This is a genomic window from Sphingomonas yabuuchiae, from assembly GCF_014199595.1.
Classification (GTDB): Bacteria; Pseudomonadota; Alphaproteobacteria; order Sphingomonadales; family Sphingomonadaceae; genus Sphingomonas; species Sphingomonas yabuuchiae.
The window spans coordinates 1-54771 of sequence record NZ_JACHNX010000009.1 but is presented as its reverse complement, the minus strand read 5'-3'; the positions used below and the strand labels follow the sequence as shown (position 1 = coordinate 54771).

Sequence of the window (54771 nt, the reverse complement as noted above, 5' to 3'; positions counted from 1 at the left end):
ACAGCCCCCGCCGCCCGATCCGCTGGATCACCCGGACGCGGCTGTCGACGCGGCCCAGTTCCCGGGCGGCCTCGGCGGTCCCGTCGGGGCTGTTGTCGTCGACGAAGATCGCCTCCCACCGCCGCCCGGCCAGCGCCTGGTCGAGCTTGGCGATGAGCACGGGCACATTGGCGCGCTCGTTGAAGGTCGGGATGACGACCGCGAGTTCGAGGAGCGCGCTCATGGGCGTCAGAGGCGTTCGAGGATCGCGTCGGCCATGGCGCGGGTCGACAGGCTGCCGCCCAGATCGCCGGTCCGCGCGCCCTCGCGGATCGCGCCCGCCACCGCCGCGTCGATCCGGTCGGCCGCCTCGGTGAGCCCCAGCGAGTGGCGCAGCATCATCGCCGACGACAGGATCGCCGCGCATGGATTGGCCTTGCCCTGCCCCGCGATATCGGGGGCCGAGCCATGGATCGGCTCGTACAGCCCCTTGCCCGTCGCCCCCAGCGCGGCGGAGGGCAGCATCCCGATCGAGCCTGCGCACATCGACGCCTGATCCGACAGGATGTCGCCGAACAGATTGCCGGTCAGGATGACGTCGAACTGGCCCGGATCGCGAACCAGCTGCATCGCGCAATTATCGACATACATATGGTCGAGCGCGACGTCCGGGTAATCCTTCGCCACCTCGATCACCACGTCGCGCCACAACTGCGAGGTTTCCAGCACATTCGCCTTGTCCACCGACAGCAGGCGACGGCGGCGGCGCATCGCGGTCTCGAAACCGACGCGGGCGATGCGCGCCACTTCCTCTTCGTCATAGCGCATCAGGTCATGGCCTTCGCGCAGGCCCGCCTCGGTGGTGCCGCGGCCCTTCGCACCGAAATAGACGTCGCCGGTCAGCTCGCGCACGATCACCATATCGATGCGCCGCGCAATGTCGGGGCGCAGCGAGCTGGCATCCTCCAGCCCCTCGAACAGCCGTGCGGGCCGCAGGTTCGCGAACAGGCCGAATGCCTTGCGCAGACCCAGGATCGCCTGCTCCGGCCGATGCGCGCGCTCCAGATTGTCGAAGCGCGGATCGCCGACCGCGCCGAACAGCAGCGCATCGGCGCGGCCTGCCACCTCCAGCGTCTCGGGCGGCAGCGGATGGCCCGCCGCCTCATAGGCCGCTCCGCCGACCTTGGCCTCCTCGAAGGTCAGGCCCAGGTCCAGCGCCTCCAGCACGCGCCGCGCTTCCGCCGTCACTTCCGGGCCGATGCCGTCACCGGCGAGGATCGCGATCAATGCCATGGCTGGCCCCTTGTCCTATCTGTGTTCGGAGCGCCCTTTGCCTTAGCGGACGGTCCTCACGCAACCGCCCTTTTGAACCGATCGAACAACCGCGTGCGGGCGGGCATCGGATCGTTGCGCAAGCCCACCAGGATATCGCGCGCCAGGAAATGCGCGGTGATCCGCCCGGCGGCGAAAATGTCGGGCCAGTCCGCCGCCCCGCCCTCCCCCAGGAAAGTCGGCAAGGGAAACAGCCGCGCCTCATAGCCGAACGCCGCCCCCACCGACACCGCCGCCCCGCTCTTGGGACTGACATAGGCCAGATCGTCGGTTCCTCCGGTGACGGTGCACCGCTCCAGATCGAGCCCGAAACCCAGTTGCCCCAGTAGCAGCAGTTCGTAGCGCACCAGCGCCCCCGCCCAGCCCCGCGCCGAGGGCGCCGACTCGATCGCCGTCAGCACCGCGTCGAATGCGTCGTAGAGGATGGGATAAGGTTGCTCCTCGGGCAACGTGGCAGCGGTCAGCGCGCACAGCCACTCGATCCCGGCGGCGGCCAGCGGCTCGCTATGCAGCCCCGCACGGCTATGCCCCGGCTCGATGGTCAGCGCGGCAAGCTGCTCGGCGGTCCGCGCCCGCCACTCGCCGATAATAGCATTCCCCGGTTGCAGGACAGGCCTGAGCGCCCGCGAACGCCCGCCCCGCACATAGCCCGGCTGCACCCCATCCGCGCGGGTCAACGCCCGCACGATCGCGCCATGCTCGCCATGCGGCCGAACCGACAGGATGATGGCAGGGGCGACCAGGTGCATAGGATGGGATGTAGGGGGGAATGGCGTGGGATGCTATGTCCGGGGAAGCGGACAACAGTTTCGCCAAGAGCCAGCATACGCCACTAAACATCGCCGCTGCCGCAGATGAAAAACTGAAGGCCACGGCATTTTCAGCTTGCTTCAATAAGCCGCGTTACGTCACCATCCCGCAAATTTATCTCAACACAAGATAGCAAAAATGGGCAGATCATTAATATGATTTCGGGTTTTGTGAAAATATCGCTGACTTTGGCGGCATTGCTCACATGTTCCGAAGCGGCGCTTCTACCGGCCTCAACACTTCTGGCGCAAGAAACCCCCTCCACCCTGCCCGCGACGTTCACCGAGCGCCCGATTTTTTGGATACCCGATGCCGGATCGGGATGGATCGGCTTCGACCCCAAAAGCGACATCATTGTCATCCCGGTCGTTTTGAATGGTCACCCTGCGAAGGCGATGATCGATACGGGCGTCGATCATCTCATTGTGAGCAAGGCCTATGCCGACGCCCATCATCTTCCCCTGACGCCTTGGGCCAAACCGGAAAGTGTCGGTGGGCCGACGCAGCTTTATACCACGCCGTCGGTCACCCTGGATGTGGGCGCGATCCGCACCACGAAGCCCGGCGCGGTCACCGTCATGGACCTCCGCCGCTTGAACGCCATGGGCCTTGCCGATGTCGAGGTGGTCATCGGCCTGCCCATACTCGGCATCTTCGAATGGCAGGTCGATCAGGATCATCATCGTTTCCGATTGCTGAGCAGCGGGTCGATTCCGATGGCCGACGGCATTCCGATCCGGGTGGGGCCGAACAACTCCCGGCTGGTCACCGACGTCTCGATCAACGGCCAGCCCGTATCCCCCACGATGATCGACACCGGCTCCGACAGTGAGGTGTCCATCTCGCCCGCTGTTGCCGAGCGGACGAAGTTCAACACTCAGACGGACATCGCATCGGTCGGTGCCGGAGGCATGGCCGTCCAACCCCTTGGCCGACTGACCGATTTTACGCTCGGGGCGCACAAGGTTTCGGGTGCCTATGCGACGGTCGAGCACGCAAACTGGTGGGGATCGAAAGAGATACAGGCTTTGATCGGCATGGGCGTGTTGCGGAACTACAATATGACGGTCGACCTGACAGCGGGACGGATGCTGCTGGAGCCACGGGTGCCGCCGTCAAAGCCAGCCTATCGAAGCACATCCGGCATACAGGGATATACCCGGAACGGACGACTATCGGTTGCCCATGTCATGAGCCGATCACCAGCAGCCGCCGCCAAGCTGAAACCGGGCGACGCGATATGCGCTATCGATCACAAGACCGTCTCAAAAGACTTGGTCGAAGATTATTTCGCCCACGCCGCCCCGGGAACCAAACATCTGCTGACACTCTGCGATGGCACCTTGCGGACGATCACATTGCACAGCTTCTACTGACGGCGGCGGCACGCCCTCACCGGCTATGATAAAAGTCGTACACCTGCTGCGCCACGGCCTGACTGACCCCCGGCGCTTTACGCAAATCCTCCAAACTCGCATTGCGCACCGCGCGCCCCGTGCCGAAGTGCATCAGCAGGGCCTTCTTCCGCGCCGGGCCGATGCCGGGCACTTCGTCGAGCGGGCTCGCGCCCATCGCCTTGGCGCGCTTGTCGCGGTGGGCGCCGATCACGAAGCGGTGGACCTCGTCGCGTAGGCGCTGGAGATAGAACAGCAGCGGCGCATTGACCGGCAGCATCCGTTCGCTGCCGTCCATCATGTGGAAGACCTCGCGCCCCTCGCGGCCGTGATGCGGGCCCTTGGCGACGCCGACCAGGCAGACATCCTCGATGCCCAGATCCTCCAGCACCGCCTTGGCCGCGTTGAGCTGGCCGCGCCCGCCGTCGATCAGCACCAGGTCGGGCCAGGTCGCGTCGTCGCGATCCGGATTCTCCTCCAGCTGGCGGGCGAAGCGGCGGCGGAAGACTTCGCGCATCATGCCGAAATCGTCGTTGGTCGCCGCCTCGTTCCCCTTAATGTTGAACTTGCGATACTGGCCCTTCTGGAAACCCTCCGGCCCCGCCACGACCATCGCGCCCAGCGCGTTGGTACCCTGGATATGACTGTTGTCGTACACCTCGATCCGCTGAGGCGGTTCGGACAGGTCGAAGAAGTCGGCCACTTCGCGCAGCAGCTTGGCCTGGGTGGTCGACTCAGCCAGCCGCCGCTCAAGCGCCTCGACCGCGTTACGCTTGGCCTGGTCGAGCAGGCGGCGGCGGTCGCCGCGCTGCGGCACGGTGAGCTGTACCTTATACCCGGCCCGCTCGCCCAGCGCCTCGGTCAGCAACTCGCCCTCGGGCAGGTCACGATCGAGCAGGATGGTCTTCGCGGGCGGCACTTCCTCATAGAATTGCGTGAGGAAGCTGGTCAGCACCTCCTCCTCGGGCACGTCATTGGTGTGTGCGGGGAAGAAGCTGCGATGCCCCCAATTCTGGCCGCCACGGATGAAGAAGGCCTGGATGCCCATCACCCCTTCGCGATTGGCGAGCGCGAAGATGTCGGCGTCGCCCACGCCCTCGGCGTTGATCGCCTGCGTGCCTTGAATGAAGGTCAGCGCCTTCAGCCGGTCGCGCAGGATCGCGGCCAGCTCGAAATCCATCGCCTCGGCCGCCGCCTGCATCTGCGTGCCCAGCTTGGCCTGGACCTGGGTCGACTTGCCGCCGAGGAAGTTCTTCGCGTCGGCGACCAGCTCGGCATAGGCCGCCTCGTCTATCCGGCCGACGCAGGGCGCCGAGCAGCGCTTGATCTGGTAGAGCAGGCACGGCCGGTCGCGCCCCTTGAAGAAGCTGTCGGTACACGACCGGAGCAGGAACAGCTTTTGCAGCGCGTTCAGTGTGTTGTTGACGCTGCCCGCGCTGGCAAAGGGGCCGTAATAATTGCCGACCGCACGCCTGGCCCCGCGATGCTTCTGGATGCGCGGGAACTCATGGTCGTTGCGCAACAGGATGAAGGGAAAGCTCTTGTCGTCGCGCAGCAGGACGTTGAAGGCCGGGCGGTAACGCTTGATGAGCTGCGCCTCAAGCAGCAGCGCCTCGGCTTCGTTGTTGGTCGTGACGATGGTCATCGACCGCGTCTGCGCGACCATGCGTTGCAAGCGCTTCGGCAGCCGGTCGACCTGGGTATAGTTGGCGACGCGATTCTTCAGCGCGCGCGCCTTGCCGATATACAGCACATCGCCACGCGCATCCTGCATCCGGTAGACGCCCGGCCGCAGCGGCAGCGTCGCCAGCACGTTGCGGATCGCCGCCACCCCCGCCTTCAAATCGGGCGCATCGGCACCGCGCAGGGTGAAGGTGGATTTCTCTTCGTTGAAGCGGTCGACGGGAGGTTCGGACATTGGGTGCGATTTAGGTGTGCGATCGGCAGATCGCTACCCTGTGAGGTTGCTTTGGTTCACGCGAAGCCGCGAGGACGCGAAGGTTTTTGTTCGCGCAGAGGCGCGTAGGCCGCGGAGGCGTTCCGAACGCGGCGGTCGGGAGACCTTTTTCTTCCTTTGCGCTCTCTGCGCCTTTGCGCGAACCCTCTTCTTCGTGTCTTCGCGGCTTCGCGTGAACGCCCAATTACCCTTGTGCGAACAGCTTGGTGCCCATCACGCCGATGACGGTCAGCACCATGAAGCCCGCCTGGATCGGCGCGATCTTGTCGCCGAACACGATGGCCCCGCCGATCACGACACCCACCGCGCCCAGCCCGGTCCACACCGCATAGGCGGTTCCGGCCGGAAGCCCGCGCATCGCCAGCGCCAACAGGCCCATATTCACGAAGCTGAGGACGATCGGCACGCTCGACGCCTGCCAGGTGGCGACGGTCGCCGCCCATTTCAGGCTGAGCGCCCAGCAAATCTCGGTAATCACGGCAATGCCCAGAATGACCCATGCCATCGGAGCGTCTCCTTTGTCACGGGCTCGGGGATATAGGCATCGTCGCCGGAAACCCGAAAGAGACGGCGATGCGGCCCCGTGGGGACGGGGGTATGTGGTGTGGGGGAGCTGCCCCTCCACCACCGGACTGACGCCCGGCGGCCCCCCTCCCCAAGCCGAGCTTGGGGAGGAATGCGTTTTCCCACCCTCCGTTCAGGCTGATCGAGGTCGAAGCCCAAGGGAATCCCTCTCTTCCGCGCGGGGATAGGGCAGGACGTGGGCTTCGACTTCGCTCAGCCTGAACGGAGGTGGTGGTCTTTTGGCTTTCCGAAACGACCGAACCGCGCCTCGGGCCAACCCGAAGCGCGGTCCTGTCTCCGGCCGTGAAGCCGATCAGTTCGGGCGACCGAGCCCCGAAATGGTGCGGTCGATCATCGCCCGGTCCGCATCGGCCGAGTGATGCTCGGCGATCAGCAGACCGGCAGCCTTGGCGGCAGCCTCGGCGGCGCGGGCGCGGACTTCGGCGATCGCGGTGCGCTCGGCAGCGGCGATCTTGTCCTCGGCCATCTTGGCGCGACGCTCCATCAGCGCCTCGGCATCGGCCTTGGCCTTGCTGAGCAGCTGACCCGCTTCATGCTGAGCCTGAGCGCGCATCGCCTCGGCATCGGCATGGGCGGCCTTCGCCTTGGCCTCATATTCGGCCTTCAGCGTTTCGGCTTCCTGACGCAGCTTATTGGCTTCGTCGAGCTGGGCGCGGATCCCGGCAATCTTCTGGTCGAGCGAACGACCGATCATCGACGGGACCTTCTTCACCAGCATCCCGATCAGCACGACCAGAGCAGCAAGCGCCACCCAACCGGTCGAATCGAAACCCAGCGCGGTCGGGCTGGCGGCGTGATGCTCGGCTTCGGCGGGCGCGACCGTATTGCCGGTCAGACCGTCGCCTTCGCGGATCGGCTTCTGCGTCATGCCTTCGGCGGACGCCGCATCGGCCAGGTTCTGCGCGACCAGCGCATCGCCATTGGCCAGAACGCCGTTTGCGGAATGATTAGCCATGCGCGCTCACCTTTCGCACCGCGTCGGCCGCCGCATCCTCGCCCACCTGGACGCCGGACAGCTTGGCGACGAGATCGCGCGCGGCCTCGGCCGCCACGGTCTGAAGATTGGCCATCGCCTCGACCTTGGCATTGGCGATCGCCAGGTCATGATGACCCAGACGCTCGGCCAGCTCGGCATCGGCGGCCTTCACCTGCGCCTCGAAAGCGTGGGTGGCCCGCGCCTTGGCAGCGTTGGTTTCGGCCATCGCGGCGACACGGGCGGCGTCCATTTCGGCACGCCATGCCGCCTCGACCCGGTCGGCCTCGGCACGCGCGGCCTCCGCCGCCGCCAGATCGCCGGCGATACGGCCTTCGCGAGCGTCGACGGTCGCCTGAATCTTGGGCACCATCCCACGACCGACCACAAAATACAGCAGGCCGAACGTGATCAGGAGCCAGAAGATCTGCGACGCATAGGTCGCACTGATCTGTGCTATCTGGGGCATGGAGTCCTCGTTGCCATATCAACCGGGCGCATCGTCAGCGACACGCCCGGCCGATCCGAATGATTAGGCGACGAACACCAGGATGATCATCGTCACGAAGGCGAGCAGGCCCAGAAGCTCGGCACCGGCGAAACCGATGAAGAGGCGGCCCTGCTGGCTGTCCGCCGCACCCGGATTGCGCAGCGCGCCTTCGAGGAACTTGGCGAACACGTTACCCACGCCGAGCGAGGCGATGCCCATGCCGATAGCGGCCAGACCGGCACCGATCAGCTTCGCGGCTTCTGCGTCCATTTCAATCACTCCAGTTCAAAAGGGTCGTTTGGGTATTCAAGTCGGCGGCGCGCCCGCCCGCCCGATCCGGCCGTACCGGATCAGTGCAGGTTGACGGCGTCGTTCAGATAGACCGAGGTCAGCAGCGCGAAGACATAGGCCTGGATCGCGGCGACCAGCAGTTCGAGAAGCGTGATGCCGATCATCAGCAGGAAGCTCGGCAGGGTGATGAGCGCGGCGTAACCGGGGCCCATGTTGATGCCGTTGATGACGAAGGCGGCAAGAACCTTCAGCAGGATGTGCCCCGCGGTCATCGCGACGAACAGTCGCAGACCCAGCGAGAAGGGGCGCACCAGGAAGCTCATCAGCTCGACCACGAAGATCAGCGGAATCATCAGCTTGGGCGTGCCGTGCGGCACGAACAGCGCGAAGAAGTGGAAGCCGTGGCGGCCGAAGCCGACGATCAGCACGATCGCGAACGAGATCAGCGCGAGCACGCCGGTCACGGTCACATGGCTGGTCACGGTGAAGGGGTGGACACCCGGCACCACGCCGAAGGGCAGCAGGCCCAGCACGTTGGCGAACAGGATGAACATGAACAGCGAGAAGACGTAAGGCAGGAAACGCTTGCCCTCCGGCCCGATATTCGACGTCAGCATCGAATTGACGAAGCCGGTGAAACCCTCGACCGCCGCCTGCCAGCGCCCGGGGACCAGATCGCGCTTCATGCCGCCGATCATGAACACCCACAGCGCGACCAGCGTCGCCACCATCCACAGAGCGGAATTGGTGAAGGAAAGGTCGTAGCCGCCGACCACCCAGTGCTGACCGAGCACCGGCTCGATCAGGAACTGGTGCATCGGATCAATCTTGCCGCCCGATTCTGCCGCCACGCTGCTTCGTTCCCACATATGACGAACGCCCGGTTACTCCGGGCGTTCGCCAGAAATCCGAATGATCTGCCTGAACGCCACGCCGATCCCCAGGAACAGCATCACGATCAGGGCCCAGGGTGCGGTGCCGAACCAGCGGTCGAATAGCCAGCCGATCAACGCACTGCCGACAAGACTTCCGATCAGCGCGGAGATCACGCGGCTGCCTTGGGAATAACCCCTGTCGGCGTCCACCTTCACCCCCTGCCGCGCTGCGCCGTCCGCTCTCGCCTTGGCCAATCGCTGATCCAGCGCGGCCAGACGCGGATCGTCCGCATCGCCAAAGTCCTGTCCGGGTTCCTTCTCCGCCACGCAGCCACCCTCACCTGATTTCGTCACCGAAGGGGAGAATGCGCGCGAACGGCGAGCGACCCCGCCAAGGCGAGGCCCGTTTAGAAAGCCCCTCCCCCCAAGTCAACCGCCTGGGGGTGGGCTTGTGACAGATGTGTTAAGCATTGTTGCCGGGGAGTGACAGGATGGTGCCCCGCCGTCTTTACTCTCCCCCCTTCTTCTCCCCTCCCGCAGGCGGGAGGGGGCGGGGGAGGGCTGGCGCTGTCCATGAAGGAAAAGATGTCGGTTGGAGGGACTGGGCGCGCCTCAAAACCGCTCGCTCCATCACCGCCGAAGCCCCCTCCCCCCAGCCCCTCCCGCCTGCGGGAGGGGAGTTAGAAGGAATTACACGCAGGCGGGCGCGCGTTCCGGTGCGGCGCCGGTGCGGGTCTTCCACACGCCCTCGGGTGTCTTGTACTTCTCGCCGCTGGCCGTCTGCGCGATCAGGTTGCAGCCGCTGGTGAAGGCCATCTGCTCGACGGTCGCGCCGCTGGCCTGGGCCTTTTGGGTATAGGCCGCCTTGCGCTGGATGTTGATGCTGTTGACCAACGTGCGCAGCGCGGGCGTCGCACTGCCGACGATGCCCAGATAGCCATCGGGCTGTTCGCCTACGAGACCCTCGGCGCGCGCGGCGGCATAGGCCGGGTCGCGCTGCGCCATCGCCATGCCCGATACGCCCAGCAGCGCCACCGCGCCGAGCGCCAGGATCACCGTCTTTGCCTTCATGATTAGAATATCCCCGGATTTTGCTGGATCAGCGATTTGGCCTCGCCATCCAGGCGATATACCACTTCCTGCGTCACATTGATGTTCAGATTGATCTCGATCGGCTTCTCCGGCGCGGAGATATTGACGCATCCTCCGCTCAGCAGGGTCAGCGCGACCGGCATCCATCGTGTCGCATCCAAGATCGGCATCCTTCCCAGCGTTTTCAATCCTGTTACGGTCATGGCACGGTCTCGCTTGCGGATGGCTGAATGGAGGTGGCGGCGGGATTCGCAGGCGGCGCGGCGCGCTTGTTCTGTTCTTCCAGCAGCGCGGGCAGGTTGCGCTGGATCAGACGGCGCGGATCGTAGAAGGACTGCGCCGAATCGAGCAGCCCGCGAAAGGGCGCCTTGATCCGCACGTTGAAGATGAAGGGCAGGCGCTGGAGCCGCCGGATGATGAAGTTGGACTTGGCGCCCGTGCCCTGGCTGATCCCGGCGAAGCGCACATCGGTCACCATCTCGCCCGCCAGCGGCCCGTTCATGTCGATCCGCAAGGACCGATAGTTGAGCGAGCGCAACGCCCCGAACGCCAGATTGCCCCAGACGCCCAGATCCTTCTGACTCAATTCGCCGAGATAGGCGATGCTGCCGCCGCCGGCGCGCACGGCCAGCCGACCGCCCTCGATCCGCCCGCCCCGCTCGTCGAAGATCATCGGCAGGGTGCCGTCGAAGACGCCGGTGGCATTCAGATTCTTGAAGTCGAACTGGAGCAGGAACTGGTCCGCCGCCGCCCCCTCGACATGAAAGGTCATGCGACGTTCGACCGGCTGCGAGAAGTCGAGCAGCGTCGGGTCCAGCGTCAGCATGCCGCCCGCGAACGGCCAGCGGCCGCTCTCCACCCTCACCCGCGCGCCCGACAGGGTCTGATAGCGGATGACGCCGTTCGTCACCTGAATGCCCGGATTGATCGTCTTGACGGTCGCCACCTGTCCCGGTGCGCTTTCCAGCGCCAGCAGGTCGGTGAAGTCGATCGTGCCTGCGATGCCGCTGACCGGGCCGAGCGCGGCGGCCAGGTCGATCCCGTCGGTGCCGAATCGCCCGGTCGACCGCACGCCGTTCGCATCCCAGACGATACGCCCGCGCCCGTTGATCGGCCCGCGCACATCCTCGATCACGCCTTTCGTCACCGGGGTCAGCAATTCGGGCTGGAAGTCCTTGGTGAAGGTGATGCCCGGCACGCTCAGGTCCGCCGCGCCCGCGCCCTTGTCGAGCGCATGGGTGATGGCGACGTCGGCGACCTTCACCGACTTGGTCGGCTCGAACAACGTGCCCCTGGCGTCGATCCGGCTGCCCGCCAGCGTCAGCGTGACGTCACGCGCCGCCATGGGCAGGAAGCGCGGCGAATCGGCCCGTGCGTCGCGCACCTGAAGCGCGCCGTTCAGCGTCAGCACGCCGCCCGCCAGCCGCCAGTCGCCGCCAGCCTCGCCCAGCAGTAGCGGCACCTGCCCCACCTGCCCCGCGCCGCCGGTGAACTGGCCCGCAAGGCCTTCCGACGTGATCCGGCCGTTCAATTCGGCTGCGTCGATCCGGGTCGGCGATTCGGGGCGGCCGATGACGGTCTGCACGCCGGTCAGCGTGAAGCTGCGGTCGGCCAGCGCAAAGCGGGTGGTCGCCGCCGCCAGGGTCAGCGGGCTGCTGCCGATCTGCCCGACCAGCCTGGTCGCCCCCAGCTGCGCACCACCGCTCAGGCGCGTGCCGTCAAGCCGGACGAGCGCGCCGTCCAGCGGACACAGCCGCGTGGCCACCTTCGCCAGCCTCAGCCCCGACAGCGCCAGCCGGTCGATCGCCAGCGGCTGGCAGTCCGGATTGATCAGCAACCGCCGCCCGCCGTCCCAGCGCGCGGCGATGGGCAGGACCAGCCCGTCGATCCGCCCGCCGCTGATCGGCCCGGACAGCGCGACACGGGTCGTCACCTGGGTTTCGCCATTGACGGCGGAGCGGAACACCATCCGGTCGAAGGCCAGGGCCGCCCCGCCTGCCTCGTAACGCGCCAGCTCGGCGGTGCCGCGCATCGGCTGTTTCGGTCCATCCTGCTGCAGCGTCGCCCGCAGGCTCGGCAGACCACCGCCGCCCATCGCCGCCCGCGTATCGATCCGCAGCCCCCGCGCATCATAGGCGAGGCCATAGCCGCCCGCGAAGGCGAGCCGCCCGCCGCTGGCCGACGCGACCGTCAGGCGCGGCACGCGCACCGCGAAGCCCGGCCCGCGTGGCCCCCGGTCGCTGTCGATCGCCAGCGCCATATCGGCGGCGAAGCGACGCCCTGCCCGTCCGACCGCCTGGGTCATGGCGCGCAGCACCGGCCCGACCGGCGTGCCCGCCGCCGCCTCGCCCGCCTTCAAGACGGGGGCCAGCGCGGCGGCCGACGCCTGCGCACCGCCCAGTTGCGCCTGTCCATCGAAGCGGGTGGCGGCGCCGATCAGATAGCGACCCGCGACCATCGCCCGCTCGGCGCGACCGACGCGGGCGACGACGTTGCGCGCGGCGACTTCCATGCGCCCTTGCGTACCCTTGGGTGTGCCGGAAAAGTCGATCTGTCCATCGATCGCGGCGGCGGCCAGGACCGGATGGCGGATCGCTCCGCTGCCGAGCGAAGCGCGCCCCTGCCAGCGATCGAGCGCCGCGCCGAAGGTCACATCGACCCGCGCCGCCAGATCGGCGACCGCTACCTCGCCACAGCGCAGATTGCCGATTTGCAGCGGCCCGGTCAGCGTCGGTTGTTCGCGCACCACCCGGACACGCAGGGGGGCAGCCAGCCCGGTGGCGACGCAATCGCCCATCACGAGCCTGGGCGCGACCGCCGCCAGCCGCCCGGTAAAGCCGTCGCTCAGCACCCCCTGCCCCGAGAGGCTCAGGCCGACGCCCCCCTGCGGCGTTTCGAGCCGGATGCCGCCATTCTGCACCGCCACGTCGAGCTTAGGCAGCTGGAACGGCTTGCCCGATGTGTCGGGCGGCCCCATCAGCTTATCAAGCGTTCCCAGGCTGATCCGTCCGTCGATCAACCGCCCGCGCAGGCGGACCCGCCCGGCGCGCACGCCCGTCACGATCGGTCCCGACAGGGTCATGCGGGTCCGCGTCTCCAGCCAGTCGGCGACGAGGTCGGGGCGCTGCGGGTCGCCCAGCACGACGTTGGTCAGCCGCTGGCGACCGAAACCCAGATCGGAAATCCTGTAGCGCGCCGGCACGCCGCGCCTTGCCAGTTCGCGGTCCAGCACCTGCCCCGCCAGCGGCTTGCGTTCGATCCACAGCGCGATCAACGCGGCCAGGATGACCAGCGCGACGGCGATCAGGGTCAGCTGAAGGCGACGGAAACGGCGGGCGGGGCTCGCGACCGGGGTCACGCGCGTCTCGCTCTCCTCGCTTGCGCCCTCCACCCCGATGCCACTCCCTTATTCTTGACCCACGTCATAAACACCGGACCCCGCGCCACGCAATCGCGCGAAGCCCGGCGACAGTTCCCGCTGCTCGCCTTATGATGCTCCGCCACGGGGGACGGGACATGCGCGATACCAGCGAAATCGAGGCGAACGATCATGCCGGACACCGCGCGCGGCTGCGCGACCGATTGCTGGGCGGTGGCGGATTGCTCGATCATGAACTGATCGAATATCTCTTGATGACCGCCATTCCGCGCCGCGATACCAAGCCGATGGCCAAGGCGCTGCTGCGCGAGTTCCACGACATCGGCGGCGTCCTGACCGCCGACCCCATCGCGCTCCAGCGGGTCGACGGCATAGGCGAGACGGCGGCGGCGACGATCAAGATCGCCCAGGCCTGCGCGCTGCGGCTGGTCCAGGCGGAGGCGATGAAGCGCCCGGTCCTGTCCAACTGGCAGGCGCTGCTCGATTATCTGCACGCCGACATGGCGCATCACGGGGTCGAGCGGGTACGGGTGCTGCATCTGAACACCCGCAACATGCTGATCCGCGACGAATTGATGGGACAGGGTTCGATCGACCAGGCGCCCGTCTATGTCCGCGAGGTGATCCGGCGCGCCATCGACTTCGGTTCGGCCGCGCTGATCCTGGTCCACAACCACCCCAGCGGCGACCCTTCCCCCAGCCGCGCCGATATCGACGTGACCCGCGCCATTGCAGAGGCGGGGAAGAGGCTGGGCATCACGGTGCATGACCATATCATCATCGGCACCTCGGGGCATGTCAGCCTGCGGGCACAGGGGCTGATCTGACGTCGCCGTCGAAGCGTATCATTATGACCAGGCGGGGGGCGTGACTGGCTTGTCATCGCCGCCGCGCTGCCGCATCCCCTTATGATGACGTCGTCCGCCCGTCCCCACCGGCTTTTATGCAAGGTCTTTGACCGGACAATGCGCCGGGCGCGGATGCACCTTCACCTGCATGTCGCGCGGCGGATCCTGGCGACGCCGCCGATCATCCCCCGCGACGATGGTGTGATCATCCTGTCGATGATCGGCACCCGTACGCTGATCCCCTATCTGGTCGCGGTCAAATCCTTCCACCAGCAACTGGCCATGGGCCGGATCGTCCTGATCGACGACGGCAGCCTGACGGAGGCGGACCGGCGCACCCTGGCACGGCATTGCGGCACGCCCCGGATAATTCCGATCGCGGAGATCGATACCGGCGCGTGTCCGCGCGGCGGCACCTGGGAAAGATTGCTGGTACTGCTCGACCTGCGCGCCGATCACTATGTCGTCCAGCTGGATTCTGACACCGTGACGCTGGGCGACGTGCCCGAGGTTCGCGCGGCGATCACCGGAAATCGGGGCTTCATGCTGTTGGGCGGCCCCGACAGCCAGGCCTTGGGCATCCAGACGCTGCCGGAGTTCGTCCGACGCAAATATCCCGACGGCCCGGTGTCGGCTCCGGCGCACATGCAGGCGCTGATCGAATCCCGTTATGCCGCCTATCCCGAGGCGGAATGCCATTCCTACGTCCGGGCGTCGTCGGGATTTGCGGGCTTCGCTCGCGGTGGACCCAGCGACCGCAAAGCAGCGGCGACCTTTTCGCGCAGGGCCGAGAATCTGGTCGGCACCGCGACCTGGGCCGAATGGGGCAGCGAACAGGTGACGTCGAACTTCCTGCTCTCCAACGAGCCCGGCACCCTCACCCTGCCCTATAGCCGCTATTACAACTACTGGCGCACACCGGTCACCGGCGATGAGCGACTGGTCCATTTCGTCGGCACGCACCGCTATTCGGACGGCGTCTATCGTCACATGACCGAGCGCGCGATCGACCGGCTGACGGGGCCGGGGCCCGAATAGCAGCTTTGGCGTCCCGACACCCGATGCTAGGGGCCTCATCCGTAACGTGAATGAGGAATGGGACATGCAGGTCTGGACCGGGCTGGGCAATCCGGGCGCGCAATATGCGATGCACCGCCACAATGTCGGCTTCATGGCGATGGACGCCATTGCCGAGGTGCATGATTTCGGCCCGGTGAAGAAGCAATTCCAGGGCTGGACCCAGGAAGGCCGGATCGGCGGGCAGAAGATCCTGCTGCTGAAGCCTGCGACCTTCATGAACGAGAGCGGGCGGAGCGTCGGCGACGCGCTGCGCTTCTACAAGCTGGGCGTCGAGGCCCTGACCGTCTTCCACGACGAGCTCGACATCGCGCCTTTCCGGGTCAAGGTGAAGACCGGCGGCGGCACGGCGGGGCATAACGGCCTTCGCTCGATCGACCAGCATCTGGGGCCGGACTTTCGCCGCGTGCGCCTCGGCATCGGCCATCCGGGACACAAGGACCGCGTGACCGGCCATGTGCTGGGCAATTATGCCAAGTCCGAGATCGAGCCGCTGTCCGACCTGCTCGGCGCGTTGGCGGCGGAGGCGCACTGGCTGGCGGAGGGCGACGATGTGCGCTTCGTCAACGATATCGCCCTCCGGCTGGGGGATGCGGCATGAGCGTGCGGCGCCTCTTCGCCTCGCTGCTCTATGAGGGCCAGCTGGACGATACCGATCTGCTGGCGGACATCGAACAAAGCTGCTGGGCACTGGCCGAGGACGACCGCGCCGGGCGGCGCTGGAGCAAGGAACATGGCTATCGCGGCTATACCAGCTACGCCTCGCTCAACGACCTGCCGATCCGCGATCCGGTGTTTGCCGACCTCAAGAAGAAGCTCGACCGTCATGTCGCGCGCTTTGCCGAGGAATGTGCCTTCGATCTGGGCGGGCGCAAGCTGAAGCTCGACAGCCTGTGGGTCAATGTCCTGAAGCCGGGCGGCCATCACTCGGCGCATATCCACCCGCATTCGGTGGTGTCGGGCACCCTCTATGTCGCCATGCCCAAGGGCTCGGGCGCGCTGAAGCTGGAGGATCCGCGCCTGCCGATGCTGATGGCCGCGCCGCCACGTCGCCCCGATGCGCCGGACGATCTGGCTACCTTCGCCACCGCCACGCCCGAACCGGGCACGGTGCTGCTCTGGGAAAGCTGGTTGCGGCATGAGGTCGTGCCCAACGGCGCCAAGGGTGAACGGATCAGCGTCAGCTTCAATTATCGCTGATCCGACCGGAACGGGGGCGACGACATGCGCCGCACCCGCGATCAGACGAAAAGTTCCCTCGACTCGTCGTCAATATGGGGCGGCTGATCGCGGCGATATCGTGCCGTTAACCTGTATTGGGTAAGGAGGATGGCGATCGCACCTCCTTATTTGCGGACCTGTCCTCGATGCTCGAATTCGCTGTCTTCACCTTTGGTATGTTGGCCAGCTTCGTGCTGTCGGGCCTGGGCCGGAACAAGAAGGCGCAGCGCGCCAATCCGCCGATCCTGCGCTATATGGGTCTGGTGCTGATGGGCTTTTCGGGCGCGATGGGCGTCATGCTGCTCGGCTATGCCGCCGTGCTGGCGGTTAGCGCCGCCTGACGGACCGGGCATTCCCCGCCTCCGCTCAGGCTGAACGGAGGTTGGGGCAGATGCCCCCCGCCCCCGCAGCCATCGGTTGAGAAATTCCCCCATCCTCGCTAGAGGGACGCTTTCCCCTTTCCTGTAGGATAAGCGACGCATGGGTTTCCGCTGCGGCATCGTCGGCCTGCCGAATGTCGGCAAGTCCACCCTTTTCAACGCGCTGACCGAAACGGCGGCGGCGCAGGCCGCCAATTATCCGTTCTGCACGATCGAGCCCAATGTCGGCAACGTCGCGGTGCCCGATCCGCGCCTGTACCAGCTCGCCGAGGTCGCCGGCTCGGCCAAGATCATCGAGACGCAGCTGGCATTCGTCGACATTGCGGGGCTGGTGCGCGGCGCATCCAAGGGCGAGGGCCTGGGCAACCAGTTCCTGGGCAACATCCGTGAGGTGGACGCGATCGTCCACGTCCTGCGCTGCTTCGAGGACGGTGACGTCACGCACGTCGAGGGCAAGGTCGATCCGATCGCCGACGCCGAGACGGTCGAGACCGAGCTGATGCTCTCCGACCTGGAAAGCCTGGAAAAGCGCGTCCCCGCCTTCATCAAGAAGGGTCAGCAGGGCGACAAGGAAGCCAAGATCGCCGCCTCGGTGCTGGGCCAGACGCTGGAGCTGCTGCGCGACGGCAAGCCTGCGCGGCTGACCGTGCCCAAGGACGAGGAGGAAGCCCGCGTCTTTTCGCAGGCGCAGCTGCTGACCGCCAAGCCCGTCCTCTATGTCTGCAATGTCGAGGAATCGAACGCGGCGAACGGCAATGCCCATTCGCAGCGCGTCTTCGAAAAGGCCGCCGCCGAGGGTGCGCAGGCCGTCGTCGTCTCCGCCGCCATCGAGGCCGAGATCGCGACCATGCCCGCCGAGGATCGCGGCGAGTTCCTCTCGGAGCTGGGCCTGTCGGAAACCGGCCTCGCCCGCGTGATTCGTGCGGGTTATGCGCTGCTCGATCTGCTGACCTTCTTCACCGTCGGCCCGAAGGAAGCGCGCGCCTGGACCGTTCATCGCGGCGCCAAGGCCCCGAATGCGGCGGGCGAAATCCATAGCGATTTCGAGCGCGGCTTCATCCGCGCCGAGACGATCGCCTATCCCGACTATATTGCCTTCAAGGGCGAAGCGGGCGCACGCGATGCGGGCAAGCTGCGTGCGGAGGGCAAGGAATATGTCGTCCAGGACGGCGACGTGATGTTGTTCCGGTTCAACGTCTGATCCCCATTGCGCCGGTCGGGTTCGCTCGACCGGCGCCCTGACCTGCTTATTGCCGCTTTGCAGAAGCGGTTCGGCCCGCTACGCACGAAATATGATCCATGTTAGCGCGTTTCGCCGTGTCATCTACACCAGCCGTGCCGTCGGCGATGACGAACGCGCCGACCACCAGGCCATTCTGTCCGCCTCGCGCCGCAACAACGGCATGGACGGCATCTCCGGCCTGTTATGGATCGGCGACGGCGAATATCGCCAACTGCTCGAAGGGCCTGCGGACAGCGTGCGTGAAACGCTGTCCCGCATCATGCGCGATCCCCGTCACGCGGACATCCGTATTCTCGACGACCGGATGACCGACGGCCTCGAATTCGGCGAATGGGCGATGGCCGGACTGCCCGGCGACCAACCCGCAGAAGCTGCCGAACGGCTCCGCCTGTTGCTCCGCAATGCCGACCCGACCATCCGCCAGTTCTTCCCGGTCGACTGACCCTGCACAGGGCGGCAGCTTCCACTCGCCAGTGTCATATTGCGGCGCTATCGGGCTGATCCGAAAGGACTGTCCCTCCCGTGATCCGACTCCCCCTCGCCGCCCTTGCGCTCGCCCTGCTGGGCGGTTGCGCCTATCCCTACAACCCGCCCGCCCTGCCCCCGGTGACGAACGCTGCACCCGCCGCCATGACGGGTGCTGCGCCCGCTGCCCCGATGCAGGACGAACGCGCACCGGTCACGATCCTGGTATCGATCGACGGGTTCCGTGCCGATTATCTGCAACGGGGTATCACCCCCAATCTGTCGCGGCTGGCGGCGGGTGGCGTGAGCGCACCGATGCGGCCGTCCTTTCCGTCCAAGACCTTTCCCAACCATTGGACGCTGGTGACGGGGCTGGTTCCCGATCGCCACGGCATCGTCTCCAACAGCTTCACCGATCCGACGCATCCGGGCGAACGCTTCACCATGTCGTCGGAGCAGCCCTATTGGTGGGACGCCGCCGAGCCGATCTGGGTCACGGCGGAAAAGGCGGGCATCCCCACCGCCACCATGTTCTGGCCAGGTTCCACCGTCGGCTGGGGCGGCGTTCTGCACGACGACATCCATCACACCGTTACGGGCGGCCTCCGCCCGCATGACTGGCAGGCGTACAACTCGGCCGTGTCCGACCGTCAGCGGGTCGATGCGCTCATCGACTGGCTGCGTCGTCCGGCCGCCACGCGTCCCCGCTTCCTCACCCTCTATATCGACGAGGTGGATATTGCCGGGCATGAAGTTGGCCCCGACGCTCCGGGCGTGAACGCCGCCATCGCCAAGGCCGATGTGGCGATCGGACAGCTGGTGGCGGGCCTTGCCGAATTGCACCAGCCCGCCAACCTGCTGGTCGTGGCCGATCACGGCATGGCCGCGACGTCGAGCGACCGGGTGATCGCGCTCGACCAGTTGCTGAACCCGGCCGATTACGATCTCAGCGACGACGGCCCCTTCGCCTCGATCACCGCCAAGCCGGGACGCGAAGCCGCGCTGGAGGCGCGCCTGCTGGGTCGGCGCGGCCACATGACCTGCTGGCGCAAGAGCGAGATTCCGGCGCGTTTCCATTATGGACGCAATCCCCGCATCGCACCCTATTTTTGTCTCGCCGATGCCGGATGGATGATCGAGCCGAAGGCGCCGGACAAACCCTTTGTCGGGGGGATGCACGGCTATGACCATGAAGATCCGACCATGGCCGCGCTGTTCATCGCCAATGGCCCGGCCTTCCGGTCGGGGGTGCGGCTGGCACCATTCGCCAATGTCGACGTTGCACCCTTGTTGCGCGACCTGATCGGCCTGCCGCCGGGCCAGGGGCTGGACGGCAACGACGCGCCGTTCCGCCGCGCGTTGCGACGTTAAGGAGACGAGAGGATGATCTGGCTGGAGGATGTCGCGGTCGGCGACGTATCGCGGTTCGGCGCGTACAAGGTGGAGCGGGACGAGGTCATCGCCTTTGCCCAGCGCTACGATCCCCAGCCTTTTCACCTGTCCGACGAAGCCGCCGCCGCCACCCATTTCGGGCGGCTGTCGGCCAGCGGCTGGCACACCGCGTCGATGGCGATGGCGATGATCGTCGAGCATTTCCGCGACACCGGCTTCCAGAGCATCGGCTCGCCCGGTGTCGACGAGCTGCGCTGGACAAGGCCCGTCTTTCCCGGCGACACGCTCCATTGCGAAGCGGAGGTGCTGGAGGTGCGGGCGTCCGCCAGTCGCCCGGAGATGGGCTTCGTCATCAGCCGCTGGACCGTGCTCAATCAGCACGATGTCCCGGTCATGACGATGCGCCCCACCGTCATGATTCGCACCCGCCCGCAAGCCGGTTAACGCGGGGCCCGCCCGCAGGCCGGTTAACGCGGGGCCCGCCCGCAGGCCGGTTAACGCGGGGCCCGCCCGCAGGCCGGTTAACGCGGGGCCCGCCCGCAGGCCGGTTAACGCTGACCGCGCCCGCCGCGTCCTCCCGGTCGGCCGCCACGCCAGCCGCCGGGACGCGGCGCGGACGGAGTCGGGCGAACGCCCTCGCCGCCGCGCCACCGGCCGGGATTGCCGCGCCAGCCGCCGGGCGCAGGAGCCACTCCGGGCACCGGTCCACGCCAGCCGCCCCGGCCCCAGCCGCGCCACTGATCCCGGATCGCCCCGCCGCGCCACGCATCGCGGCGCCCTTCCCAATAGGCGCGCTGGCCGTCATTCCAGCGGAACGGACGGCGATACCGGTCGTAAACATAGACGCCGGTGCCCGGATAATAGAAGTCGTCATACCAGCCGAAATAGGACGGGGCGTAACCGTAACCGCCATAGCCGCCGCCATAATAGCCCGGCGCGTATCCGCCACCATAACCCGCGCCCACCGACACACCGCTATAGCCATAGCCATAGCCATCGGCGCACCCGCCAAGCGCCAGCAGACCGGCCGCAAGGGCCGTGGCCCAGCCCATCTTTTTCAGGGTCATCATCCTCTCCATGCCCCTGATCCAGGCTGAGCGGGTGCGGCAGGGGTCCGTCATCCGTGGCGATCAGCGGTCAACCCCGCAGCGCGAAAGGTGGTTCCTGCGCCCTGCCGCCTGCACGGCTACTGAACGGTCGGGCGCCATCTGGCCAAAGGGGATTGGCAAAGCCGGTCAAGCAAGGCTAACCTGACGCACCGTTCATCAAGGACGGGCTTGGGACAGGCGGCGCATGACCGGGGGCAATCCGGCACGACCGTCGAAAGCGTATCGTGTCGAACGCGAGCGAAGGTGGAGGGACAGGACGAATGGCGATGACGGAGAACACCGTACCCCCCGGCGAGGCGCCGGAGCCATTCCACGAAGAGGTCCATGATCCCCGTCGCCGCGACTTCATCAATGTCGCCGCCGTATCCTTTGCGGGCGTGGGCGCACTGGCGATCGTCCTGCCGCTCATCAACCAGATGAACCCGTCGGCCGACGTTCTCGCCCAGTCCACCACCGAGATCGACCTGTCCAAGATCGCCCCCGGACAGGCGATCAAGGCCAGCTTCCGCAAGCAGCCGCTGTTCGTCCGCAACCTGACGCCCAAGGAAATCGCCGAGGCCAACGCCGTGCCGCTGTCCGAACTGCGCGATCCGCAGACGCTGGCGGAGCGGACCAAGCCGGGCAAGACGAACTGGCTGATCACGCTGGGCGTCTGCACCCATCTGGGCTGCGTGCCGCTGGGTGCTGGCGAGGGCGAGAACAAGGGGCCTTATGGCGGCTATTTCTGCCCCTGCCACGGCTCTGCCTATGACACCGCCGCGCGTATCCGAAAGGGCCCGGCGCCGCTGAACCTGCTGGTTCCCGAGTATAAATTCGACACCGACACGACCGTCACGGTCGGCGTGGCCGCATAAGGGAGACCCGAGAGATGAGCTTTCCCTGGGCCAAACATTATCAGCCGAAGCAGCCGGTCATGCGCTGGCTGGACGAGAAGCTGCCGCTGCCGCGCCTCGTCTACAACGCCGTGGGCGCGGGCTATCCGGTGCCGCGCAACCTGAATTACTTCTGGAATTTCGGCGTGCTGGCCGGTGCCGCGCTCGCCATCCAGATCATCACCGGCGTCGTGCTGGCGATGCACTATGCCGCCAATGCGGGCGTCGCCTTCGACTCGGTCGAAAGCATCATGCGCGACGTGAATTCGGGCTGGTTCCTGCGCTATGCCCACGCCAACGGCGCGTCGATGTTCTTCATCGTCGTCTACACCCATATCTTCCGCGGCCTCTATTACGGGTCCTACAAGGCCCCGCGCGAGATGGTGTGGCTGCTCGGCGTGGTCATCTTCCTCCTGATGATGGCGACCGCGTTCATGGGCTATGTGCTCCCCTGGGGGCAGATGAGCTTCTGGGGCGCGCAGGTCATCACCGGCTTCTTCTCGGCGATCCCGGTGGTCGGCGATACCATCCGCATCTGGCTGCTCGGCGGGTTCGCGCCGGACAATGCCGCGCTGAACCGCTTCTTCTCGCTCCACTATCTGCTGCCCTTCGTGATTGCGGGCGTCATCATCCTGCACATCTGGGCGCTGCACATTCCCGGCTCGAACAACCCGACCGGTGTGGACGTGAAGGGCGAGCAGGATACCGTGCCCTTCCACCCCTATTACACCGCCAAGGATGCGGTCGGGCTGGGCGTCTTCCTGCTGGTCTTCGCGGGGCTGCTGTTCTTCTTCCCCAATTATCTGGGCCATCCGGACAATTATATCCCGGCCAATCCGCTCTCGACGCCGGCGCATATCGTGCCCGAATGGTATTTCTGGCCCTTCTACGCGATCCTGCGCGCCTTCACCGCCGACTTCATCCTGCCCGCCAAGCTGTGGGGTGTGCTAGCGATGTTCGGGTCGATCCTGCTGCTGTTCTTCCTCCCCTGGCTGGACAGTTCGCCGGTGCGGTCGAACAATTTCCGGCCCAAGGCGCGGGTCGCCTTCTGGGTGCTGGTGGTCGACGTGCTGCTGCTCGGCTGGTGCGGCGGTTCGCCCGCGACGCCCTTCTTCATCATCCTCAGCCAGATCACGGCGGCCTATTATTTCCTCCACTTCCTGGTGATCCTGCCCTGGATCGCCCGGACGGAGCGCCCCGCGCCGCTGCCCCATTCGATCACCGAAGCCGTGTTGTCCAAGCATGGCGGGACCGCACCCACCAAGTCGGCCCTGGCCTGACCCGAACCGAAAGAGGATAGCTGAACATGGTTCGTGGCATCGCATTCCTGGTCGGGGCGGCCTTCACCTTCGTCCTCGCCATCGCGCTGTGGGGCAGCGTCTCGGGGCTCATCTCCGAGCCGCCAGCCCCCACCGCCGAGGAGGAGTTCCACCTTCACCCCAAGCCCGCGCATCTGGCGTCGGACGGCATTTTCGGCCGCTTCGACCGCCGCCAGCTCCAGCGCGGGTTTCAGGTCTATAAGGAGGTCTGCGCGGCCTGCCACTCGCTGCGGCTGGTGGCGTTCCGCGACCTAAAGGACCTGGGCTATAACGACCCCGAGCTGAAGGCGATCGCCAACCAGTGGGTGATCGAACAGCCGAGCATCAATCCGGAGACGGGCGAGGCGACGACGCGCAAGAACGTCCCCGCCGACCGTTTCCCCTCGCCCTTCGCCAACGAGGTGGCGGCGCGCGCGGCGAACAACAACGCGCTGCCGCCCGATCTGTCGCTGATGGCCAAGGCGCGGCATGACGGCGGCAACTATATCTACTCGCTGATCGGCCCCGACGCCTATCGCCCGCAGCCCGCAGAGCTGCTGCGCAAGTTCCCCGACGCCAAGACGCCGACCGGGCTGCACTACAACCCCTATTTCGCAAACCTGAACATTGCGATGCCGCCGCCGCTGACGCAGGACGGGCAGGTCCAATATGCCGATGGCACGCTGGCCAGCCGCGACCAGATGGCCAAGGACGTTGCCGCCTTCCTGACCTGGACCGCCGAGCCCAAGCTGGAATCGCGTCACGCGGCCGGAATCGGGGCGTTCGTCTTCATCCTGATCTTCTGCTTCCTCGCCTGGGGCGCGTATCAGAATGTCTGGCGCGACGTGAAACACTGAGATCGGGAAAGCCCGATGTGAGAGAACTGGGGCGGTTTCCGACGAGGGAACCGCCCGTTTTATTGGGCCTTTCCGTCCTGCCCCCCGGCAATCTCAACCCCCGTTCGGGCTGAGCGAAGTCGAAGCCCACGCCCTGCCCTCTCCACCTCGCCTGGCAACGGGCTTCCCTTTGGCCTTCGACTTCGCTCGGGCTGACGGAAGTGGTGGAGTTCGGGCATCCCCCTTTACCCCCGCGCCCCACAGGCCCATGACGCCCTCATGAGCGCCCATGACGACCTGAAATCCCTGATCCGCACCATCCCGGATTTCCCCAAGCCCGGCATCCAGTTCCGCGACATCACCACCTTGCTGCTAGACCCCAAGGGTTTCGCGCAGACGGTCGAGCGGATGGCCGCCGCGACACGCGGGACCGTCGATCTGGTCGCCGGGATCGAGGCGCGCGGCTTCATCTTCGCCGCCGCGCTTGCGGTGCCGCTGAAGGCGGGCGTGCTGCTGATCCGCAAGGACGGCAAGCTGCCCGGTGCGACCATCGCGGAGGATTATGCGCTGGAATACGGTCAAGACCGCATCGCCATCCATGAGGATGCGCTGGTCCCCGGCGCTCGCGTGCTGCTGGTCGACGACCTGATCGCCACCGGCGGCACCGCGCGCGCCGCCGTCCGGCTGATCCGCAAGGCGGGCGGTATGGTCGAGCAGGCGCAGTTCCTGGTCGACCTGCCCGATCTCGGCGGGGCCGATGCCCTGCGCAAGGAGGACATCGCGGTCGATGCGCTGCTGTCCTTCCCCGGCCACTGATGCGCCTGGCGCTGCATGAGCCCGATATCGCGGGCAATGTCGGCACGCTGATCCGCACCGCGACCTGTTTCGGCGTCGCGGTCGACCTGATCGAGCCGATGGGCTTTCCCTATTCCGACCGGGCGCTTGCCCGATCGGCGATGGATTATGCCGCCATGGCCGAGGTTATGCGCCATGCCGACTGGGATGCGTTCCGCGCCGCGACGCGCGGGCGGATCGTGCTGGCGACGACGCTGGGTGCGATCCCGCTGCCCGAGATGGTGTTCCATCCCGACGATGTGATCCTGCTCGGTTCGGAGGGGGCTGGCGTTCCGGAGGCGGTGCACGACGCCGCCGATATCCGGGTGCGCGTGCCGATGCGCAGCCGCGTCCGCTCGCTCAACGTCGCGGTCACCGGCGGGATTCTGCTGGCCGAGGCGCGGCGCCAGACCGGTTGGGACCAAATGCCCGGTTGACCCTGGCCCCCGCCCCCGCCCAGAACGCCGCGCGATGAACAGCCGTACTCCCGACATCGCGCTCGACGCCGAGCAGGACGCCGCCCGCCTCTGGTTCGAGTCCCTGCGGGACCGGATCTGCGCCGAGTTCGAGGCGATCGAGCGTGAGGCGGGATCGGACGCCGCCTTCCAATACACCGCCTGGGACCGTGCCGATCCCAGCGGCGAGCCCGGCGGTGGCGGCATGCGCGGGGTGATGAAGGGCCGGGTCTTCGAAAAGGTCGGCGTCAACGTCTCCACGGTCGGCGGCACCTTCGAGGGGCCATTCGCCAAGACCATCCACGGCGCTGGCGACGATCCGCGTTTCGTGGCGACGGGGATCAGCCTGGTCGCGCATATGGCCAACCCGCATGTGCCAGCGGTCCATATGAACACGCGGTTCCTGACCACGACCAAGCGCTGGTTCGGCGGCGGCGCGGACCTCAATCCGCCGCTGCCCGTCGCGGAAGACACCGCCGACTTCCACGCCCGGCTGAAGGCGGCGTGCGACACGCATGACCCGGAGCATTACCCCCGGTTCAAGGCCTGGGCCGACGACTATTTCTACATCCCGCATCGCCAGGTGCATCGCGGCGTGGGCGGCATCTTCTACGACCATCTGGAGGGCGATTTCGACGGTCATTTCGCCTTCACCCGCGATGTCGGCGAGGCGTTTCTGGACGTCTTCCCGCGCATCGTCCGGCGGCGCATGGGCCTGCCCTCGACCGAGGCCGACCGCGCGCAGATGCTGGCGTGGCGCGGGCGCTATGCCGAGTTCAACCTGGTCTATGACCGGGGCACGTTGTTCGGGTTGAAGACCGGCGGCAATATCGATGCGATCCTGATGAGCCTCCCGCCGCTGGCGACGTGGGAGTAAGCCCGTGGCGCTGATCCCCGTCGACCCCGCCGAGATCGCCACCATCGTCACCACGCTGGAGATGCACGAACGGCCAAGGCCGCGCCCCATGCCCGGCTCGCCGCTGCAACTGGTCGCCTGGGCCAGGCCCGATCCGGCCAAGTATCGCACGCTGTTCGCGCGCGTCGGCGCGCCCTGGCTGTGGTTCTCGCGGCTGGTGATGGACGATGCGACGCTGACCGCGATCATTCACGACCCCGCCGTCTCGGTCTTCGCCGTCGTCGACCGGGCGGGGATCGAGGTCGGGCTGCTCGAACTCGACCATCGCGTCGCGGGGGCGTGCGAGATCGGCTATTTCGGGCTGATCCCCGAACTGGCGGGGCAAGGCCATGGCCGTTGGCTGATGGCTCAGGCGCTGATGCGTGCCTGGACCGCGAAGGTCGAGCGGGTGTGGGTGCATACCTGCACGCTCGACCACCCGTCCGCGCTCAATTTCTATCGCAGGCAGGGCTTCGTGGCCGTGTCGCGCGCAATCGAGACGTTTATCGACCCACGGACGCTGGGCGTCCTGCCCGAGGACGCCGCACCGCAAATCCCCCGGCTCAGCCCGCGCGATTGACCAGTCGGCGATAGGCCGCGACCGACACCAGCGCCTGGCCGAGCCCTGCCGCCATCGCCACCGCCGCCGATCCGGCCTGGAGCAAGGCGACCGCGACCGGATTGCCCGCGCCGTCGCCCTGCACCACGTCGATCAGCGCGAGGAAGGGCTGGGCCGCGATCATGCCGCCCAGATAGGTGCAGGACGCCAGCGCCGCCAGCGACAGGCCCGCACCGCGCGTCAGCGACACCGAACGGGCCAGCGCCGCCATGGCAGGCATCCGCCGCTCGGCGAACAGGACCGGGCCGACCAGCAGCAACCGCCCGGCCACATACAGCCCCGGCAAGATGTAGAGTAGCATCCCCGCCCCCACCGGCAGCGCGACCAGGATCATCGCCAACAGAAAGCGCGGCGCCATCCTGAGCGCGCGGCCCAGCGCCTCGCCGACCGTGACCGGCCCGCCGAGCGTCAGCGCCAGGATCGCCGCCGTCCCGATCATGCCGACCGCATAGCTGGCGAAATACCAGCCGCCATAATGGCCTGCCCAGGTCCCGACCGAATCGACCCAGGCCATGGCCCGCGCGGTCGCCTCTCCGCCCTCGGTCTCGGGCAGCGGGGGCGCGGGCACCAGCAGCCCCAGCGCAAAGGCAGGCCAGAACAGAAAGGGCGCGGACAGCCGGATCAGCAGCGCGCGATCGCGGCGGAACAGGGCCCAGGCATCCCGCAGGGTGGCGACGACATCCAGCTTCATCAAAAGGCTCGTTTCATCACAGGGAGGGCGAACCGACCTCTTCACGATGCGCCTGCTCACCCGCCGTCGCGACGTACAGCCGCGCGACGAAGACATAGGCCAGCGTCATGAAGCCGGCGTTGACCACCGATCCCAGCAGCGCCGCCAGCCGGACAGCCGTCAGCGCCCGATCCGCGCCCAGCGCCAGACGGAGGGCCGCGCCGGTGACGCCCTGCACCGCCAGCATCGCGACCAGCAGGACGATTCCGAACAGCAGGGACACACCGATCAGCCGCCAGGTCATCCCCCGCGTCAACGCGATGGAGCGACGGATCGCCCCCAGCCCGCGCCGCTCGTTCAGTACCACGGCATAGATCAGCATCAACCGCGCGACGATCCACAGCGACGCCACCATGACGGTCAGACCGTAAAGAACCAGGAACAGCGCCGCGCCGCCGCTCATCGGCGGGAATTTGGACGGATCGCCATTGGCGGCCATCGCGGCGGCGAAGTCGAAATGGGACAGTCCCAGCACGACGATCATCACCAGTAGGACCAGCGCAAAGGCGAAACCGACCACCAGCGCGACGCCCAGCACCGGCCACATCCGGCGAAGGCCCGCCCGCGATGCATCGCCGCTGGTCGTGGCCGGATGGGTCGCCAGCGCCATGATCGCCAGCTGCGCCCAGATGCCCAGAAGCATGGACAGGATCATCAGCCCCAGACCCGTCGGTCCCATGGACGACTGGCCGGGCGAGGACGGCAGCAGCAGGATCTGCAACAGGCCGGGCAGGACGAAGCCGATCAGGGCGAATGGAGCCATCATCCCGGCCCTGCCCGCCAGCACCTGTTGCGTGCTGTCCCACACCGTTCCGATCCTGACGGTCATGCTACCTCCCTTGGCGGCCCACCCCGTCCGCCTGTTCGCGTCTGCCTAAACGATTGGCGGATGCAAAGCCATCGCGCCGCGCTGACCTACGCCGCTTGCATCGGCGGCGAGCCAGGCGCAAGGACGGGGGATCGTGACCCATATCCCCGACATGCCCGATATCGAATGGCGGATCAGTCCGGGCCTGACCCCCTATGACCAGTCGCTCGCCGAGATGGAGGCGCGTGCCGCCGCCGTCGTGGCGGGCGAGGCGCGCGAGCTCGTCTGGCTGCTCGAACATCCGCCCGTCTATACCGCCGGGACCAGCGCCGATCCGGTCGAACTGGTCGATCCCCGTTTCCCGGTGTTCCAGACCGGGCGTGGCGGCAAATATACTTATCACGGCCCCGGACAGCGGACCGGCTATCTGGTCCTGGATCTGAACAAGCGCGGGCGCGACGTGCGGCATTTCGTCCATACGCTGGAGGATTGGTTGATCGCCGCGCTGGGGCGGCTGGGGGTCAACGCCTTCCGCGCCGAGGGGCGGGTCGGCATCTGGACCCGCGACGGCGGCTCGGAGGCCAAGGTCGGCGCGATCGGCGTCCGCGTGCGTCGCTGGGTGACGCTGCACGGCTTTGCCATCAATGTCGCACCCGATCTTTCGCATTTCGGCGGGATCGTGCCCTGTGGCCTTCCGGAATTCCCGGTGACCAGTCTTTTTGCGTTAAACGGCGTCAAGTCGCTGGAAACCTTTGACGAGGCGCTTGCGTTCAGCTTTCCGGCTTTCCTCAACGATCTCGGTGCGGTCCGATAAAACGAGGCTTGAGGACCAGACGGTATCCGATTAATGTCCACCCCGATTTGGGTAATAGGGCCAGCAAGCCGTTCCAAATCCATAATATCAAGGGAGCTTCCAATGCGTGCAATCATCTCCAAGGTCCTGACGGGCTCGATCATCGCCGGCGCGGCGCTCGCGGTTTCGGCTTGCGGCTCGAAGACCGAGAACACCACCGACGCGAACATGACCACCGAAATGAACGCTTCGGAAGGCATGGACACCGCCACCGACAACATGACCGCCGTCGACGGCACCATGAACGGTGGCATGATGGCCAACGACACCACCATGTCGAACGACATGATGATGGCCAACGACACGATGATGACCAACGCGACCAACGCGATGTAATCATCGTTGGGGTCATCCCAACGAAAGGGGCCGTCCGGGCGACCGGGCGGCCCCTTTTTCATGAGCCCTCCGCCAGCGTCGGCAGTGACGTAACCGGCGGAGCAAATCCCGGATTTCGCTAAGTTTCCGTAACGACCGGCCCGGCATCAACGATTGCCGTACGAGCGTAATTCCGTTTGGGAAAAAAGCCGGAAAGCGTTATGTTTCGGGACGCTCGAAGGCCCTACGGGGGAAGGATCGGAACACAATGAAAGTGGTGCGTACCGCGCTGGTTGCTGGCGTGGCGTTTTGGGGGATGGGTGCTGCCGCACCCGCATCGGCACAATTCTTCCTGCAGCCCTATAATTTCCAGGGAAAGCCCGTCCAGGGCGACGAACCCGGCATCGGCCAGCCGTTGCCCGGTGCGACCCCGGCGGAATTGCGCGCCGGGCTGCTGTGGAACATGCGCGCCGCGCTCAACGTCGCCGCGCTGCAATGCCAGTTCGAACCGATGCTGACGACCGTCTCCAACTATAACGCGACGCTGAAGGATCACGAAGTCGAGCTGAAGGGCGCGTTCGACACGCTGGGCGCCTATTTCAAGCGGCAGAACAAGACCGTGAAGGCCGGGCAGGACGCGCTCGACCAATATGGCACGCGCACCTATGCCAGCTTCTCGTCCGTATCGGGGCAGCTGGGTTTCTGCACCACGGCGGCGTCGATCCTGCACCAGGCGGTATTCACCCCGCGCGGCCATCTGGGCGAACTGGCGGTCGACCGGATGCGCGAGCTGCGCAACAGCCTGGTTCCGTACGGCGAACAGCGTTTCCCGCGCTATATCGGCCGCGAGCAGCATATTGCCGCCACCATGCCGCGCCTGGATGCGCTGTGCTGGAACAAGAAGGCGGAATGGGTCGTCAAGAAGTGCGGTGTCCAGAACTGGCCGCCCGCAGGCGCGACCGCGATCGCGGCACGCTGAAGCCAAATCCTCCCCGGCACGGGGAGGTGGCAGCGCGAATGCGCTGACGGAGGGGGGCTTCCGCTAGGGACGCCCGGTGTGGAACGTCCCCTCCACCATCCTTCGGATGGTCCCCTCCCCTTGCAGGGGAGGAAAATCCAGCCTCTCCCCATCCGCGCCGAAATTTGCTAGGCGCGCGCCATGCTCAATCTGAACAGCATCACCGTGCGCCTGGGCGGCCGCACGATCCTCGACGGTGCATCCGCCGCACTCCCCCCCGGCAGCCGCGTCGGCCTGATCGGTCGTAACGGCGCTGGCAAGTCCACGCTCGTCCGCGTGATCGCGGGCCAGCTGGAGGCCGATGACGGCGCCTGCGAAATGCCCAAGGGCGCCAAGCTCGGCTATATCGCGCAGGAAGCGCCCGACGGCACCGCCACCCCGTTCGAGACGGTGCTCGCCGCCGATGTCGAGCGCGCCGAATTGATGGAGCGCAGCGAGACCGAGAGCGATCCGGAAAAGCTGGGCGACATCTACGAACGGCTGATCGCGATCGACGCCTATACCGCGCCCGCGCGTGCCTCCAGCATCCTTCAGGGTCTGGGCTTCGACGAGGCGATGCAGGGACGCCCGCTGTCCAGCTATTCGGGCGGCTGGAAGATGCGCGTCGCGCTCGCCGCGCTGCTGTTCTCGGCGCCCGACGTGCTGCTGCTCGACGAACCGTCGAACCACCTCGACCTCGAAGCGGTGATGTGGCTGGAGGATTTCCTCAAATCCTATCGCGCGACGATCCTGCTGGTCAGCCATGAGCGCGACTTCCTGAACAATGTCGTCGACCACATCCTGCACCTTCAGGGCGGCAAGGTAACGCTTTATCCGGGCGGCTATGATTCGTTCGAGCGCCAGCGCGCCGAGCGGATGGCGCAGCTCGCCGCCGCCAAGGCGAATCAGGAGGCGCAGCGCGCCAAGCTCCAGGACTATATCGCCCGCAACTCGGCCCGCGCCTCGACCGCCAAGCAGGCGCAGAGCCGCGCGAAGATGCTGTCCAAGATGCAGCCGATCGCCGAGATGGCGAACGATCCGTCGCTGTCCTTCGACTTCCCCGATCCCGACCAGCTGCGCCCGCCGCTGATCACCTTGGATCTGGCGAGCGTGGGCTATGCCGAGACGCCGATCCTGAAGCGGCTGAACCTGCGCATCGACCCGGACGACCGGATCGCGCTTCTGGGCCGCAACGGCAACGGCAAGACGACGCTGGCCCGCCTGCTCGCCGCGCAATTGACGCCGATGGAAGGCGATATGAACTCGTCGGGCAAGATGCGGGTCGGCTATTTCACCCAGTATCAGGTCGAGGAACTCGACACCGACGATACGCCGCTGGAGCATATGACGCGCATCATGCGCGGCGCGACCCCGGCGGCGGTGCGCGGACAGCTGGGCCGGTTCGGCTTTTCGGGCGACAAGGCGACGACCAAGGTCGGCAAGCTGTCGGGCGGCGAACGCGCGCGTCTGGCATTGGCGCTGATCACCCGCGACGCGCCGCACATGCTGATCCTCGACGAGCCGACCAACCACCTCGACGTCGACGCGCGCGAGGCGTTGGTCCAGGCGCTCAACATGTACAAGGGCACCGTCGTGCTGGTCAGCCATGATCGCCACATGCTAGAGATGACGGCGGACCGGCTGGTGCTGGTCGATAACGGGACTGCGAAGGAATTCGACGGGTCGCTGGACGACTATATCGCCTTCGTCCTGAAGGGCGATGCGGGTCAGGGCGACGCCGCGTCCAAGGCGGACCGCGCCGCGAACAAAAAGGCCTCGGCCGAGCAGCGCGAACGCTTCAACGCGATGAAGAAGACGCTGCGCGGCATCGAGGACGAAATGGCCAAGCTGACCCGCGAGCGCGACGCGCTGGACAAGGCGATGAACGACCCGGCCGCCGCCGAACCGCGCCATGCCAAGCTGTCGATGGGCGAGTTGAACAAGCGCCGCGCGGAGGTGGTCGACAAGCTGGCCGAGGCCGAGACGCGCTGGATGGAAGCGGGTGAGGCGATGGAGGCGGCGTAAGCCTCTTTTGTCTGAGAGAAGTCGAAATGCGGTAGCGTTTTCCCGTGGGCTTCGACTTCGCTCGGCCTCAACGGGAGTTTGGGGCCGAGAACCTATAACGCTGGCCTGTTCCCCGGCGAAGGCCGGGGCCCAGTTGCCACCAAGCCGGTGGCGCGCGATCCGGGGCGTGGGCGGCAACAGGCCCGCCCCTCTCGAAAGCACCCCGCAACTGGACCCCGGCCTTCGCCGGGGAACGCGTGCTGCTTAGGCTTGCGCCTCTTCCGAACCCTCAGGCGCATCCTCGCCATCGGCCGGATTCTCGATCCACGCCTCGACCTCGCCGTTCAGCTTCAGGGTCAGCGAGCGGCCATGGCGGTCGACCTTCTTGCCCAGCGCGACGCGGATCCAGCCTTCGGAAATGCAATATTCCTCGACGTCGCGGCGCTCATTGCCCTTGAAGCGGATGCCGACCCCACGCGAGAGGAGGTCCTGGTCGAAATAGGGGCTGTCCGGGTTGGTGGACAGGCGATCGGGAACGGTATCGGTCATGCTCGTGGCCTTAACGCCGACTCGGGGGCGCTGCCAAGCAGGGGCTCCAAGAAAAACGGCGCCGGGATCGCTCCCGACGCCGCCAAGGGCCTTAATTACAGACCCGCACCTGCACATTGCGGCCCCAATAGGGGTCCCAGCGCCAGTCGGTCCAGCAGCGCGGCGCATAGCTGCGATACTCATATTGATACACCGGCGGCGGGGGCGGCGGCGCATAATAGGGATCATAGCCCCGGTTGTAATAATAGCCGCGATCGACATAGCGCGGCTGGTTGCTGCTCGCGATGGCCGCGCCGATGCCCAGACCGACGATGCCGCCGATCAGCGCGCCTGCGGCCGCATCGCCGCGATCGCGGTGATAATAGCCGCCATAGCCGCCACCCCAGCCACGGCCCCAACGCTGCGCCTCGGCCGGAGCCGCCGCCGTCAGTGCGGTGGCGCCCAAGGCGAGGCCCAGTCCCAGTTTCTTCCAAACTCCGTTCATACCGAACCTCCGATACTGATACGCCCGGTCCGCTGATCGCAAAACGCGCAGGCGGCGTCCGTGTTGCCTTCCCTGCCACTATCGGGCTGAATGGACACGGAATGTGGCGTTTAGGCGCGGTTCAGGAGGAAAAGCGGAGATGGCATACTGGCTGCTGAAGTCGGAGCCGGAAAGCTATGGCTGGGACGATCTGGTCCGCGACGGGCGAACCGAATGGGACGGCGTGCGCAACGCCGCCGCCGCCGGGCATTTGCGGGCGATGCGGACGGGGGACTCGGCGCTTCTCTATCACAGCGGCAAGGACAAGGCGGCGGTGGGCATCGCGACGATCTCCCGCGCCGCCAGGGCCGATGGCGATGACGGACGCTGGGTCTCGGTCGAGATCGCCCCCGACCGTCCGCTGCCCCGCCCCGTCACGCTGGCCGCGATGAAGGCCGAGGCCAGGCTCGCCGCCTTGCCGATGCTGCGTCAGTCGCGGCTGTCGGTGTCGCCGGTGGGCGAAGCGGAATGGGCGGTGTTGATGGGGATGGCAAACGCATAATCCTCCCCTGTAAGGGGAGGGGGACCAGCGAAGCTGGTGGAGGGGTGTTGCCGCCCGCGGTGGATCGATCAGCAGCGGCGACACCCCTCCGTCAGGCCTGCGGCCTGCCACCTCCCCCCTACAGGGGAGGAATGCTGCCTTCACCCCATGCGATAGGCGTAATCCGCCGCCTCCTTCACCTGCTCGGGCGTCGGGCGGATGCCGGTATAGAGCACGAACTGCTCAAGCGCCTGGATGGTCGCGACCTGGGTGCCGGTGATCACCCGCTTGCCCAGCCCCCGCGCCGTGGACAGGAAGCGCGTCTCGGGCGGATATTGCACCACGTCGAAGGCGATCTCCGCCTGCGCGATCATCGCCTCCGGGAAGGCGAGTTGGTCCTCGTTGCCTCCGGTCATGCCGATCGGCGTGACGTTGATCAGCAGCGGCGCACCCTCGTCCAGCTCCGACGACCAGCCAAAGCCGTAAAGCCCCGCCAGTTCGCGCCCCAGCGGTTCGTTGCGCGCGACGATGGTGCCGTTCGCAAACCCTGAATCGCGCAAGGCCGCCGCCACCGCCTTCGCCATCCCGCCCGAACCGCGCAGGACGAAGGGCGTGGCGGGGTCGATATCGGCGATCAGCTCGACCACGGCGGCATAGTCGGTATTGTAGCCGGTCAGCCGCCCGTCATCATTGACGATGGTGTTCACGCTGTCGATCGCCGCCGCCGATCCGGCCAGCCCATCAAGCAACAGGATCACCGCTTCCTTGAATGGCATCGAAATGGCGCAGCCGCGAATGTTGAGCGCCCGGATACCGCCCACCGCTCCGGCCAAATCGGTCGTGCTGAACGACTTGTAGACATAGTCGAGCCCGGTCAGTTCATAGAGCCGGTTGTGAAAGCGCGACCCGAAATTGCCGGGCCGCGCCGACAGCGACATGCACAGCCGCGTGTCGCGACCGATGGGAGGTTTGCTGGTCATGTTACGGGTTTAGCGGAGTGTGGTGGTGAACGCATCCCTTGGCCTTCGACGTCGCTCAGGCTGAACGGGGTTAGAGGATTGCGCAAAACCTCCGTTCAGGCTGAGCGACGTCGAAGCCCACGCTCCCCCCTACCCGCGCATCTCTCCGGCAATCGTACGAACCAGTTCCCCTGCTGGCATCGAACGGGCCAGCGGGGCCCCCTGCCCCGCCCATTGGGCGCCGTAACCGCCCTCCCCCCGCGCCTTGGCGGCAGCGTTCAGCGCCTTCCCCGCATCATAAGCGATCGGATAATCAGGCACCGCCGCCGTCAGACTTTCCCCCAGCGCGGTGAAATCATTGGGCAAGCACCGCGCCGGACGCCCCGAAATCGCGCGGGTCATCACCGTGTGCGCGGCCCCCTCGCCCATCAGGGCGGCGCGGTACGCCGCATCCGCCGCGCTCTCGGGACAGGCGATGAAGGCCGTCCCCAGTTGCGCCGCCACCGCCCCCAGCGTCAGGACAGCCGACACCCCCGCCCCGTCCATCACCCCACCCGCCGCGATCACGGGCAACCGCGTCCGCATCGCCAGCAATCGGGTCAGCGCCAGCGTCCCCAACCGATCGTCCGCCGCATCCGGATCGAAAACCCCGCGATGCCCGCCCGCCTCATATCCTTGAGCGACCAGCATATCGATCCCGGCACGCTCGGCGGCCCGAGCCTCGGCCAGCGAGGTCACGCTCGCCAGCAACAAGCATCCCGCCTGTTTCAGCGCGGCGATGCGCGGACCGTCGGGCAGGCCGAAGTGAAAGCTGACCACCGCCGGTCTCGTCTCGACCAGCAGCGCCAGCATCGCATCGTCCTGCGCGAAGCTCTGATAGATGGTGCGCAGCGCGGTGGGCGGCTCCGCGTCGAACGCGGCGAAGGCCGGACGAAGCGCCTCGCACCAGGCCGCCTCGCGCGCCGGATCGGGCACGGGCGGGGCATGGACGAAAAGGTTGACGTTGAACGGCCGCTCGGTCCGCTGGCGCGTTTCGGCGATCATCCGGGCGGCCGCATCGGCATCACCAGCGCCGATCGCGATTCCACCCAGACCGCCGCCCGCATTCACCGCCGCCGCCATGGCGGGAGTCGACACCCCCGCCATCGGCGCCTGCAGGATCGGAACGTCGAGGGTCAGCCGATCCCGCGCCTCGGTATCAGCGGGGGGCCTTGGCACCTTCCACCGCGGCTTGCGGATCGACCGAGGGCGCGCCACTGGCGGGCGTGCCGGTATTGGCGATCGATCCGGTGTCGGCGCGCGGATCCTCCTCGACCTTGTTGACCGCCGCGTCCGCGCCATTGGCCGGGGCATCGCCCGCCGCCGGTTCCGCGTTGGCGGCCGGAGCCGCCGGGAGCGGCAGGTTCGATCCCTGCTGGTTGAGGTACAGGATCACATTCGCGCGGTCCTGCGGATTGGAAAGTCCGGCAAAGGTCATCTTGGTGCCGGGCGCGAACTTGCGCGGCGACGTCAGCCACGCGTTCATCTTGTCCCAGTCCCATTTGCCGCCGACCGCCTTCAACGCGTCGGAGAAGGCGAATCCGGCCTTACCTTGCGCGATCGCCTCGCCCATGGTGGCATAGAGATTGGGGCCGATGCCGTTCGCGCCACCCTGGTTGATGGTGTGGCACGCGGCGCATTTCTTGAAGACTTCGGCGCCCTTGGCCGCGTCGGCGGTGGGCAGCAACGAGGCGATAGGCACCTCGGCGGCACCGCCGTCCGCGCCTTCGGCCTCCACGCCCTCGATCGCATAGCCCATTTTCTCGGGGCGCTCTTCGTGGAAGATCATGCCGCCGACGATCGAAAGGCCCAATGCCGTGCCTGCCGCACCCAGCACCCATCCCGCGATCGTATTGGTCTTTAGGTCCATCGCGTTTCGCTGCCCCGCCAATATCTCTCCTGAACGCGGACCTTAGGTGCGGCTTTCGCGAACGGCAAGTTCTGCTTCCCTTGTCGCCTGCCTTGATCGTGCCGCGTGCCCGCTCTACGCCGCTGCGCCATGGAGAATTACGCCGCCCCCGCCCGCCCCATCGTCGCGGGCATGACCGCCGCCGCCCTGGCCGAGCCGGCCCGTGCCGTCGCCTTTCAGGGCGCGCCGGGCGCCAACAGCCATGTCGCCGCGACCGAGGTGTTTCCGGACGGCCTGCCGCTCCCCTGTTTCGATTTCGCCGACGCGCTGGACGCGGTGAAGAGCGGCAAGGCCGACCGCGCGATCATTCCCATCGAGAATTCGCTGCACGGGCGGGTGGCCGACATCCATTTCCTGCTGCCTGAATCCGGGTTGGTCATCGTGGGTGAGCATTTCCTGTCGATCCGCCACGCGCTGATGGCGACGGGCGGGCGCGACGGGCTGGTCGAGGCGATGAGCCATCCGCAGGCGCTGGGCCAGTGCCGCCACTGGCTGCGCGCGCACGGTATCCGCCCGATCGCCTATGCCGATACGGCGGGTGCGGCGGCGCGGGTGGCGGAGATGAACGACCCGCGCGTGGCCGCCCTCGCCCCGCCCCGCGCCGCCGAACTCTATGGCCTGAACCTGCTGGCCGAGGATATTTCGGACGCCGACAGCAACATGACCCGCTTCGTCGTGCTGGCCCGTGGCGGCCAGCCGCCGGTCGGGGATGGGCCGTGGATGACCAGCCTGATCTTCGAGGTGAAGAATATTCCCGCTGCTTTGTACAAGGCGATGGGCGGTTTCGCGACCAACGGCGTCAACATGACCAAGCTGGAAAGCTATCAGCGCGGCGGCAGCTTTGCCGCGACGGAATTCTATTGCGACGTGGTCGGGCGGCCGGGCGAAGCCGCGTTCGACCGCGCGATCGAGGAATTGGGGTTCCACAGCAAATGGGTGCGGATGCTGGGGACCTACGCCCAGGCGCGGGAGAGGGGCTGATATCCTCCCCGGCACGGGGAGGTGGCAGGCCGCAGGCCTGACGGAGGGGGGCTTCCACAAAGGGCGTCCCCTGAGGCACGCCCCCTCCACCAGCTTCGCTGGTCCCCCTCCCCGTACCGGGGAGGATTTACTTTGCCCACGCCTCCAGCAGCGTATGCGCGATCGCGTAAGACGGCGGCACGCCGAAACGCGATCCGTCCCCGGCCAGCGCCGCGCGCACCTCGTCACGCGAAACCCAGATCGCGTCCTCCAGCTCGGTCGTGTCGATGGTCAGCCGGTCATCCACCGCCTCCGCGACGCAGGCGATCATCAGCGACGACGGGAACGGCCAGGGCTGGCTGGCGATATAGCGGACGTGTCGAACCCGCACGCCCGCTTCCTCGAACAGCTCGCGCGCCACCGCTTCCTCGATCGATTCGCCCGGTTCCAGAAACCCCGCCAACGCCGAATAGCGCCCCGGCGGAAAGGCGGGCTGGCGGCCCAGCAGTGCACGACCGTCATGCTCGGCGATCATGATGACGACCGGGTCGACGCGCGGGAAATGCTCGGTCCCGCATACGGGGCAATGCCGCCCCCAGCCAGCGCGGAACGGCGCGGTCGCCGCCCCGCATTTCGCGCAAAAGCCGTGCCGCGCATGCCAGTCGAGCACCGAGCGCGCCGCCGCATAGGTCGCAGCCTCGCCCGCCTCCAGCGCATGGAGCGCCGCGATCATCTCGAACGACCGGCCGACCGCCGGTTCGCCGGTCAACCGGGCGAAATGCGGCACACCGTCCTCGATGCCGAGCAGCACATGGTCCTCGGGGGTTGCATCCACATCGATGGCGGTCCAGCCCAGCCGTCCGCCGTCCATCACCGGCTGATAGTCGTCCAGCACCAGCAGCCGCGCCGCCGGATCGGCCAGCGCCGCCGCGAAACCCGCCGGATCATGGCGCAGCGGGTCGGCACGATCCAGCCGCCCGCCGGTAAATCCCAGGGTCGTCACTTCGCCATCCGCCCCAGATCCTTGTAAAGCGCCGTCGCCAGATCGCTGCGTAACGGATAGCGGTCGGCGGGGAAGTAATTGACCATCACCGTGCCCCGCACATGCCGGGTCGGATCGACATAGGCGATCGTACCCGCCGCCCCGCCCCAGCCATAGGTACCCTTACCCGGCCCGCCCGGCGTATCGGCCAGCGTCACCGATCCGCCCGCGCCATAACCCGTCGGCACCTCGCCCCCGCTGCCGCCGCTCGCGCCCGTCACCGAACCATAGGTGACACCGGCGGGCAGCAGGTTGGACATGGCGAGTCGAACCGTTTCGGGCTTCATCACCCGGACGCCGTCGACCTGGCCCTCATTCTGAAGCATCTGGAGGAAGCGGTCATAGTCGCGCGCCGACATGACCAGCCCCGCGCCGCCATAGGGAAAGCTGGGGGCCAAGCGAAAGACCGAGGTCGCCGCCGGGTCCACCGGCACCATCCGGTCACCCAGGAAGGTATAGTTGGTGACCAGCCGGTTTGCCGCCGAAGCGGGCACCTGCCAATAGCTGCTGTTCATCTTCAAGGGCGTGAAGAGACGGGTCTGGACGAACCGCTCGAACGGCATACCCGACACCTTTTCGACCACCGCCGCCAGCACGTCGAGGCCCATCGAATAGCTCCAGCGCGTACCCGGCTCGGCGATCAGCGGCGCGGTGGCGGCACGTTCGGCAAATTGCTGGAGGGTCGCGGGGCGGGTCGGACGGACCTTGGCCTCGACCTGCGCATTGGCGGCGAAGGGCACCAGACCCAACCGCTCATATTCGCGGAGCAGCGGCCCCTTGGCGGTGAAGCTGTACCCCAGCCCCGCCGTGTGGGTCATCAGTTCGCGGATGGTGATCGGGTTGGTCGCCGGACGACTGTCGAGCGAGGCCTGCGGATTGGTCAGCACCCGCATATTCTTATAGGCCGGATATATATCGGACAGCGGCTGGTCGAGCTTCAGCCTGCCCTCCTCGACCAGGATCATCGCGGCCATGGCGGTGATCGGCTTGGTCATCGAATAGACCCGCCACAGCGTATCCGGAGTGGCGGCGGGCGCGTTCGGCTCGACCGCGGTCCAGCCTGCGGCCACGAACATCGGCGGTCGTCCCGGCAGCCCGATCGCAGCCACGATGCCGGGCATCTTGCCCGACCGGACATAGGTGTCGAACAGCGCCTGGGTAGTGGGCAGCGCGTTCGTGGCTTGCGCCCTCGGGGTCTGCGCCACCTGCGCGGGGGCGGCGGCACCCAGCAAGGCCAGCATCGCCCCGCTTGTCATCATCACTCGACGAATCATTGATATCAGACCCTTTTCAACAGATCGGCTGCCCGCGCGAACAAGGTGGGCAGCCCTGCGGTTCCCAGATCGGCGATCGGCCACCATTCGCCCCCGCTCGAATCGTCCGGCTCGCCATCGGTGCGGGCCAGCGCCAGTTCGAGTTCGAAATGGGTGAAGCCATGCACGACCGTCTCGTTCAGCATCGTCCACGGCCCCTGCCCCGGCGCATCGGCCAGCCCCGGCCGCTCATCGACCCAGGGCCCGGTCGGCAGCGCGCGCATACCGCCCAGCATCCCCTTGTCCGGGCGGCGGACCAGCCAGACGCGGCCCTCATGCTCGATCCAGAAGACGGTACCGTGACGATAGGGCCGCGCTTTCTTCGGCGCCTTAGCGGGCAGCGTCTCGGCAATCCCTTCCGCCCTGACCCGACAATCCACCGCGATCGGGCAGAGCAGGCATTGCGGCTTCTTCACCGTGCAGACGGAAGAACCCAGATCCATCATCGCCTGCGCAAAATCGCCCGCGCGTGCGTCGGGCGTAATCCGGTCGGTGGCCTCGCGAATCGCGGGCCGCGCGGCGGGCAGCGGGATCGTGATGGCGAACAGCCGGGCGACGACCCGCTCGACATTCGCGTCGACGACCACCGCCCGCTCGCCGAACGCGATCGCCGCCACCGCCGCCGCCGTATAGGCCCCCAGCCCCGGCAGCGCGTGCAAGCCCGCCTCGGTCTGGGGAAAGCGCCCGCCATGCTCGGCGACCACCGCCCGCGCGGCCTTCACCAGATTGCGGGCACGGGCATAATAGCCTAGCCCCGCCCAGGCGGCCATGATGTCCTCGTCCGACGCCGCCGCCAGGCTGGCGACATCGGGCCAGCGTGCCACCCAGGCGGTGAAGCGGGGCGTGACCGCCGCCACCGTCGTCTGTTGCAGCATCACCTCGGACAACCAGACGCGATAGGGGTCGGGCACCTCCCCCGGACGGCTGCGCCAAGGCAGTTCACGGGCGTGCCGGTCATACCAGGCGAGCAGCCGGGCGGCGGGGTTGTCGGGCGATGATGAATGCTTGGCGTCCACCCGCCCGCTATGGCATGGGGACGGATATGAGCAAGCGCGTCCGCGCCCCCCAGGAGCCGCCCCCCCGTTCCAACCGCCCCCGCGCGGTATCCGAACTGCTGCCCGCCATCGGCGGCGCGGCCTTTCGCCGCTTCGGTTTCGTCCAGAGCGCGATCGTCAGTCGCTGGCCCGATATCGTCGGCCCGCGCCTGTCTACCGCCAGCGCGCCCGAATCGATTCGCTTTCCGCAGGGCGAGAAGCAGAACGGCGTGCTGACGCTGGTCGTGCGCGGCGCCCACGCACCGATGATGCAGCATATCGCGCCCGAGATCATCGAGCGGGTGAACCGCTTCTTCGGCTATCCGGCGGTCGCCCGGCTCCAGATCCGCCAGGGCGAACTGCCCATGGCCGCCCCCCGCCGCGCCGCGCCACCCAAGCCGCAGCCGGTGCCGCCGGAAATGGGCGACGGCCTGCGCCAGATCGCCGATCCGGAGCTTCGTGCCGTGCTCGAATCGCTTGCCGCGGGCGTCGCTGCGACGCGCGGCCTTCCCAAGGTGTCGTGATGCGTCTTTTCCTGTCGCTGGCCGCGCTCGGCCTCGCTGTCTCCGCCGGTTCGGCCCAGGCCGCCCAGGCCCAGCGCAAGGGTGTGAACTGGGTGAGCCATGTCACCCAGACGACCGCCGGGGCCTATGTGATCGGCAATCCGGCGGCGCGGGTGAAGCTGGTCGAATATGTCAGCTATACCTGTCCGCATTGCGCCGTCTTCACCACCGAATCGGCGCCGGTGCTGAAAGGACAGATGGTCCGGTCGGGCTCGACCAGCATCGAGATCCGCCATTTCATCCGCGACCGGCTGGACTTGGCCGCTGCCCTCATCGCGCGCTGCGGCGGGGCGGCCAAGTTCGCCGGGTTGAGCGACGCGATCTTTGCGCAGCAGCGCGACTGGTTGAAGCGCGGCATGGAGTTCGACCAGGCCAATGGCCAGCGGATCGCCGCCTATCCCGCCGCCGCGCAGATGCGGGCGGAAGCGGACGGATCGGGGCTGACCGCGATCGGCAAGAGCGCCGGGCTGAGCGATGCGCAGATCACCGCCTGCCTGTCGGACCGCGCCGCCACCGACCGGATCGTCGCGATGACCACCGCCGCCCCCGACTCGATCGAGGGCACGCCGGGCTTCTTCATCAACGGCAAACAGGCCATGGGCGTGTTTTCCTGGGACAAGCTGCTGCCGCTGTTGCGCGCAGGCGGCGCCCGCTAAATCCTTCTTTTCCTTCGGAGCATATGTCGATGAAGTCTCGCCTCCTCCTCCTCGCCCTTCCGCTGGCGCTGGCTGCCTGCGGTGGCGGCAATGGCGACGCCAACGGCAGCGCCCCTGCCGCGTCGCCGCTGCCCGCGGTTGCTGCGCCTGCGGGCCAGGACTGGACCCAGGTCGTCAGCAAGACCGCCGAGGGTTATGTGATGGGCAACCCCAATGCGCCCATCAAGCTGGTCGAATATGGCTCGCGCCTGTGCCCGGCCTGCGGCGCGTTCGCGCGGGAGGGCTATGAGCCGCTGACGAATAATTACGTCAAGTCGGGCAAGGTCAGCTGGGAATTCCGCGAGTTCCTGATCCACGGCGCGCCCGATCTTCCCCCGGCGCTGCTCGGCATCTGCGCGGGCGAGGCGACCTTCTTCCCGGTGCTGGAACAGATGTACCAGTCGCAGCAGGGCTTCAACGACAAGCTCCAGGCGATGAGCCCGGCGATGCAGCAGCAGTTGCAGACCGCCAAGCCGGTCGACGTCATCAAGGCGCTGGCCGACCAGATGGATCTGGTCAACTTCGTCAAGCAGCGCGGCATCCCCGAAGCCAAGGCGCGCCAGTGCCTGAGCGACATGACGCAGATCGACCGCCTGACCAAGCAGACCCAGGATCGCGGCGCCGACGGGACCGTGACGGGCACCCCGACCTTTATCCTGAACGGCAAGCCGCTGAAGGGCGCGGTCAGCTGGTCGGACGTGCAGGCGGCGCTGAAGAACGCGGGCGCTTAAGCGGCTCGGGTTTTCGGGTTACGGGAAAGGCGGTCGGGCGAAGGTCCGGCCGCCTTTTTCTATGCCCCTGCCGTTCCCCGGCGAAGGCCGGGGCCCAGTTGCGGTGTGGCCGATGGCGCGCGCGGCAATGCGGGGAGGTCATTACGATATGCCCGATGTGCTTTCCCCACCATGTCCGCCACCACCTGGAGCGTACCGCAACTGGACCCCGGCCTTCGCCGGGGTACGGGACCTCCCTCCCCTCATCCGTTCGCACTGAGCGAAGTCGAAGTGCATGCCCCGCCTGCAACCCCGAGCGAGTCCCATGGCCTTCGACTTCGCTCAGGCTGAAAGGGGGTGGCATGCAGGGCGCATAGAAAAAGGCCCGGGGATCGCTCCCCGGGCCCTTCTTCTTTGGCTGTGCCGCAAGGACAAGGCCGGTCCGGTTCCCGGCGGGCAAGCCCCGCCGGTCCCCGATCCGACTTAGAAGTCCATGCCACCCATGCCGCCCATGCCGCCACCGGCGGGCATGGCGGGCTTGTCTTCGGGCAGCTCGGCCACGGTGGCTTCCGTGGTGATCAGCAGGCCCGCGACCGACGCCGCGTTCTGGAGCGCGGTACGGACGACCTTGGTCGGGTCGATCACGCCGGCGGCAACCAGGTTTTCATAGGTATCGGTCGACGCGTTGAAGCCGAACGAGGTGTCGTCCTGGTCGAGCAGCTTGCCCGACACGACCGCACCGTCATGACCGGCGTTCTGAGCGATCTGGCGAACCAGCGCGGTCAGCGACTTGCGAACGATGTCGATACCACGGGTCTGGTCGTCGTTGACGCCCTTGACGCCGTCCAGCGCCTTGGTCGCGTACAGCAGCGCCGTACCACCGCCGGGGACGATGCCCTCTTCGACGGCCGCGCGGGTCGCGTGCAGCGCGTCGTCGACGCGGTCCTTGCGCTCCTTGACCTCGACCTCAGTCGCACCGCCGACCTTGATCACGGCCACGCCGCCAGCGAGCTTGGCCAGACGCTCCTGGAGCTTCTCGCGGTCGTAATCGCTGGTGGTGTTCTCGATCTGCGCACGGATCGCCTCGGTGCGGCCCTTGATCGCGTCGGCTTCACCCGCACCATCGACGATGGTGGTGTTGTCCTTGTCGATCGTGACGCGCTTGGCGGTGCCCAGCATGCCGACGGTGACGGTCTCGAGCTTGATGCCCAGGTCTTCCGAGATCAGCTCGCCCGCGGTCAGGATGGCGATGTCTTCCAGCATCGCCTTGCGACGATCGCCGAAGCCCGGTGCCTTGACCGCTGCGACCTTCAGGCCGCCGCGCAGCTTGTTGACGACGAGCGTGGCCAGAGCCTCGCCCTCGATGTCCTCGGCGATGATCAGGAGCGGACGGCCCGACTGGACGACGGCTTCCAGGATCGGGAGCATCGCCTGCAGGTTCGACAGCTTCTTCTCGTGGATCAGGATGTACGGGTCGTTCAGTTCGACCGTCATCTTTTCCGGGTTGGTGATGAAGTAGGGCGAGAGATAGCCGCGGTCGAACTGCATGCCCTCGACGACGTCGAGTTCGAAATCGAGACCCTTCGCTTCCTCGACGGTGATCACGCCTTCCTTGCCGACCTTCTCCATGGCTTCAGCGATCTTCTCGCCGACTTCACGGTCGCCATTGGCCGAGATGATGCCGACCTGCGCCACTTCCGACGAACCCGACACGGGCTTCGAACGCGACTTGATGTCCTCGGTCACCTTGGCGACGGCGATGTCGATGCCGCGCTTCAGGTCCATCGGGTTCATGCCGGCCGCAACCGACTTCATGCCCTCGCGGACGATCGCCTGGGCCAGGACGGTCGCGGTGGTGGTGCCGTCACCGGCGATGTCGTTGGTCTTCGACGCCACTTCGCGCACCATCTGGGCGCCCATGTTCTCGAACTTGTCCTTCAGTTCGATTTCCTTGGCGACCGAAACGCCGTCCTTGGTGATGCGCGGGGCACCGAACGACTTGTCGATCACGACGTTGCGGCCCTTCGGCCCCAGCGTGACCTTGACGGCATCGGCGAGGATGTCGACGCCCTTCAGAATGCGCTCACGCGCGTCGCGCGAAAACTTGACTTCCTTGGCTGCCATGGTGGCTACCCTTTCAATAGAATGTCAGAAAAAACGGGAGGAAAACCGGTCGCTCAGCCGATGATGCCGAGGATATCCGATTCCTTCATGATGAGCAGGTCTTCACCGTTCACCTTGACCTCGGTGCCCGACCACTTGCCGAACAGAATGCGGTCACCCGCCTTCACGTCGAGCGGCGTGACCTTGCCGTCTTCGGCCTTGGCACCGGTGCCGGCAGCGACGACCTCGCCCTCCTGGGGCTTTTCCTTGGCGGTATCCGGGATGATGATCCCGCCAGCCGTCTTTTCCTCGGCCTCGACGCGACGGACGAGAACGCGGTCGTGCAACGGACGAAAGTTCATTGCCATGTCCCTTTAATCTGGCGTGTTACACTTTTCTGGCACTCGAGCCATGCGAGTGCCAACGCGATCGGATATGTGAACGGGCATTCAGGCCGTCAACGCCCATCGCCAAAAAATTTCGACGGACCGTGGCAGGCGCGGGAACAAATTCCGGCGGCCCTGCTGCGTATTGGCCCGGTAATACGGACCATTGCCGAGCATCCCCCGCTGGAGTAGCGATAGGGGATGACCGACGCCCGCGCCGACGCAATTCCCCCCGCCTCCCCGCTCGATCAGGATTTCAGCCGACCGGGGCGCAAGCCCGGACGGCGCAGCGGCTGGCGGCTGGTACGCGGCGCCTGGCGGCTGCTGGTCGGCATCAAGGATTTCCTGGTGCTGGCCGCGATGCTGTTGTTCTTCGGCCTGATCTTCGCCGCGCTCAACGCCCGGCCGGGGACCAAGGCGATCACCGACGGCGCGCTGCTGCTGAAGCTGGACGGCCCGATCGTCGAACAGCCCGAAACGGTCGCCCCGCTTGCGATGCTGTCGGGGCGCAGCGTGCCGCACGAATATCGCCTGCGCGATCTGGTCCGCGCGATCGATACCGCCAAGGACGATGGCCGGGTCAAGGTGCTGGTCCTCGATCTGGACGCGTTCGGCGGGGCCTATCCGGCGACCCTTCAGGAGGTCGGCGACGCGATCCAGCGCTTCCGCAAGGGCGGCAAGCCGGTGCTCGCCTATGCCACCGCCTATACCGACGGCGCCTATCGCCTGGCCGCAAACGCCAGCGAGGTCTGGGTCAATCCACTGGGCGGCACGCTGTTCACCGGGCCGGGCGGCAACCAGCTCTATTACAAGGGCCTGATCGACAAGCTGGGCGTCACCACCCATGTCTACCGCGTCGGCAAGTTCAAATCCTTCGTCGAGCCCTATATCCGCAGCGACCAGAGCCCCGATGCGCGCGCCGCGTCGCAGGCGCTGTACGGCACGCTGTTCGCCCAGTGGCGCGAGGCCGTGGCCAAGGCGCGGCCCAAGGCGCAGATCGACGCCTTCCTGACCCAGCCCGACCGCGCCGTGCTGGCGTCCAACGGCAGCATCGCCGACGCCAATCTGAAGGCGGGGCTGGTCGACAAGCTGGGCGACAAGCTGGCCTTCGGCAAGCGCGTCGCCCAGATCGCCGGAGCGGAGGCGAACAAGCCTGCCGGGTCGTTCCGTACCATCTCCTACGCCTCCTGGGTGCGCGCCAATCCGTTGCCGACCAAGGGCGATGCGATCGGCGTGCTGACCATCGCGGGCAATATCGTCGATGGCGAGGCCGGTCCCGGCACCGCCGCGGGCGAGACGGTGTCCAAGGCGCTGCTCGACGGCCTGGCCAAGAAGAACCTGAAGGCGCTGGTCGTGCGCGTCGATTCGCCGGGCGGCTCGGTGCTGGCCTCCGAGCAGATTCGCCAAGCGATCCTGGAGGCCAAGCGGCAGAAGCTGCCCGTCATCGTCTCGATGGGCGGCCTGGCGGCGTCGGGCGGTTACTGGGTCTCGACCCCGGCCGACCTGATCTTCGCCGAGCCGGGCACGATCACCGGGTCGATCGGCATTTTCGGCATCATCCCGACCTTCGAGAATACGCTGGCCAAGATCGGCGTGACCACCGACGGGGTGAAGACCACGCCGCTGACCGGCCAGCCCGACGTGCTGGGCGGCACGACGCCGATGCTCGACTCCATCCTGCAGGCGGGAATCGAGAATGGCTATCGCCAGTTCCTGACCCGCGTCGCTGAGGCGCGCCACATGACGCCGGAAAAGGTCGACACCATCGCGCAGGGTCGTGTGTGGGACGGTGGCACCGCGCGCCAGATCGGGCTGGTCGACGGCTTCGGCACCCTGTCCGACGCCATTGCCGAGGCCGCGCGCCGCGCCAAGCTGGACCCGGCCAAGGTCTATCCGGAATATCTGGAGAAGAAGCCGGGCTTTGCGGCAGTGCTGGCCGAAGGGTTCGACAGCGACGATGACGGCCAGCAGGGCGGCGACGTCTTCGCCATCGCGGCGGCCGAACGCCGCGCCGTCGCGGCCCGCGCGCTGGGCGATGTCGCGCGGCTGGCGCGGGGCGGGTCAGTGCAGGCGAAGTGCCTGGAATGCGGTGCGCTGGGCCCGGTGGGCTCGGCCAGCGACGAGCGGCTGCTCGACCTGCTGATCGCGCGCTTGGGGCTCTGAGCGGATCCCCCCTCCGTTCAGCCTGAGCGAAGTCGAAGGCCAAGGGATTCCCCGGGGAGGATAGCACGGGACGTGCACTTCGACTTAGCTCAGTGCGAACGGAAGGGGGATTGTGTCGCGAAGGGGCGCACAACGTTGGCCCCTTCCGAACCGCACATCCCCGCGCTACGCAGGCCCATCGTTTCAGGAGACGCTACCCCCATGATCGCCATCCGCGCCGCCCGCCCCGATGACGCAGCAGCCATCGCCGCCATCTATGCGCCGCATGTGCTGGCGGGCGTCGTCTCCTTCGAGACCCAGGCCCCCGACGCGGACACGATGCGTGCGCGGATGGAGGGGGCGGACGGCCTCTATCCCTGGATCGTCGCGACGCTGGCCGATGAAGAGGGCCGCGAAGACGCCGTGATCGGCTATGCCTATGCCGCGCGCTTCCGCGAGCGCGAGGCCTATCGCTGGGTGGTGGAGACGACCATCTATGTCGCCGACGTGTCGCAGCGTTCGGGCATCGGGCGGCTGTTGTACGAGGCGCTGGTCGACACGCTGACCGCGCAAGGCTTCACCCAGGCGATGGGCGTGATCGCGCTGCCCAATGACGGCTCGATCAAGCTGCACGAAGCCGTCGGCTTCCGCCGCGCAGGCGTCTTCCGCGAGGTCGGCCACAAGCATGGCCGCTGGATCGATGTCGGCTATTGGCAGCGCGAACTCGCCGAACCGGCGGCGCATCCCGCCGAACCGAAGCGCTTCACCGATGTCGGCGTGGTCCGCGATCCGGTGGCGGTAAAGCATCGGTAGGGCCGACCCACGCTTGCGCGGAAGCTGACAGGATGACGGACTTTTCGCCACGTATTCCGGAATATTGGCAGGCGCAGTTCGCAGGCGATGCGCTGGGTCCGGAAAGCTGTACGGTCAATCCTTCCCTGTCGCACAAGCGGCCCGCCATGATCCTGACAAGGGACGGTGCCCCCTCGCGGATGACGGTCCGCCCCGAACTCGCAGCGTGTCTTGGACAACTCGCGTCAACGTCATTGTCGATCGAGGACCAGAAAACAGCGCTGATCCGGTCCGGCATCACCTTCCACGATCCCGACCATCTGTTCTACCTGCCCGAGGACGGGCCCATCCCCACGCCCGCGCGGTCGGTACGCAAGCTGACGCCGGACGACCGCAGCGCCTTCGACATCTTTCATCATGAAGCGCCCGAGGCTGACCACGAGGATGCGTTTGTCGAATGGGATCATTGGGCCGTCTTCGGCTGCTTCGATGGCGATCGGCTGATCAGCGCGGCCAGTGCAATGCTGTGGGAGAACAGCCCGTTTACCGATCTGGGTGTCCTGACCCTGCCCGATGCGCGAGGCAAAGGCGCCGCCCGCGCCGTCGTTCTGGCGATGCTCGACTTTGTACGAAGTCAGGGCCTCGAACCGCAATATCGCTGCCAGATCGACAATATCGCGTCCGTCACCCTGGCGAAGGCGTGCGGCCTGCGCCTCTATGGGCAATGGATCGTCGCCGCCCAACCGCCCTCTCCGTGCCATAGTTGAGCGGCCCGCCACACAATACCAATCTAAGGCTTGGCTTTGCGCACCCGCTTTGGCTAACGCCGTAAGGGAAGCCCCCCGGGGCATGCGCAAGGAAGGAACAGGCATCATGGCTGCCGACTGGTCGACGATCGAATCGCTCCCGCAGACCCCGCTTCTCGATCTTTTCGCGAATGATCCCAACCGGCTGGCCTCGCTCAGCCTGGATGTGGCGGGTATCCATTTCGACTGGTCCAAGACCCATCTGACCCGCGAGGCCGTCGCCGCCTTCGCCGACCTCGCCAAGGCGAGCGGGCTGGCCGCCAAGCGTGACGCGCTGTTCGGGGGCGAGGTCGTCAACGTCACCGAAGGCCGCGCGGTCGAGCACACCGCCGAGCGTGGCGAGGGCAATCCCGAGAGCGTTGCCGTGGCGCGCCAGTCGCACGCCCGGATGCGCGCGCTGATCGACGCGATCGAGGCGGAAGCGCTCGGGCCGATCCGCCATGTCCTGCACATCGGCATCGGCGGCTCGGCGCTGGGCCCCGACCTGCTGGTCGACGCGCTGGGCCGCGACAGCGACCGTTATGACGTGGCGATCGTGTCGAACGTCGACGGCGTCGCGCTGGAGGAAGTGTTCAAGCGCTTCGACCCCGCCGCCACGCTGCTGGTCGTTGCATCCAAGACCTTCACCACCACCGAGACGATGCTGAACGCCACCTCGGCGCTTCAGTGGATGACCGAGAGCGGCGTCGAGGACCCTTATGGCAAGGTCATCGCGCTGACCGCCAATCCCGAAAAGGCGGTTGAATGGGGCGTCGACGAGACGCGCATCCTGCCGTTCGCCGAATCGGTCGGCGGCCGTTACTCGCTCTGGTCGACGATCGGCTTCCCGGCGGCGCTGGGCTTGGGCTGGGACGCGTTCGAGGAACTGCTGGAAGGCGCGGCCGAGATGGACCGCCATTTCCGCCTGACCGACCTGGCGCAGAACGCCCCCGCGCTCGCCGCCTTTGCCGACCTCTATTACACCCAGGTCCGCCATGCCGAGACGCGCGCGCCCTTCGCCTATGACGAGCGCCTGCGCCTGCTCCCCTCCTATCTCCAGCAGCTGGAGATGGAGTCGAACGGCAAGGGCGTGACCGTCGACGGCCAGCCCGTCGGACGGCCGACCGCCGCGATCACCTGGGGCGGGGTCGGCACCGATGCGCAGCATGCGGTGTTCCAGCTGCTCCACCAGGGCACGCACCTCGTCCCCGTCGAGTTCATCGCGGTCATCGAGCCGGGCGATGTGCTGAGCGACGATCATCACCGCCAGCTGCTGCTCAACGCCTTTGCGCAGGGTGCGGCGCTGATGAAGGGCAAGACGGTCGACGATCCCGCGCGCAGCTATTCGGGCGATCGTCCGTCCTCGACCATCCTGCTCGACACGCTCGACCCGCGCACGCTGGGCGCGCTGATCGCCTTTTACGAGCATCGCGTGTTCGTGAACGGCGTGCTGCTGGGCATCAACAGCTTCGACCAGTTCGGCGTCGAGCTGGGCAAGGAAATGGCCAAGGCCGCCGACCAGGGCGGGCAGGATTTCGATCCCTCGACCGAGGATCTGATCAAGCGGGCGTTTGGGGAGTAACGATCCTCCCCTACAAGGGGAGGTGGCATCGCGTAGCGATGACGGAGGGGTGTCACCGCCAGCGAGCGTTCCAGCCCCTCCACCACGCCCCGCGGGCGCGGTCCCCCTCCCCAAGCTGTGCTTGGGGAGGAATTGAAGTTTCCGATCACTGTCAGGGGGACGCTGAACTTGGCTCGGCGTCCCCCGTTGTGCTTTTAGGCGGGCTGCACACCCGCGCTTTCTGACTTCCCGGAGAAACCGATCCCATGGCTGACTATGACTATGACCTGTTCGTCATCGGGGCGGGTTCGGGCGGCACGCGCGCCTCGCGGGTCGCGGCGGCGCATGGTGCGCGCGTGGCGGTGGCCGAGGAATATCGCGTCGGCGGCACCTGCGTCATTCGCGGCTGTGTCCCGAAGAAGCTGCTCGTCTACGGCGCGCATTTCGCCGAGGATCTGAAGGACGCCCGCCGCTTCGGCTGGCAGGTGCCGAGCGACTGCGAGTTTTCGTGGGAAACGCTGCGCGACAATGTCCTGTCGGAGGTCGACCGACTGAACGGTGCGTACAAGAAGACGCTGGAAAGCCACAATGTCGAGATCATCGACCAGCGTGCCGTCGTCACCGGCCCGAACAGCGTCCGCCTGGCCGACGGGACCGAGAAGACCGCCGAGCGTATCCTGATCGCGGTCGGCGCGCATCCGGCCGTCCCCTCCTGCCCCGGCCATGAGCATGGCATCACCTCCAACGAGGCGTTCCATCTCGACGCGATCCCCAAACGCGTGCTGATCGCGGGTGCGGGCTATATCGCCAATGAATTTGCGGGCGTGTTCCACCAGTTCGGCGCCCACGTCACGCTGATCAACCGCAGCAAGGATATCCTGCGCGGCTATGACCTGACGATCCGTGACCGGTTGCTCCAGATTTCCATGATGAAGGGCATCGAGTTCCGCTTCGACGCGACGTTCGAAGGGATCGAGAAGATGGACGATGGCTGCCTGAAGGTATCCATGTCCAACCACGAGCCGATGATCGTCGACCTGGTGATGTTCGCGACCGGCCGCCTGCCCAATACCCATGGCCTGGGGCTGGAGACGGCGGGCGTCGAGCTCGACGATCATGGCGCGATCAAGGTGGACGAGGACAATCGCTCGACCTGTCCCAGCATCTATGCGGTGGGCGACGTGACCAACCGAGTCCAGCTGACCCCCGTCGCCATCCGCGAGGGACAGGCCTTTGCCGATACGGTGTTCGGCAATAAGCCGACCCGCGTCGACTATGACTGCATCCCGGCCGCCGTGTTCAGCCATCCGCCGATGGCGGGCGTCGGCATGACCGAGGCACAGGCGAAGCAGACGCTGGGATCGGTGCGGGTCTACACCTCCGACTTCCGCCCGATGAAGAATGTGCTGGCAGGCCGTGAGGAACGCGCGCTCTACAAGATGGTGTGCGACGGCGACACCGGCCGCGTGGTCGGGCTGCACATGATCGGTCCCGACGTGCCCGAAATCCTCCAAGCCGCCGCCATCGCGGTGAAGGCCGGCCTGACCAAGGCGCAGTTCGACGCCACCGTGGCGCTGCATCCGACCATGTCGGAGGAACTGGTGCTGATGCGCTGAAGGCTCGGTTGCCCCCCGGTGTCCCACCGGGGGGCAGTCCAGAGGCAGACCATCCTTATTTGCATATCGCGCTAAATGTTATTGCGGTTTAGGATATGTTCACGTCGAGTCGCTAGGACGTTGGAACAGAGGCGTTGCGGTGGAAATGGAACCGAAGATGAGTGAGCATGGCGTTACTTTCGAGCAGGTCATCGCCTTCGCAAAGGCCGCGATGGACGGCGCCGATGCGTTGAACCAGCCGCTGGCGGGCAACCACATCGCCGCCGGGCTCGAAATGCTGCGCAACGCCCATCAGCAGGCGGGAGCCGCCTCTTCGGTCTGATCGTCAGGCGTCTTCCGAGCTTTTGCCTTCGTCCAGCGCGGTGGCACGCCGATGCGCGGGACGATCCTGCAAGCGACCGATATAGGCCATGATCGCATCGGTCTTGGGGATCAGCCCGAACTGGGTGAACCACATCAACTGCGACCCCAGATAGACATCCGCCGCCGTGAAGCGCTCGCCGGTGATATAGGGATGCTCGGCCACCGCCGCGCCGACGACGCCCACGGCCCGGTCGAAATCGCCATAGCCCGCCATACGCTGTTGCTCGGCGGTCGGCTCCACGCCCATCGCGCGATTGGTGATCGCGGCCTCCAGCGGCCCCGCCGCGAAGAACAGCCAGCGATAATAACGTGCCTGCTCCGGCGGCAAGGGCGACAGTTCGGCATCGGGAAAGGCTTCCGCCAGATAGGCGCAGATCGCCGCCGTCTCCGTCACCACCTGGCCGCGATGGACGATGGCGGGCACCTTCATCATCGGATTGATCGCGCGATAGTCAGGTGCGATCATCGTCGTCTCGTAATCCAGCACGACCGTGTCATAGGTCGCCCCCGTCTCCTCGAGCATCCAGCGGGCGATGCGGCCCCGCGACTGGGGATTGGTGTACAACGTCAGGTCGGCGGTCATCAGGCTCTCCAAGGCGATGTGAGGGGCAAAGTCAGGCGCGGTCGAGATGGCGGTGCAGAAAGGCGATGGTCCGCGACCAGGCCTGGGCCGCCGCCGCCGCATTATAGCGCTCGGCGGAGCTGTCGTTGTTGAAGGCATGGTCGACGCCCGGATAGGTAAAGGCCTCGACCGGCCGCCCCGCCGCCTTCAATGCCGCGACCCAGGGCTCGCCAGTCGCATTCACGCGCGCATCCTTGCCCGCATAATGCAGCATCAGCGGCGACTGGACCTTCGCCGCTTCGCCGGGGCTAGGTGCAGGGCCGTAATAGGCCACGCCCGCCGACAGCGCCGGGCCTGCCGCCACCGCCAGCCGGTTGACGAACGCCCCGCCCCAGCAAAAGCCGACCGCGCCGACGCGGCCGGTGCCCGTCTTGTCGGTGGCGGCATGTCCCATCATCGCCCGCGCCTGGGCCAGCGCCAGATCATAGTCGAGCGTGCCGATCAGCGTTCGCGCGCGATCCTCATCCGCCGGTGTGCCGCCCTGCGGGGCTAACAGATCGGGCGCGATCGCATGGAACCCGGCTAACGCGATGCGCCGCGCGACATCCTCGATATGCGGGGTAAGGCCGCGATTCTCATGGATGACCAGCACCGTGCCGAGCCGCTTCTTCACGCCCTTGGGACTGGCGAGATAGGCGGCCGAGCGCGCACCCGCCTCCATCCCCTCGCGACGGTCGATACGCAGCCGGATATCACGGGGGTCGGTCTGTGCGGCAGCGGCGGGACTGGCGGAGATACCCAGGATCAGCGCCTCGGCGGCGGCGACCGATCCGGCCAGCGCGGTCATCTGGCGCAGGAGGGTGCGGCGGTCGTGATGCTCATGGGTGAAGGCGTCATAGATACGCACCGCGCGGTCGCGCAGCGATTCAGTCGGGGGGATATCGGTCATGCGGGCATCCTCCACTCCGGTCACGAGTCCGGCATGGGCGCCGGTATCCTCGCGATTGTGAGGAGAGCTTAGTGGTGTGGGGTGACGGGGGCCAGGATTGATTGCGTGGGGTCGGCGAGGCGTGGCCTTCCATTGCACTCAGGCGGAATGGAGTGGGAGGATGCGCACCCGGCGTTTCGTGAAGATAGCGCCGAGATTCTACTGGCCCGAGATGGTTCCACCCCTCCCCTTCAGGAGATCATTGCAAAACCCGATTGCAGTGAACTGGGCGGGTATTTCGGATTGGCTGGGTGTCAGCGGCCCCGCCCGCTGACCAGCGGGCGGTGG

62 protein-coding genes (1 of these 62 only partly in view) are annotated in these 54771 nt (G+C 66.8%); 34 read left to right on the top strand and 28 right to left on the bottom strand.

Features of this window, described 5'->3' with window-relative positions; translation table 11 throughout:
* The 3 genes in view from GGQ89_RS12195 to recO are tightly spaced (at most 56 nt apart) and all read right to left on the bottom strand, a layout consistent with a single transcriptional unit that may run on beyond the window.
* A protein-coding gene (locus tag GGQ89_RS12195) for a glycosyltransferase family 2 protein (protein WP_184105977.1) crosses the window boundary here: on the bottom strand, positions 1-223 show its beginning. The gene continues 878 nt to the left of window position 1, outside the view; the window shows 223 of its 1101 coding nt (coding positions 1-223); its start codon is at positions 221-223; its stop codon lies beyond the left edge, outside the window.
* A gap of 5 nt (positions 224-228) precedes the next feature.
* On the bottom strand, positions 229-1272 hold the full coding sequence (gene leuB / locus GGQ89_RS12190) for a 3-isopropylmalate dehydrogenase (protein WP_184105976.1): 1044 nt from the start codon (positions 1270-1272) through the stop codon (positions 229-231).
* Between the two features lie 56 nt (positions 1273-1328).
* Positions 1329-2060 (bottom strand): DNA repair protein RecO, encoded by a 732-nt coding sequence (recO, locus tag GGQ89_RS12185; protein WP_184105975.1) that lies wholly within the window; start codon positions 2058-2060, stop codon positions 1329-1331.
* Between the two features lie 20 nt (positions 2061-2080).
* Between recO and GGQ89_RS12180 the strand changes: the two genes are divergently transcribed.
* Both GGQ89_RS12180 and GGQ89_RS12175 read left to right on the top strand, forming a co-directional pair.
* A complete protein-coding gene (locus GGQ89_RS12180; RefSeq protein WP_184105974.1) occupies positions 2081-2254 on the top strand; it encodes a hypothetical protein in 174 nt (57 codons plus the stop codon).
* Positions 2255-2276: 22 nt separating this feature from the next.
* On the top strand, positions 2277-3497 hold the full coding sequence (locus tag GGQ89_RS12175) for an aspartyl protease family protein (protein ID WP_184105973.1): 1221 nt from the start codon (positions 2277-2279) through the stop codon (positions 3495-3497).
* 16 nt (positions 3498-3513) lie between these two features.
* Here the strand turns inward: GGQ89_RS12175 and uvrC are convergent, their stop codons facing one another.
* The 10 genes from uvrC to GGQ89_RS12125 all read right to left on the bottom strand — a co-directional run bounded on the left by uvrC (position 3514) and on the right by GGQ89_RS12125 (position 13169).
* The gene (gene uvrC / locus GGQ89_RS12170) at positions 3514-5433 is read right to left on the bottom strand and encodes an excinuclease ABC subunit UvrC (RefSeq protein ID WP_184105972.1); all 1920 of its coding nucleotides are present in this window, start codon (positions 5431-5433) and stop codon (positions 3514-3516) included.
* 223 nt (positions 5434-5656) lie between these two features.
* Positions 5657-5977, bottom strand: coding sequence for a DMT family transporter (locus GGQ89_RS12165; protein ID WP_056431693.1), 321 nt, complete (start codon positions 5975-5977; stop codon positions 5657-5659).
* 372 nt (positions 5978-6349) lie between these two features.
* Positions 6350-7012 carry a F0F1 ATP synthase subunit B family protein gene (locus GGQ89_RS12160; protein WP_056431690.1) on the bottom strand — a complete coding sequence of 221 codons (663 nt, stop codon included), beginning with the start codon at positions 7010-7012 and terminating at the stop codon, positions 6350-6352.
* Entirely contained in the window at positions 7005-7499 is a 495-nt protein-coding gene (locus GGQ89_RS12155; RefSeq protein WP_056431687.1) for a F0F1 ATP synthase subunit B family protein, read from the bottom strand. Before GGQ89_RS12155 ends, GGQ89_RS12160 begins: the two co-directional genes overlap by 8 nt.
* A 63-nt stretch (positions 7500-7562) precedes the next feature.
* Entirely contained in the window at positions 7563-7790 is a 228-nt protein-coding gene (locus GGQ89_RS12150) for a F0F1 ATP synthase subunit C (protein WP_007406947.1), read from the bottom strand.
* A gap of 80 nt (positions 7791-7870) precedes the next feature.
* Complete coding sequence (locus GGQ89_RS12145) at positions 7871-8662, bottom strand: F0F1 ATP synthase subunit A (RefSeq protein ID WP_056431901.1); 792 nt, start codon at positions 8660-8662, stop codon at positions 7871-7873.
* A gap of 33 nt (positions 8663-8695) precedes the next feature.
* Positions 8696-9013: an AtpZ/AtpI family protein gene (locus GGQ89_RS12140; RefSeq protein WP_056431684.1), complete on the bottom strand. Its 318-nt coding sequence runs from the start codon at positions 9011-9013 to the stop codon at positions 8696-8698.
* 363 nt (positions 9014-9376) lie between these two features.
* Complete coding sequence (locus GGQ89_RS12135) at positions 9377-9757, bottom strand: YdbL family probable chaperone protein (RefSeq protein ID WP_076711475.1); 381 nt, start codon at positions 9755-9757, stop codon at positions 9377-9379.
* 2 nt (positions 9758-9759) lie between these two features.
* Positions 9760-9948: a YnbE family lipoprotein gene (locus tag GGQ89_RS12130; protein WP_244955784.1), complete on the bottom strand. Its 189-nt coding sequence runs from the start codon at positions 9946-9948 to the stop codon at positions 9760-9762.
* Positions 9949-9977: 29 nt separating this feature from the next.
* Complete coding sequence (locus tag GGQ89_RS12125) at positions 9978-13169, bottom strand: intermembrane phospholipid transport YdbH family protein (protein WP_338112424.1); 3192 nt, start codon at positions 13167-13169, stop codon at positions 9978-9980.
* Between the two features lie 125 nt (positions 13170-13294).
* Between GGQ89_RS12125 and radC the strand changes: the two genes are divergently transcribed.
* The 9 genes from radC to GGQ89_RS12080 all read left to right on the top strand — a co-directional run bounded on the left by radC (position 13295) and on the right by GGQ89_RS12080 (position 20227).
* The gene (gene radC, locus GGQ89_RS12120; protein WP_056431675.1) at positions 13295-13984 is read left to right on the top strand and encodes a RadC family protein; all 690 of its coding nucleotides are present in this window, start codon (positions 13295-13297) and stop codon (positions 13982-13984) included.
* Between the two features lie 153 nt (positions 13985-14137).
* Positions 14138-15043 carry a hypothetical protein gene (locus GGQ89_RS12115; RefSeq protein ID WP_184105971.1) on the top strand — a complete coding sequence of 302 codons (906 nt, stop codon included), beginning with the start codon at positions 14138-14140 and terminating at the stop codon, positions 15041-15043.
* A 64-nt stretch (positions 15044-15107) separates the two neighbouring features.
* Positions 15108-15683: an aminoacyl-tRNA hydrolase gene (pth, locus tag GGQ89_RS12110; protein ID WP_056431669.1), complete on the top strand. Its 576-nt coding sequence runs from the start codon at positions 15108-15110 to the stop codon at positions 15681-15683.
* Complete coding sequence (locus GGQ89_RS12105; RefSeq protein WP_184105970.1) at positions 15680-16282, top strand: TIGR02466 family protein; 603 nt, start codon at positions 15680-15682, stop codon at positions 16280-16282. Before pth ends, GGQ89_RS12105 begins: the two co-directional genes overlap by 4 nt.
* Before the next feature lie 167 nt (positions 16283-16449).
* Positions 16450-16644 (top strand): hypothetical protein, encoded by a 195-nt coding sequence (locus GGQ89_RS12100; protein ID WP_184105969.1) that lies wholly within the window; start codon positions 16450-16452, stop codon positions 16642-16644.
* A gap of 139 nt (positions 16645-16783) precedes the next feature.
* Positions 16784-17884, top strand: coding sequence for a redox-regulated ATPase YchF (ychF, locus tag GGQ89_RS12095; RefSeq protein WP_056431664.1), 1101 nt, complete (start codon positions 16784-16786; stop codon positions 17882-17884).
* A gap of 91 nt (positions 17885-17975) precedes the next feature.
* Positions 17976-18368: a BLUF domain-containing protein gene (locus GGQ89_RS12090; RefSeq protein WP_056431661.1), complete on the top strand. Its 393-nt coding sequence runs from the start codon at positions 17976-17978 to the stop codon at positions 18366-18368.
* A gap of 80 nt (positions 18369-18448) precedes the next feature.
* Positions 18449-19762 (top strand): alkaline phosphatase family protein, encoded by a 1314-nt coding sequence (locus GGQ89_RS12085; protein ID WP_338112425.1) that lies wholly within the window; start codon positions 18449-18451, stop codon positions 19760-19762.
* A gap of 12 nt (positions 19763-19774) precedes the next feature.
* A complete protein-coding gene (locus GGQ89_RS12080; RefSeq protein WP_184105968.1) occupies positions 19775-20227 on the top strand; it encodes a MaoC family dehydratase in 453 nt (150 codons plus the stop codon).
* A 104-nt stretch (positions 20228-20331) separates the two neighbouring features.
* On the opposite strand, the gene GGQ89_RS12075 is transcribed toward GGQ89_RS12080, so the two are convergent.
* Positions 20332-20850 (bottom strand): hypothetical protein, encoded by a 519-nt coding sequence (locus GGQ89_RS12075; RefSeq protein WP_184105967.1) that lies wholly within the window; start codon positions 20848-20850, stop codon positions 20332-20334.
* Positions 20851-21152: 302 nt separating this feature from the next.
* Between GGQ89_RS12075 and petA the strand changes: the two genes are divergently transcribed.
* From petA to GGQ89_RS12040, 7 genes are all read left to right on the top strand, one after another.
* Positions 21153-21746, top strand: a complete 594-nt coding sequence (gene petA / locus GGQ89_RS12070; RefSeq protein ID WP_056431648.1) for a ubiquinol-cytochrome c reductase iron-sulfur subunit — start codon at positions 21153-21155, stop codon at positions 21744-21746.
* Between the two features lie 14 nt (positions 21747-21760).
* A complete protein-coding gene (locus GGQ89_RS12065; protein WP_184105966.1) occupies positions 21761-23044 on the top strand; it encodes a cytochrome b in 1284 nt (427 codons plus the stop codon).
* Positions 23045-23070: 26 nt separating this feature from the next.
* Positions 23071-23919, top strand: coding sequence for a cytochrome c1 (locus GGQ89_RS12060; protein WP_184105965.1), 849 nt, complete (start codon positions 23071-23073; stop codon positions 23917-23919).
* 258 nt (positions 23920-24177) lie between these two features.
* Entirely contained in the window at positions 24178-24714 is a 537-nt protein-coding gene (locus GGQ89_RS12055; protein WP_184105964.1) for an adenine phosphoribosyltransferase, read from the top strand.
* Positions 24714-25169: a tRNA (cytidine(34)-2'-O)-methyltransferase gene (locus GGQ89_RS12050; RefSeq protein WP_184105963.1), complete on the top strand. Its 456-nt coding sequence runs from the start codon at positions 24714-24716 to the stop codon at positions 25167-25169. Before GGQ89_RS12055 ends, GGQ89_RS12050 begins: the two co-directional genes overlap by 1 nt.
* 34 nt (positions 25170-25203) lie before the next feature.
* Positions 25204-26064 carry an oxygen-dependent coproporphyrinogen oxidase gene (gene hemF, locus GGQ89_RS12045; protein ID WP_184105962.1) on the top strand — a complete coding sequence of 287 codons (861 nt, stop codon included), beginning with the start codon at positions 25204-25206 and terminating at the stop codon, positions 26062-26064.
* 4 nt (positions 26065-26068) lie between these two features.
* Entirely contained in the window at positions 26069-26662 is a 594-nt protein-coding gene (locus GGQ89_RS12040) for a GNAT family N-acetyltransferase (protein ID WP_056431629.1), read from the top strand.
* Here GGQ89_RS12040 and GGQ89_RS12035 read toward each other — a convergent pair.
* The gene (locus GGQ89_RS12035) at positions 26646-27392 is read right to left on the bottom strand and encodes a hypothetical protein (RefSeq protein ID WP_184105961.1); all 747 of its coding nucleotides are present in this window, start codon (positions 27390-27392) and stop codon (positions 26646-26648) included. The two genes, GGQ89_RS12040 and GGQ89_RS12035, sit on opposite strands and share 17 nt — an antisense overlap.
* Positions 27393-27408: 16 nt before the next feature.
* Positions 27409-28260, bottom strand: coding sequence for a DUF7847 domain-containing protein (locus tag GGQ89_RS12030; protein ID WP_156361026.1), 852 nt, complete (start codon positions 28258-28260; stop codon positions 27409-27411).
* Positions 28261-28411: 151 nt separating this feature from the next.
* Here GGQ89_RS12030 and lipB point away from each other — a divergent pair, with 151 nt between their 5' ends.
* The 4 genes from lipB (at position 28412) to GGQ89_RS12010 (ending at position 32429) form a co-directional block, all read left to right on the top strand.
* Positions 28412-29053, top strand: coding sequence for a lipoyl(octanoyl) transferase LipB (lipB, locus tag GGQ89_RS12025; protein ID WP_221238945.1), 642 nt, complete (start codon positions 28412-28414; stop codon positions 29051-29053).
* Positions 29054-29155: 102 nt separating this feature from the next.
* Positions 29156-29428, top strand: a complete 273-nt coding sequence (locus GGQ89_RS12020) for a peptidylprolyl isomerase PrsA family protein (RefSeq protein ID WP_042484220.1) — start codon at positions 29156-29158, stop codon at positions 29426-29428.
* Positions 29429-29675: 247 nt separating this feature from the next.
* Entirely contained in the window at positions 29676-30386 is a 711-nt protein-coding gene (locus GGQ89_RS12015) for a hypothetical protein (RefSeq protein WP_056431616.1), read from the top strand.
* 180 nt (positions 30387-30566) lie between these two features.
* On the top strand, positions 30567-32429 hold the full coding sequence (locus GGQ89_RS12010; protein WP_076717309.1) for an ABC-F family ATP-binding cassette domain-containing protein: 1863 nt from the start codon (positions 30567-30569) through the stop codon (positions 32427-32429).
* Between the two features lie 243 nt (positions 32430-32672).
* On the opposite strand, the gene GGQ89_RS12005 is transcribed toward GGQ89_RS12010, so the two are convergent.
* Together GGQ89_RS12005 and GGQ89_RS12000 are read right to left on the bottom strand one after the other, a co-directional pair.
* Positions 32673-32957, bottom strand: coding sequence for a DUF3297 family protein (locus GGQ89_RS12005; RefSeq protein ID WP_184105959.1), 285 nt, complete (start codon positions 32955-32957; stop codon positions 32673-32675).
* A 91-nt stretch (positions 32958-33048) separates the two neighbouring features.
* On the bottom strand, positions 33049-33441 hold the full coding sequence (locus GGQ89_RS12000; RefSeq protein ID WP_056431605.1) for a hypothetical protein: 393 nt from the start codon (positions 33439-33441) through the stop codon (positions 33049-33051).
* Between the two features lie 139 nt (positions 33442-33580).
* Between GGQ89_RS12000 and GGQ89_RS11995 the strand changes: the two genes are divergently transcribed.
* Positions 33581-33982, top strand: coding sequence for an EVE domain-containing protein (locus tag GGQ89_RS11995; RefSeq protein ID WP_184105958.1), 402 nt, complete (start codon positions 33581-33583; stop codon positions 33980-33982).
* A 140-nt stretch (positions 33983-34122) separates the two neighbouring features.
* Here GGQ89_RS11995 and GGQ89_RS11990 read toward each other — a convergent pair whose 3' ends face one another.
* The 3 genes from GGQ89_RS11990 to GGQ89_RS11980 form a co-directional block, all read right to left on the bottom strand.
* Positions 34123-34941, bottom strand: coding sequence for a shikimate 5-dehydrogenase (locus GGQ89_RS11990; RefSeq protein ID WP_184105957.1), 819 nt, complete (start codon positions 34939-34941; stop codon positions 34123-34125).
* Positions 34942-35070: 129 nt separating this feature from the next.
* Complete coding sequence (locus GGQ89_RS11985; RefSeq protein ID WP_338112427.1) at positions 35071-36138, bottom strand: NAD(P)H-dependent flavin oxidoreductase; 1068 nt, start codon at positions 36136-36138, stop codon at positions 35071-35073.
* Complete coding sequence (locus tag GGQ89_RS11980; RefSeq protein ID WP_184106055.1) at positions 36119-36829, bottom strand: c-type cytochrome; 711 nt, start codon at positions 36827-36829, stop codon at positions 36119-36121. Before GGQ89_RS11980 ends, GGQ89_RS11985 begins: the two co-directional genes overlap by 20 nt.
* Before the next feature lie 129 nt (positions 36830-36958).
* Between GGQ89_RS11980 and GGQ89_RS11975 the strand changes: the two genes are divergently transcribed.
* Positions 36959-37849: a prephenate dehydratase gene (locus tag GGQ89_RS11975; protein ID WP_056431585.1), complete on the top strand. Its 891-nt coding sequence runs from the start codon at positions 36959-36961 to the stop codon at positions 37847-37849.
* Positions 37850-37976: 127 nt separating this feature from the next.
* Here the strand turns inward: GGQ89_RS11975 and nudC are convergent, their stop codons facing one another.
* The 3 genes from nudC to GGQ89_RS11960 are packed head-to-tail and all read right to left on the bottom strand — an operon-like array spanning position 37977 to position 41199.
* Positions 37977-38831, bottom strand: a complete 855-nt coding sequence (gene nudC, locus GGQ89_RS11970; protein ID WP_184105956.1) for an NAD(+) diphosphatase — start codon at positions 38829-38831, stop codon at positions 37977-37979.
* Positions 38828-40126, bottom strand: a complete 1299-nt coding sequence (locus GGQ89_RS11965) for a serine hydrolase domain-containing protein (protein ID WP_380773160.1) — start codon at positions 40124-40126, stop codon at positions 38828-38830. The genes nudC and GGQ89_RS11965 overlap by 4 nt, the downstream gene beginning before the upstream one ends.
* 23 nt (positions 40127-40149) lie before the next feature.
* On the bottom strand, positions 40150-41199 hold the full coding sequence (locus GGQ89_RS11960; protein ID WP_184105955.1) for an NUDIX domain-containing protein: 1050 nt from the start codon (positions 41197-41199) through the stop codon (positions 40150-40152).
* Between the two features lie 26 nt (positions 41200-41225).
* On the opposite strand from GGQ89_RS11960, the gene GGQ89_RS11955 reads away from it, so the two are divergent.
* The 3 genes from GGQ89_RS11955 to GGQ89_RS11945 are packed head-to-tail and all read left to right on the top strand — an operon-like array spanning position 41226 to position 43206.
* On the top strand, positions 41226-41741 hold the full coding sequence (locus GGQ89_RS11955) for a DUF721 domain-containing protein (RefSeq protein ID WP_156361024.1): 516 nt from the start codon (positions 41226-41228) through the stop codon (positions 41739-41741).
* Positions 41741-42436 (top strand): thioredoxin domain-containing protein, encoded by a 696-nt coding sequence (locus GGQ89_RS11950; protein ID WP_184105954.1) that lies wholly within the window; start codon positions 41741-41743, stop codon positions 42434-42436. The genes GGQ89_RS11955 and GGQ89_RS11950 overlap by 1 nt, the downstream gene beginning before the upstream one ends.
* A 29-nt stretch (positions 42437-42465) precedes the next feature.
* Positions 42466-43206: a DsbA family protein gene (locus GGQ89_RS11945; protein WP_184105953.1), complete on the top strand. Its 741-nt coding sequence runs from the start codon at positions 42466-42468 to the stop codon at positions 43204-43206.
* Positions 43207-43668: 462 nt separating this feature from the next.
* Here GGQ89_RS11945 and groL read toward each other — a convergent pair whose 3' ends face one another.
* Together groL and groES are read right to left on the bottom strand one after the other, a co-directional pair.
* Complete coding sequence (gene groL / locus GGQ89_RS11940; protein WP_056431576.1) at positions 43669-45309, bottom strand: chaperonin GroEL; 1641 nt, start codon at positions 45307-45309, stop codon at positions 43669-43671.
* A 53-nt stretch (positions 45310-45362) separates the two neighbouring features.
* Positions 45363-45650, bottom strand: a complete 288-nt coding sequence (gene groES / locus GGQ89_RS11935) for a co-chaperone GroES (RefSeq protein ID WP_007405746.1) — start codon at positions 45648-45650, stop codon at positions 45363-45365.
* A gap of 225 nt (positions 45651-45875) precedes the next feature.
* Between groES and sppA the strand changes: the two genes are divergently transcribed.
* The 6 genes from sppA to GGQ89_RS11905 all read left to right on the top strand — a co-directional run bounded on the left by sppA (position 45876) and on the right by GGQ89_RS11905 (position 52892).
* Positions 45876-47837 carry a signal peptide peptidase SppA gene (gene sppA, locus GGQ89_RS11930; protein WP_184105952.1) on the top strand — a complete coding sequence of 654 codons (1962 nt, stop codon included), beginning with the start codon at positions 45876-45878 and terminating at the stop codon, positions 47835-47837.
* 201 nt (positions 47838-48038) lie between these two features.
* Entirely contained in the window at positions 48039-48629 is a 591-nt protein-coding gene (locus GGQ89_RS11925) for a GNAT family N-acetyltransferase (protein WP_184105951.1), read from the top strand.
* A 32-nt stretch (positions 48630-48661) separates the two neighbouring features.
* A complete protein-coding gene (locus GGQ89_RS11920) occupies positions 48662-49375 on the top strand; it encodes a GNAT family N-acetyltransferase (protein ID WP_184105950.1) in 714 nt (237 codons plus the stop codon).
* Between the two features lie 106 nt (positions 49376-49481).
* The gene (pgi, locus tag GGQ89_RS11915) at positions 49482-50975 is read left to right on the top strand and encodes a glucose-6-phosphate isomerase (RefSeq protein WP_056431875.1); all 1494 of its coding nucleotides are present in this window, start codon (positions 49482-49484) and stop codon (positions 50973-50975) included.
* Between the two features lie 245 nt (positions 50976-51220).
* Positions 51221-52570, top strand: coding sequence for a glutathione-disulfide reductase (gene gor, locus GGQ89_RS11910; RefSeq protein WP_184105949.1), 1350 nt, complete (start codon positions 51221-51223; stop codon positions 52568-52570).
* Positions 52571-52727: 157 nt separating this feature from the next.
* Positions 52728-52892, top strand: a complete 165-nt coding sequence (locus GGQ89_RS11905; RefSeq protein WP_156361023.1) for a hypothetical protein — start codon at positions 52728-52730, stop codon at positions 52890-52892.
* A gap of 3 nt (positions 52893-52895) precedes the next feature.
* On the opposite strand, the gene GGQ89_RS11900 is transcribed toward GGQ89_RS11905, so the two are convergent.
* A complete protein-coding gene (locus GGQ89_RS11900; RefSeq protein ID WP_184105948.1) occupies positions 52896-53516 on the bottom strand; it encodes a glutathione S-transferase family protein in 621 nt (206 codons plus the stop codon).
* Positions 53517-53547: 31 nt separating this feature from the next.
* Positions 53548-54444, bottom strand: coding sequence for a dienelactone hydrolase family protein (locus tag GGQ89_RS11895; protein ID WP_184105947.1), 897 nt, complete (start codon positions 54442-54444; stop codon positions 53548-53550).
* Positions 54445-54591: 147 nt separating this feature from the next.
* Between GGQ89_RS11895 and GGQ89_RS19855 the strand changes: the two genes are divergently transcribed.
* Positions 54592-54771 (top strand): hypothetical protein (locus GGQ89_RS19855; RefSeq protein ID WP_221238941.1); only part of this gene is annotated, 180 nt, incomplete at its 3' end.

Coding starts and splice junctions, on each gene's coding strand:
- GGQ89_RS12135 (WP_076711475.1), bottom strand. CDS start 9,757: ATGAAGGCAAAGACGGTGATCCTGGCGCTCGGCGCGGTGGCGCTGCTG.
- GGQ89_RS11950 (WP_184105954.1), top strand. CDS start 41,741: ATGCGTCTTTTCCTGTCGCTGGCCGCGCTCGGCCTCGCTGTCTCCGCC.
- GGQ89_RS12160 (WP_056431690.1), bottom strand. CDS start 7,012: ATGGCTAATCATTCCGCAAACGGCGTTCTGGCCAATGGCGATGCGCTG.
- GGQ89_RS11895 (WP_184105947.1), bottom strand. CDS start 54,444: ATGACCGATATCCCCCCGACTGAATCGCTGCGCGACCGCGCGGTGCGT.
- radC (WP_056431675.1), top strand. CDS start 13,295: ATGCGCGATACCAGCGAAATCGAGGCGAACGATCATGCCGGACACCGC.
- GGQ89_RS12060 (WP_184105965.1), top strand. CDS start 23,071: ATGGTTCGTGGCATCGCATTCCTGGTCGGGGCGGCCTTCACCTTCGTC.
- GGQ89_RS12075 (WP_184105967.1), bottom strand. CDS start 20,850: ATGACCCTGAAAAAGATGGGCTGGGCCACGGCCCTTGCGGCCGGTCTG.
- GGQ89_RS12000 (WP_056431605.1), bottom strand. CDS start 33,441: ATGAACGGAGTTTGGAAGAAACTGGGACTGGGCCTCGCCTTGGGCGCC.
- groES (WP_007405746.1), bottom strand. CDS start 45,650: ATGAACTTTCGTCCGTTGCACGACCGCGTTCTCGTCCGTCGCGTCGAG.
- GGQ89_RS12005 (WP_184105959.1), bottom strand. CDS start 32,957: ATGACCGATACCGTTCCCGATCGCCTGTCCACCAACCCGGACAGCCCC.
- GGQ89_RS11900 (WP_184105948.1), bottom strand. CDS start 53,516: ATGACCGCCGACCTGACGTTGTACACCAATCCCCAGTCGCGGGGCCGC.
- GGQ89_RS12115 (WP_184105971.1), top strand. CDS start 14,138: ATGCACCTTCACCTGCATGTCGCGCGGCGGATCCTGGCGACGCCGCCG.
- pth (WP_056431669.1), top strand. CDS start 15,108: ATGCAGGTCTGGACCGGGCTGGGCAATCCGGGCGCGCAATATGCGATG.
- GGQ89_RS12100 (WP_184105969.1), top strand. CDS start 16,450: ATGCTCGAATTCGCTGTCTTCACCTTTGGTATGTTGGCCAGCTTCGTG.
- GGQ89_RS11975 (WP_056431585.1), top strand. CDS start 36,959: ATGGAGAATTACGCCGCCCCCGCCCGCCCCATCGTCGCGGGCATGACC.
- recO (WP_184105975.1), bottom strand. CDS start 2,060: ATGCACCTGGTCGCCCCTGCCATCATCCTGTCGGTTCGGCCGCATGGC.
- GGQ89_RS11995 (WP_184105958.1), top strand. CDS start 33,581: ATGGCATACTGGCTGCTGAAGTCGGAGCCGGAAAGCTATGGCTGGGAC.
- GGQ89_RS12130 (WP_244955784.1), bottom strand. CDS start 9,948: ATGCCGATCTTGGATGCGACACGATGGATGCCGGTCGCGCTGACCCTG.
- GGQ89_RS11965 (WP_380773160.1), bottom strand. CDS start 40,126: ATGACAAGCGGGGCGATGCTGGCCTTGCTGGGTGCCGCCGCCCCCGCG.
- pgi (WP_056431875.1), top strand. CDS start 49,482: ATGGCTGCCGACTGGTCGACGATCGAATCGCTCCCGCAGACCCCGCTT.
- GGQ89_RS12030 (WP_156361026.1), bottom strand. CDS start 28,260: ATGACCGTCAGGATCGGAACGGTGTGGGACAGCACGCAACAGGTGCTG.
- GGQ89_RS12020 (WP_042484220.1), top strand. CDS start 29,156: ATGCGTGCAATCATCTCCAAGGTCCTGACGGGCTCGATCATCGCCGGC.
- groL (WP_056431576.1), bottom strand. CDS start 45,309: ATGGCAGCCAAGGAAGTCAAGTTTTCGCGCGACGCGCGTGAGCGCATT.
- hemF (WP_184105962.1), top strand. CDS start 25,204: ATGAACAGCCGTACTCCCGACATCGCGCTCGACGCCGAGCAGGACGCC.
- GGQ89_RS11925 (WP_184105951.1), top strand. CDS start 48,039: ATGATCGCCATCCGCGCCGCCCGCCCCGATGACGCAGCAGCCATCGCC.
- ychF (WP_056431664.1), top strand. CDS start 16,784: ATGGGTTTCCGCTGCGGCATCGTCGGCCTGCCGAATGTCGGCAAGTCC.
- GGQ89_RS11920 (WP_184105950.1), top strand. CDS start 48,662: ATGACGGACTTTTCGCCACGTATTCCGGAATATTGGCAGGCGCAGTTC.
- GGQ89_RS12015 (WP_056431616.1), top strand. CDS start 29,676: ATGAAAGTGGTGCGTACCGCGCTGGTTGCTGGCGTGGCGTTTTGGGGG.
- GGQ89_RS11945 (WP_184105953.1), top strand. CDS start 42,466: ATGAAGTCTCGCCTCCTCCTCCTCGCCCTTCCGCTGGCGCTGGCTGCC.
- GGQ89_RS12155 (WP_056431687.1), bottom strand. CDS start 7,499: ATGCCCCAGATAGCACAGATCAGTGCGACCTATGCGTCGCAGATCTTC.
- GGQ89_RS11905 (WP_156361023.1), top strand. CDS start 52,728: ATGAGTGAGCATGGCGTTACTTTCGAGCAGGTCATCGCCTTCGCAAAG.
- GGQ89_RS12180 (WP_184105974.1), top strand. CDS start 2,081: ATGGCGTGGGATGCTATGTCCGGGGAAGCGGACAACAGTTTCGCCAAG.
- GGQ89_RS12055 (WP_184105964.1), top strand. CDS start 24,178: ATGAGCGCCCATGACGACCTGAAATCCCTGATCCGCACCATCCCGGAT.
- GGQ89_RS12080 (WP_184105968.1), top strand. CDS start 19,775: ATGATCTGGCTGGAGGATGTCGCGGTCGGCGACGTATCGCGGTTCGGC.
- uvrC (WP_184105972.1), bottom strand. CDS start 5,433: ATGTCCGAACCTCCCGTCGACCGCTTCAACGAAGAGAAATCCACCTTC.
- GGQ89_RS12090 (WP_056431661.1), top strand. CDS start 17,976: ATGATCCATGTTAGCGCGTTTCGCCGTGTCATCTACACCAGCCGTGCC.
- GGQ89_RS12010 (WP_076717309.1), top strand. CDS start 30,567: ATGCTCAATCTGAACAGCATCACCGTGCGCCTGGGCGGCCGCACGATC.
- GGQ89_RS12165 (WP_056431693.1), bottom strand. CDS start 5,977: ATGGCATGGGTCATTCTGGGCATTGCCGTGATTACCGAGATTTGCTGG.
- leuB (WP_184105976.1), bottom strand. CDS start 1,272: ATGGCATTGATCGCGATCCTCGCCGGTGACGGCATCGGCCCGGAAGTG.
- GGQ89_RS12050 (WP_184105963.1), top strand. CDS start 24,714: ATGCGCCTGGCGCTGCATGAGCCCGATATCGCGGGCAATGTCGGCACG.
- GGQ89_RS11990 (WP_184105957.1), bottom strand. CDS start 34,941: ATGACCAGCAAACCTCCCATCGGTCGCGACACGCGGCTGTGCATGTCG.
- sppA (WP_184105952.1), top strand. CDS start 45,876: ATGACCGACGCCCGCGCCGACGCAATTCCCCCCGCCTCCCCGCTCGAT.
- gor (WP_184105949.1), top strand. CDS start 51,221: ATGGCTGACTATGACTATGACCTGTTCGTCATCGGGGCGGGTTCGGGC.
- GGQ89_RS12150 (WP_007406947.1), bottom strand. CDS start 7,790: ATGGACGCAGAAGCCGCGAAGCTGATCGGTGCCGGTCTGGCCGCTATC.
- GGQ89_RS11955 (WP_156361024.1), top strand. CDS start 41,226: ATGAGCAAGCGCGTCCGCGCCCCCCAGGAGCCGCCCCCCCGTTCCAAC.
- petA (WP_056431648.1), top strand. CDS start 21,153: ATGGCGATGACGGAGAACACCGTACCCCCCGGCGAGGCGCCGGAGCCA.
- GGQ89_RS12105 (WP_184105970.1), top strand. CDS start 15,680: ATGAGCGTGCGGCGCCTCTTCGCCTCGCTGCTCTATGAGGGCCAGCTG.
- GGQ89_RS12175 (WP_184105973.1), top strand. CDS start 2,277: ATGATTTCGGGTTTTGTGAAAATATCGCTGACTTTGGCGGCATTGCTC.
- GGQ89_RS11980 (WP_184106055.1), bottom strand. CDS start 36,829: ATGGACCTAAAGACCAATACGATCGCGGGATGGGTGCTGGGTGCGGCA.
- GGQ89_RS12035 (WP_184105961.1), bottom strand. CDS start 27,392: ATGAAGCTGGATGTCGTCGCCACCCTGCGGGATGCCTGGGCCCTGTTC.
- lipB (WP_221238945.1), top strand. CDS start 28,412: ATGCCCGATATCGAATGGCGGATCAGTCCGGGCCTGACCCCCTATGAC.
- GGQ89_RS12065 (WP_184105966.1), top strand. CDS start 21,761: ATGAGCTTTCCCTGGGCCAAACATTATCAGCCGAAGCAGCCGGTCATG.